Genomic DNA, 57,170 nt, shown 5'->3' with positions numbered 1-57,170 from the left:
CGGAGTGATCTCATGAACAAGATCGTGAAAAGCTCGATGTTGGCCGCCGCTTTGGTTGCTTCCCCCTTCGCCGCGAATGCCGAACTGGCGCCGATGACCGATACCGACCTCCAAGCCGTCAGTGGCCAAGGCGTTATCGGCGACATTATCATTGACATCGCTTTGAATCCTGAGCTTTTGTCAAAAGCTTCCACCGTTTTCGGCTACGCGTCCCTGTTCAATGGTTTCAAAGCCGGAGTCCTTGAGGAAATTCAAGCCGACGACTTCACCGGCGATTTCGCTGATGACGTGTTGGACCTCAAGATTGGCTTTTCTTACGGCAAAGCCGCCGTCTACGGTTGGCTGGCCACTGCCATCGCTCCCTAACTAACCGTACTTGGGTTCGTATCGAATAACAAAGCGATAGCTTCAGTGTTTCCATTAGGAGGGCCATGCGCCCTCCTTTTTTGTTTTCCAATGCCGCGGTGTTTGAACGAGTCGGGGTTGGCTTGATGGGTGGTTTCAGTCGGTGGGGTCTATCTGCGGACTGTTGGTTGATGAGAACTGAACTCTCGAGGCAGTTTTGGGTGTCAGCCAAGGCGATTCATGGCGACGGAGCAGCCAGCGGTTCAGCAGGATTTTCTCGACAAAGGTCGGGTGTTCAAGTAACCAAGTACCCATCCGACGGCGGAGGGCGGAGGCGATGGGTGTATCCGAGTGAATTCGCTTGCCCAACGAACGTCGACCAAAATGGGAACGGAGTCGGTACTCGTAACCTCTCAGGTTGGTTTCGGAGTAATCGCCTGGGGCGTTGCCGATGGCGTGAGCGGCGATAAGAGCGGACTCTACCGCCGTGCGGATGCCTTCGTCGCTTTGTGCTGGAGCTATGTCGGCGGCATCTCCAATCAACAGTATTCCCTCGGCCGCTATCGTTTGGTTTGAGCTGGTGTGGGTCAGATAGGCATCTTCCCGGCGGTTGGGGCTCAGATCGAACGGCACGCGGCGGGTCTCCTGCAGCCAGTGAACAAAGTTTTCAAAGTGTGCGTTCGGCTCGTGCGCGTCGTCCCGACGCAGTCCGATGTTGAGGTAATCGTGCTTCCGAAAGATCCAACCGTAGCCTTTAAGATCCGGGTAAAAATACAATTCCGCTGCCTTTCCGCGACTGGGACAGTTCGCTTTTTGCCAAGCGTCCAGTCGCCATTCCATCACTTCGCCGGATACGGCGCGTTCCGGGCAGCCCCGGTCGGTGCCGAGGTGTCGAGCGACGGGGCAGAAACGACCGCCGGCGCCGATCAGTAAGGGTGTGCGGAAGCGCTCGTTGATTTCCCACAGTCCCTGATGTCGCCGAATACACTCCACGGCTTGGCTGAGGTGGTATCTCGCCCCGGATCTTTCTAGCAGATAATGGTCAAACTCGGATCGTATAACACCGTAACCGACGGGTTCTCGGTAACCGGTAAACAGCGGTTCGCGACCAATGATACCGGTGACGAAAGCGGAAACCGGTTGCAGTGTATGGCTCTCGCCATAGTCAAGAAGACTCAGCTCCAAAGACTCGACAACCTGTGGCGTAATCCATCCGGCACAAGGTGTCTCGCGAGGAAATGTGGCGCGGTCGACAATGTGTACGTTGTAGCCCGCTTGCGTCAAGCGCCAAGCCAATGTCGATCCGGCCGGGCCTGCGCCCACAATCAGAGCGTCGCAGTACTGCATGTTGAGTGTCGGGTCCGCCTGGGGTCAGATTGGCCATGACAACCCTCGGTGGCAATGGCCCCGGTACGGATATCCGCACGGGTTAGGAGGGGCGGGGTTGCGTGTGTTTTGGCGATTTTAGCCTGTCTGTATGAAGAACTTAAAGCAGTCGATCAAGCATGACCAACAGAATCGGCAGTGGCGCGCCGCGATATTTCGCGCCGCGCCACTTCACGAGTTTTTTAGTTTTCGTCGGTCTCGTGATAAGAACGGACCTGAGCGACTTCGTGGGCCGAACCCACAATCACGGGTACCCTTTGGTGGAGTGTTTCGGGTGTGATATCCAAGATCGATTGATAACCGGTGGTGCATTCACCCCCGGCCTGTTCAAACAGGTAAGAGATGGGGTTGGCCTCATAGAGTAGGCGAAGTTTCCCCGGTTTATTGGGATCCCGGGTATCCCGTGGGTACAGAAATATGCCTCCACGGCAGATTACCCGGTGGCAGTCTGCGACCATGGCGCCAACCCAGCGCATGTTGAAGTTTTTCTCGCGCGGACCGGCCGCGCCGGCTTTGCATTCGTCGATGTAACGGGCGATCGGGGGTTCCCAAAAGCGCCGGTTTGAACTGTTGATCGCATATTCCGCCGTGTCTTTCGGGATTTGTATTTGGCCGGCGCAGTGGATGAATTCGCCGATGTTGCGATCCAGGGTGAAGCTGTGGACCCCGCTGCCGAGCGATAATACAAGAACAGTCGACGGTCCGTAGACGACATACCCCGCGCAGACCTGGTTGCGACCCGGCTGTAAGAAGTCTTCTTCGCGTGGTTCGTTGACCCCTCGCGGGCAGGGCAGTATCGAAAAGATCGTGCCGATGGACAGGTTCACATCGATGTTCGTCGACCCGTCTAACGGGTCGAAAACCAACAGGTAGTCACCGCGACGTGCCCCGATGGGTAACAGGTAAATGGAGTCCATCTCCTCCGAGGCCATCGCGGCCACCCGGCCGGTGGATTCGTGACACTGGAGCACAATGTCATTGGCGATGATGTCCAGTTTCTTTTGGGTCTCGCCTTGGATGTTTTGCGAGCCGGCACTCCCCAATACGTTTGATAGGGCGCCGCGGCTCACTTTGTGTGCGATGAGTTTGCAGGCGCGTGCCATGTCTTCGACCACGCCGGCCAAATCTTCAGTTACGTGAGGGTTGCGTTTACGTTCTTCGCTGAGGAAGGCGGTTAGGGTTTTTCCGTCGTCCATTGAAGCGTCCAGCCATTCCTTGTGAGGTTGTGCAAATGGTTCCGAGGTGTGTTCGATCAGGCGGGAATATTAACAGCTTGCGCGCCCGTACTCATAGGAAGAACTCCAGCTTGGCGCGTAACGTGGACAGTTCTTTATCCACATCCATGCCGAGTTGGTCCGTACAAGTGTCCAACAGCGGCAACATTCGCGCCATGATGTCTGCGGCGTATGGTAGCAGTTTACCTTCCTCGCCATTTTGAAGCATGGCCGCTGCTTGATCCAATGTGGGTTGTTCGATGACGGACTCTTCCATCTCCACCGCAATGTTCTCGTGACTTGCTTCGGCCGCAGCCAGGGCCTGATGGATGAATGCTTTGGTGGTGATCTGCGCTTGATCGGCCGTCGCGTAGCCCACCACAGGCGTGACCAGCGCCGATACCGGGCCGAGCGGTAACGGATGGGCGGCGAAGTCGGAATAGAGCCGTTCGGCCATGGTCATCGCGGTCAGTTGATCCGTTTCCGGTAATAGTAGGGTGCAACTGGCGGGTTGCAGTTGGCCAAGTACGTCGCTCGCTCTCTGCCGCGCGCCAGCGACCTGAGTCAGCCAGTAGCCCAACTCATTTTCGTACTGCTCGAGAATTTCTTCCGGCGCGTGAGCAGTGACCCACACCAATGATACCGGGTGTGCGTCATCAGTTTGTCGTAACAGTGTATCAAGGGATGCATTGAACGCGTCAGCGGTCACCGGCGCACGGGTTGATTCACGCTCAGCGCAGGATTGTCGTCGTTGGGTCAATTCCGAAGCGATATTCTTTAGGAGCGTCTCCCGAGTCACCGGTTTGGGGATGAAGTTATCGGCACCGCAGGCGAATGCCCGGACTCGGACGACATTATCTTCCAGTCCGGTGATTACGATGATCGGGATGCGTTGGTAGTTTTCCTCCGGGCTTGCGCCCCGGATGCGACAGATCAGCCCGTAGCCGTCTAGGTTCGGCATGGAGATGTCGCTGATCAGCAAATCGAATGTGTCGGCCTGGAGTGTGTCCCAGGCGGCTTCGCCGTCCGCAACGGTGATGACCTCGTGTTGGGGTTCGAGGAATCGCCGGATCGACTCCTGCATGACGCGTGAGTCATCTGCAACCAAGATTTTCAGTTTTTTCGCTGCGCTCATAGCTGGCTCGCCTCTACTTTATCGGTTGTCGGCAAGCGGCGGAAAAGCTTTGGTCACGCGTCGTGGACCGCGCGGTGGCTTTCACAGCAGCAAAACGCTGCCCAGGCCGAGAAATATGAAAAAGCCGACCACATCGGTCACGGTGGTCAAAATGACATGACCGGCGAGCGCCGGATCGACCCCAAAGCGCTTGAGAATCAGCGGGATCAGTACGCCGGAGAGTGCGGCGACTAGCAGATTTGCGATCAAGGCCATGGCAATCACGAGGCCCAGGGAGGCGCTGCCGAACCACAACAAGGCAATGACTGAAACCACCAAGGCCCATGCCACGCCGTTGAGCAATCCCAAGGCAAGCTCCTTGCTCATCAGTTTGCCGGTGTTGCTGCGACCCAGTTGGCCGAGCGCCAGACCCCGGATCATCAGCGTCAGCGTTTGGCTGCCAGCGATACCTCCCATGCTGGCGACAACGGGCATCAGAACTGCCAGGGCGACAACTTTCTCAATCGTGGGTTGATACAGTCCGACAACCGCCGATGCGGCGAAAGCTGTTAACAGGTTGGCACCTAACCAAACTGAGCGCCGCTGAAAGCTGGTGATTACGGGCGCAAACATATCTTCTTCTTCGTCGAGACCGGCCATGCTCAAAAGGGAGTGCTCGGCTTCTTCGCGAATCACGTCGACCACGTCATCGATAGTGATTCGGCCTACCACGACGCCGGTTTCGTTGACCACGGGGGCCGAGATCAGATCGCGGTCTTCAAAGATCTTTGCGACTTGTTGCGAGGGGGTGGCTACCGGAATGGGTTCGGCGTCAGTGATCATGACATCGGCCACGGTTGCTTCGGGATCACCGATGAACAGCTCCGCGATGGGCAGCATACCCACGTAGTGGCCGTAACGATCGACGATGATTAACGCGTCGGTAAGTTCGGGGAGTTTACCCCGCACGCGCAGGTACCGGAGAACCACGTCAATGCTGACGTCGGGCCTGACCGTGACCGTGTCTGTGTTCATCAGACCGCCAGCACTGTCTTCCGGGTAGGCCAATACGGCTTCCAGGCGCGCTCTCTCTTGCTGGTCCATGGCGCGCAACACTTGCCCGATCACCGCCCTGGGTAGGTCGCTGATGATGTCCGCCAGGTCATCCATATCCAGGTTCTGGGTGGCGGCTACTAGTTGCTCCTGGTCCATCGCGTTGATCAGGCCTGCGCGAACCTCATCGTTGACATGCAGCAACACCTCCCCTTCGTCGTCTGGGCTGACCAGTTCGAAGATCAATTCCCGCTCGGGTGACGGTGTCGACTCCAGAAGCAGACCAATTTCGGCAGGATGGAGGGCGCTCAGCAGGCGGCGGGCCTGTTGAAAGGTGCCGCTCGTCAGCGCGTTCGTGATGGCTTCCAGTTGCCGGCTGGTTGTGGCTTGGCTGGCGGATTCGCTCATGGTGACAGTTCCGGAAAATAGCGGCGCGGCAATGGCATGAAAACTTGTGCTTGCCGGTGTCGAAATCGAGTTCGCAGGACGTGTTGTGTCGGAATGTTCAGATGTGGATTGTCCGGGCTTCTACCGGCAATCCGGGCCATGGGCGATCGAAATCACCATCGGTGCGCTTAAACATCCGGCTCCCGGTAGACCGACATGGGTCGTTCTCGCCCGGACGGGGTTGGCCTCATTGTTCGTCCCACTGTCGCGTTCGAAAGTTTACTCGGGGACCGTTGCGGCGTCCACGGAAGACGATACCAGCCCGCGTCGCCGATCCGCTCGATCGTGGCTTAAGAATGAATACATGGGGTTTGTCGGTGGTGTCGGCTGAGTGGGAGGCGGCGCCGTGCTCGGGCATTATCGACGCTAAGGCAGTTCGGTGTGCCGGATGAGAACCCGGCGTTGATGCCGAGCGAAATCTGTTGCGAGACGCTCGACGAAATAAACGGAACGGTGTTGTCCGCCAGTACAACCGATGGCCACCGTCATGTAACTGCGGTTTTCCGATTCGAAACGGGGTAGCCAGCGTTCCAGATAAGTTCGGATGTCCTGGTACATTTCCTCGGCTAGGGGATCGGCGTTGAGATAGTCGACTACGGCCTGATCTTTGCCCGTCATCGCACGCAGGTCCGGTTGCCAATGTGGGTTGGGTAAGCAGCGAATGTCGAACACGAAATCCGCATCGGTGGGGATCCCGTGTTTGAAACCAAAAGACTGGAATAACAAGGAGAGCAGACCTTCCCGGCCGTGCACTCTGTCGCGAATCAAATCCCGTAACTCGTGAACCGTTTTGCGGCTGGTATCGATCACCATGTCGGCTTGCTCGGCGATGGGGTGGAGCAAGGTCCGTTCGCGTTCGATGGCTTCAGCTAAAGGCGTTTGTCGGTCGCTGAGGGGGTGTCGTCGTCGGGTTTCGCTGTAGCGTTTGATGATGATTTCGGGGTCAGCCTGGAGGAAGAGCGTTTCGACCTCGATGCCTCGGTTTCGAAACCGGCCGATGCGTTCCCCAAAGGTGCCGGTGTCGCCAACCCGGGAGCGTGAGTCGATTCCGACGGCGGTCAGCGTCTGGAATTTGTCATCGCGCATGTCGTCGATCAACGGCTCCAAAAGGGAAACCGGGATGTTATCAATGCAGTAGTAGCCGAGGTCTTCCAGCATGTGCAGAGCCACACTCTTGCCGGCGCCAGACAAGCCGCTGAGTACGATCAGTTTCATTTCGAGTTGCCGTGGTGAGAAGGGGATGTGGCGGTCATGACCGACCTACATCGCCCCACTGTGACACATTGTTTTCCGAATGAGTATGACCGTTTGACGACTATCATGTTCCCACCGGATCTCTCGCGTATTTCGGTAGGGCGCGGTGGGTGCCCGCGAAGATCGACAAATCCCCAAAATAGAGCGAAGGCAACTGGGCCTATTCGTTGACGATTGCCTGAGGTCGGCTCGGCTGTAGTGCGTTGAACAACAACTCCTCCCGTTGAATCCGGCGGAGCCGCTCGCATAGGTTCCTGTCACCCAACTGTTGAGACAGCTGAGGGAGCAAACGCAGATCAGTATCGCTACAGCTCTCCGGCATCAGTATCGCCATGACCAAGTCGACGGGTTCTCCGTCCGCTGCATCGTAATCCACCGGTGGCGTCAGTTTGACAAAACAGGCGAGGCTGCGATCGATACCCGCGATTCGTCCGTGTGGCATCGCCACGCCATGACCCAAGCCGGTACTACCAAGGCGTTCGCGTTTGAGCAGGCAGTCCCGGACGTCCATTTCCGTCAGGCCCGGCTCGGCGCCGGCGAGGATTTCGCTGATTTTTTCAAGCAATCGCTTCTTGCTACGAATATCGTGGCAAATCATAACGCGGTCGGGCTGGAGGAGGATGCCGATATTGTTATTGTCGTTCATGGTTCGAAGTTTGGTTTTAACCTCTCGGTCTACCGGAAAGCTGTTGTCGGTGCCGGACAGCTGCTTATGACCCCAGGCGCGCTGATCAGGAGCTCACGAAGGGGGCAGACATTTCCGACGGCCGACTCGGCGTGTGGTTCCGCGTCAGGAGTAGAGATCCGATTTACGCGCTTCGCGATTGTGGTGGTCGGTCAACTTGTCTTTATACTTTTTGGCTTGGCGATCCAATTTATCGGCCAAGTCGTCGACGGCTGCATACATGCTGGCAGCGGTTGATTCAGCGAACAGTGCGCCACCGTTGACCGGAATCTTGGCTTCCGCGGTGTGCCGCTCTTTCTCAACGCGCAGCACCACATGGGCGTCACCGGCGTGTTCCAAGTGGCGATGTATCCGTTCCAGCTTTTCGTTCACATAGTCACGAATGGCTGAGGTCACTTCGATATTCTGTCCGGTCAGGTCGATTTTCATATCGCACTCCCATGGTTTTGGTTTTGGAGCGAGTATCAAACAAGTTGCTTGCGCTCGTTTGACGGCGGAATGGACATTGCTTCGCGATATTTCGCGACGGTGCGGCGTGCCACATGAATGCCATCGTTCATAAGTTCTTGTGCTAATTTGTTATCACTCAAGGGCTTGCGGGGGTTCTCCGCAGCGATGAGTTTGCGGATCATGGCTTGGATCGCCGTTGCAGAGCATTCGCCACCATCCGCCGTGCTGACATGGCTTGAGAAAAAATATTTGAATTCCAAAATGCCCCGGGGAGTGTGCATGAACTTTTGATTGGTAACCCGGGATACGGTGCTTTCATGCATCTCCACTGATTCGGCGATCTCGCGCAGCACCATCGGTTGCATGGCTTCCTCACCGTGCTCGAAGAAGGCCTGTTGGCGCTCCACAATACATGAGGCCACTTTGAGCAAGGTTTCGTTCCGGCTGTGCAGGCTCTTGATGAACCAACGCGCTTCCTGCAAATGTTGTTTCAGGGTTTCGTTGTCGCGGCTGCTGTCGGATCGGCGGATTAACGAGGCATACAGTCGGTTGATCCGCAAGTGAGGCGTCACATCGGGATTGAGGTCGACTTTCCAACCTTTGGGGGTTTTGCGGACGTACACGTCCGGAACCACATATTCCGCGGTTTTAGTCGAGATCTGGGCGCCAGGGCGCGGGTTCATTTGTTGAATGAGTTGAATCGCCGTTTTCAGCTCGTCCTCGTCGACTTTCAGTTTTCGCATCAAGGTGTTGAAGTCGCGCGCGGCGAGTAGATCGAGGTGGTTGGTGACCAGGGCTGTGGCGATCTCGTGGCCGGGTGTGTCTTGGGGCAACGATCGGAGTTGGATGCTCAACGCTTCTTGGAGGTCGCGCGCGCCGATACCGATGGGGTCGAATCGTTGAATCCGGTGGAGTACGGCCAGTACTTCGTCGGGGTCGACTTCTAACGAGTTGTCCATGTCGGCGACGAACTCATCGAGATCTTCGCTGAAGTAGCCGTCATCGTTGATGGCATCGACGATCGCCACGGCGATGGCATGGTCCGTTTCGCTGAAATGGGACAGTTCCAGCTGCCACATCAAATATTCGTGCAGGTCATCCCCGCTGTTGTCGGGAGTTTGATTGAAATCCCAGCCGTCGCCGCTGCTGTTGTTGCCATACCCCGTGTCTTCTGTTTCCCGCCAAGGGTCGCTCCAGGTTTCGTCGTCGGCCGCTTCAGCCGACTCGTACTCAGGCGTGTCGGACGTTTCGCCAGAGGTTTCCGACTCCCGGTTGTCCAGCTCGTTGGCGCTGGCTTCGGGTGTTTCGTCTTCCGATGTGGGTTCCCCAGCCTCCAGCATCATGTTGGCTTCTAGGGCGGTCTGGATCTCTTGTTGTAATTCAATGGTCGACAGTTGCAACAAGCGAATTGCTTGTTGCAACTGCGGTGTCATAGTCAGACGTTGGCCGAGCTTGAGTTGTAAGGATTGCTTCATCAGTGTCGCTTGCGCCAGAAGATACTTAGATCGTTCAGTTTAAAATTCTACTCTGTTAGCGGCTAAGGTGCAGTTCAGCCTTAGACGCGATTGGTTGCAGGGGCCTATCAACGGCTAATCGGTTGACGGGGTTGATGTTCAGTCTGGCTCGGGGGAGGTTATGCGACCCTGCTTCGGCAGGTTATGTCGCGATAGTCGGCGGTCGGCCCGTTTCCCCACGAACGGAAGCTGATCACAGCCGGAAGTCTTTCCCAAGGTATACTTCGCGAACGGTTTCATTCGCAAGTATCTTTTCCGGCGCGCCTTCGGCGATCACGCTTCCGGCATTTAAAATATAAGCCCGGCTGCAGATTCCAAGCGTTTCTCGAACATTGTGGTCCGTGATCAGAACGCCGATCCCACGGTCGCACAGATGGGCCACGATCCGCTGGATGTCGATGACTGAAATGGGATCGACCCCCGCAAACGGTTCGTCTAGCAAAATAAAACGCGGATCACTTGCCAGTGCGCGGGCGATTTCCACCCGCCGTCGTTCCCCACCCGACAAACTGTAACCTTTGCTGTCCCGGATGTGGGCGATGTGGAATTCTTCCAGCAGCTGATCCCGCGTTTCCTGGCGTTGCTTGCGAGTGAGGCCCGGCCGGAGTTCCAGCACTGCCATTAAGTTATCGTCGACGGAGAGCTTGCGAAACACGGATGCTTCCTGAGGAAGATAACCGACGCCGAGGCGGGCCCGTGCGTGGATGGGTAACCGGGTTAAATCACGCTCACCTAAGGAGATTCGGCCGCCGTCGGCGGTGATGAGTCCTAGCATGATGTAAAAGGTGGTGGTTTTACCAGCCCCGTTGGGACCCAGCAGCCCGACCACCTCGCCGGTATGGACCTTGAGCGAGACACCGTCAACGACGCTTCGGCCGCGGAAACGTTTTTCCAGTTGTTCGGCCAGCAGCACACTCATGGCGTGTCGGGCTGCTCGCCGTTGGCTTGGAATATGATTCGCACGCGCCCATCCGGTTGGTCGGAACCTTTGGCCTGTAGCTGACCGGTGCGGCGGTCGTAGCGGATTTCACTCGCCTTGATTTCATCGCTACCGCGTATCACTTGGGCATTGCCGGTGAGGGTGATGATCTCTTGCTGAGCGTCGTACTCCACAAGCTGGGCACTGGCTTCCAATGCGTCCTGGGTGGCGGTGGCGGCTTGACTGAAACGCGCCGGATTGCCTTCGATTGTTAAAGATGACGGTTGCCCCCGTTCGTTTTGCCTGATGGTGACCCGTTCGCCTGCGATCTTGAGATCGACCCGGGAGATACGGACCCGTCCGCGGTATGTGCCTGTGCCGGTGACTTGATCCAACTCGGCGGTGTCTGCCTCAATGAGAATGGAATCATCCGCCCCTTGAGCCGAGGCAGATATCCCGCCAACAAGCGCCAACATCAGCGCCCCGACGCCCAGGGTGGCGGCGAGTTGGCGGAGAATGGCCAATTTCTGGTTTGATGTTGTTTGCGGCGGCTTACGGTGTTTCGACTGCATAACGTGTTTGAACCTGGCCAGCGAGTTGAAGGCGTTGTGTCGACATGTGGGCCTCCAGGCGTTGAGCCGAGATCTCGACGCCGCGACCTTGAATCAGAACGCCCGAATCGGTCCACAGTTTTTCGGTGTCCGGGAGGACCTGCATGCGAGGCGTACTCAAATGCAACCGATCCCCCTTGTTCGATGTTGCGTGGAGTTTCACCTCGCCGACGAGCTCGGCGATGGCGTCTCGATCATCGGGCAGCGTGGCGGTTCGCGCGGTTAGGAACCAAACGTCATCCTGTTGTGGCGAAAAAACCATGGCCACTTCCAAAAGTTGTGTTTGCCGCGTCTGGGGGAAGTGTTCAGCCGAGGAGGAGGTGACTTCATAGCGCAACACCCCTTGCTTGTCGTGGACTCGCAAGCGACTGTCGGACAAATAATAATCCGCTTGGGCGCTTTGATTCAGTGCCGAATCGTTTTCTGGCGCATCGGTCTGCCGTAAGACCAGCCAGCTGCCAAGGACCAGAAATGCCACGACGCCTAACAGCATGGCTCGGCGTGGGTTCAGCATGGATCGGGCATCAGTGCCGGCGGCAGTCGCTCCTGTGCCATTAGAATCATGTCGCACACCTCGCGCGCGGCGCCATGTCCGCCGGTTGCCGTTGTAATCCAATGGGCGTGGCGCCGGACAGCAGGGTGCGCGTCCGCCACCGCACAGGCCAGCCCCACCGCCTGCATGGGTGGAATGTCGATGACGTCATCGCCGATGAAGGCGCAATGGGATAGTGGAATGGCCAGTTGCTCCGTGAGTTTGCGAAGAGCGTCGGTTTTTTCGTCTTGCCCTTGAATAACGTGAGCCACGTTCAGGGCGTTCATGCGACGGTTAACGACCTCTGACTGTCGCCCGGAGATGACGGCCACCTCGATGCCGTGTTCACGAAGCAGCCGAATACCCATGCCGTCGCGGGCGTGGAATACCTTCATCTCCGGCCCCTCGGGGGTGAGATAGATCCGGCCGTCGGTTAATACGCCGTCCACATCAAACACCACCAGGCGTATGTGCTGTGCCCGCCCCCTGATCGAATCGTTGACCTTCATGCCACGCCTGCCCGAAGTAGGTCATGCATGGTCAAGGCGCCGATGACTCGCTCCTCGTCGTCCACGACCACAAGCTGTTGGATCTTGTATGTTTGCATCACATTCAAAGCTTCCGCTGCCAGGATTTGGCTGTTCACCCTGTGACCGTTTCGGGTCATGACTCGTTCAATCGGCGTGTTTTGAATGTCGGCCGGTTGTGCCAATGCGCGCCGTAAATCTCCGTCGGTAAAGACACCCTGAAGGTGGCCTTCGGCATCGACGATGGTCGTCATGCCAAGCCCTTTTTGGGTCATTTCCACCAGGGCATCGGCTATCGTGGCACCGGCGCGCACCCTGGGGGTCGTCGCCCCGGCGTGCATCAGGTCTTCGACCCGCAGCAGGAGTCGCTTGCCCAAGGTGCCGCCGGGATGCGAGCGGGCAAAATCCTCCTCGGTGAAGCCGCGGGACTCCAGCAGTGAAATAGCCAGGGCATCGCCCATGGCCAGTGTTGCAGTGGTACTGGCGGTTGGGGCGAGCCCTAAAGGACACGCTTCTTTTTCAACCGTTACGTCGATATTGACGGTTGCCGCTTTAGCCAGGGTGGAGCGGGGGTTTCCGGTCATGGCAATTAAGGCGACGCCTTGACGCTTGATGATGGGGAGGATTTCAAGAATCTCGCGCGTTTCGCCCGAGTTGGATAGGGCGAGAACCACGTCTTGCGCGGTGATCATCCCCAAGTCGCCGTGGCTGGCCTCTGCGGGATGAAGAAAAAATGCGGGACTCCCCGTGCTGGCGAGGGTGGCCGCGATTTTGGTTCCCACATGCCCGGATTTGCCCATTCCGGTGACAACGATGCGGCCAGAACAATTCCACAGGTGCTGGCAGGCGAGGACGAAGTTGTGGTCGATCCTCTCCCGCAACGCCAACACCGCATCGGCCTCCGTTTCCAAAACGGCGAGGGCCATTTTTTTCACTGCTTCGCTATTCATGGGGTATGTGTCGTGAGTACGCAGGCATATTACGCCAGCAGCCGGCCTGCTCGCACGCCTTTGGTGTGTTGTCTGTCGGACACCTTACTTAAGAAGCGTGGGCGTCAAACAGCAGAATTTGGTAGGCCGCGAAGATCAATACGAGTATCACGCCGTGCCATCGACGTAATCGATGCGGTTCTCCCGGGTGCCAAATTATAGCGAAGACGCCCAATGTCACGGCGAACATCGCCGGAAAGTCCCGCCAGAGTATCGTGCGTTCGATGGCGCTCGGCGCGATCGCGCCCGCCAGGCCCAGAACACCGAGTATGTTGAACATGTTCGATCCGAGAATGTTGCCGATGGCCATGTCGTCTTCCTGCTTGCGGACAGCGGCGATGGTGGCGGCCAATTCCGGTAGGCTGGTCCCGATGGCCACGATGGACAAGCCGATGACCAGATCACTGACGCCCATCATGGTTGCGAGGTTTGAGGCGCCGGAGACCAGCAAGCGGGAGCCGAGCAGCAGCACGGCGAGGCTAATAACCAGCGTGATGGCGGCGCGATACAGCGATGTGTCATTACTCGCTTCGCTTTCCCCCTCGGCTTGGGCTTCGGAAAGAAAGGGGTCGCTGCGCTCGGTAGTGCGGGCCAGATGGATCAGCCAGTACATGAGTCCCACTAAACCCAGTAACAGTAGGATGCCGTCGATCCGAGCGAATTGCCCGTCGAACAGCAACAGGTAGGCCAGCGCGGTGAAGGTGATCAGTAGTGGGAATTCTCGCCACAGGACACGGGAGTGAACCGTTAACGGAGCCAGTATGGCGGTTGTGCCTAACACCAGGGCGAGATTGGTGATATTCGAGCCGATGGCGTTGCCGATCCCGAGGTAGGGGTGGTTGTCAACAGCCGCGATGGCGGAGACCAGCATCTCTGGTGCCGATGTCCCCAGCCCAACGATCACGACACCGACGATCAGGGTTGATACACCAAGCTTCCGGGCCGTTTTTGCGGCCGCGCCAACGAATTGATCCGCGCCCCAAACCAACAGAATGAAGCCGGCCAAAATCATCAAAAGCTGGGAGATCATGAACGCTGTTTCCAGGTATTTTATTTGATTCGAGGGACGTCGACGCTGGGGTTCGCTCGAATTCATTTCGCGATTTTGCGTCGGGCCGTGACAATCCTATCCTAACGTCTCTCACGACAATACGCTCGAGCATCCAATTTCCGGTATCATTCCCCATTCAAACGCGTGGTCAGGTGCGAATTGCCACGCCCCATGTGACTTTCCCGGGAGAGATGACAGTGCAAGCGGACCAGATCGCGGATCTGATTGCGAAAGGCATTTCCGGTGCGGACGTGCGCGTCCGCGGCGACGACGGCGTTCACTTTGAGGCCGTCGTGGTCAGCCAGACGTTCGACGGCTTGAGTATGATTCGTCGCCACCGGCTGGTCTATGACGTGCTGGGTGAGTTGGTCGGCGGTGAAATTCATGCACTGTCGCTTCAGGCATTTACGCCGGCTGAGTGGTCTGCCCGTGTTCAGGCTTCGCAATAACTCTTGAAGAATCTCTCGGACTGTTCGTGAACAAGCTCATCATTACCGGGCGCAGGCCACTGGAAGGCGAAATTCGTATTTCCGGTGCCAAGAACGCCACCTTGCCCATACTGGCGGCCAGTCTGCTAGCCGACGATGCCGTGACAATCCGCAATGTGCCGCATCTGCATGATGTGACAACCACCATCGAGCTTCTGAGCGGGATGGGTGTCGGCATTACCTTGGCCGACGGTATGGGCGTTGAGGTTGATCCCAGCAGCATTCGCAACTATTACGCGCCCTATGAGTTGGTCAAAACCATGCGCGCCTCGATTCTCGTGCTGGGGCCCTTGGTGAGTCGTTTTGGTCGGGCGGAGGTTTCTCTACCGGGTGGCTGTGCTATCGGTTCGAGGCCGGTTAATCTCCACATTCAGGGTCTTGCCGCCATGGGTGCGGATATCCGGGTCGAGAACGGCTATATCCGAGCTTCCGCCGATCGACTCAAGGGTGCGCGCTTGGTGCTGGATACGGTAACCGTGACCGGAACCGAGAACCTCATGATGGCGGCCGTCTTGGCGGATGGGTGCACGGTGATCGAGAACGCCGCTCGGGAGCCGGAAGTTGTCGATCTGGCGAATTTTTTAATTCAGATGGGCGCGAGAATTCGCGGTGCCGGCACCGACACCATCGAAATCGACGGCGTTGAACGTTTGCACGGGACGGAGTACGAAGTTCTGCCCGATCGGATCGAGAGCGGCACTTACCTCGTGGCCGGTGCGATCACCGGCGGCCATGTGGTCTTGAAGAACACCCGTCCAACGATGTTGGATGCCTTGCTGCAAAAACTGAGCGAGGCGGGGGCCCGCATCGACACCACCGATTCCACTATCGCACTGGATATGCGGGGGCGCCGTCCGCGGGCGGTGGATATTCGCACAGCTCCCTATCCGGCGTTTCCGACCGATATGCAAGCGCAGTTCATGGCTTTAAACACCATTGCAAAAGGAGCCGGCGCTATGACCGAGACAGTGTTTGAAAACCGGTTTATGCACGTGCAGGAGCTTGAGCGGATGGGGGCCGACATTCGTGTCCAGGGCAATGTCGCCGTAGTGCGGGGCGTTCCGAACTTGACCGGGGCCCAGGTGATGGCCACCGACCTTCGCGCGTCGGCGAGCTTGGTTTTGGCTGGGCTCGTGGCAGAGGGCGAGACAGTGGTCGATCGTATCTACCATATCGATCGTGGCTACGAGTGTATCGAAGAAAAGTTGGGGCAGTTGGGTGCGAGAATTCGCCGCGTCCCACGCTGATTGTTGCTTGGGGAATTCATGAAAATCGCGCTATCCAAAGGCCGTATTTTTGAAGAAGCGATTCCCTTGCTCGCCCGAGTGGGAATCGAGCCGCAGGAAGATCCTGCTCGCAGTCGGCGCCTGATTCTAGCAACCAATCACCCGGACGTGACCTTGGTGGTGATTCGTGCCACCGACGTTCCCACCTATGTCGCCTACGGGGCCGCTGACGTTGGGGTGGCCGGCAAGGATGTGCTGATGGAGTACGAAGGCGACGGCCTCTACGAGCCGTTGGATTTAGGGATCGGGCAGTGCCGAATGGTGACCGCTGGTCGGGTCGATGCGCCTACGCCGAAAGGGCGGCTTCGTATTGCGACCAAGTATGTCAATACCACGCGGCGGTTCTTCGCGACGCGTGGTCAGCAAGTGGAAATCATCAAGCTCTACGGTTCCATGGAGTTGGCGCCACTGGTTGGGTTGGCCGACCAGATCGTTGACCTGGTCGACACGGGTAATACGCTTCGGGCCAACGGATTGGTGGAGTTTGAGCGCATCGCCGATATCAGTTCGCGGTTGGTTGTAAACAAAGCGGCTATGAAAGTTAAGCATGCCGAAATCGCTGGTTTCATCAACGACTTGCGGATCGCGCTGGGTGGAGAGATGGCCTTGTCGATGAACGAGGTGCCTGCGAAATGAGCGCTATCCGACGGCTGTGTTCGAGTGAAGCATCATTTCAAGCAGCCTTGGTCGCGCTTTTAGAGACGGCCGACACCGTCGAGACCAATGTGCTGGAAACCGTGCAACGGATCGTGCATCGCGTACGGCTGGAAGGTGATCCGGCACTGGTAGATTTCACCCGACAATTCGATCGGCGCGATATTCAATCGGCTGCTGATCTTGCAGTCGCGCCGGCGCGACTGGAGGCCGCCTTTGCGTCGTTGCCGGCCGATGCGCGGAACGCCCTGGAGCAGGCGGCGGATCGGATTCGGCAATATGCAGAACGTCAGAAACTCGAGTCGTGGTCTTTCACCGACTCGTTTGGCAACGAGTTGGGTCAGCAAATTCGGCCCATGGATCGGGTTGGGGTGTATACGCCTGGCGGGAAAGCGGCTTATCCCTCTTCGGTGTTGATGAATGTGATTCCCGCCAAAGTGGCCGGTGTGGGCGAAGTGGTCATGTGCGTGCCGGCGCCGGACGATGCGCTCAACGAATGGGTGCTGGCAGCCGCTCACTTGGCTGGCGTGGATCGCGTGGTGACCGTCGGTGGCGCACAGGCGATTGCGGCTATGGCCTATGGCACCGACACCGTGCCGCGGGTGGACAAAATCGTCGGGCCGGGCAACGCTTACGTGGCGGCGGCCAAGAAGCTCGTTTTCGGGGCTGTTGGAATCGATATGATCGCCGGGCCGTCGGAAATCGTGGTGGTCAGCGACGGCGAGTCCGACCCGGATTGGGTGGTTATGGATTTGTTCTCCCAAGCCGAGCACGACCAGGATGCCCAGGCCATTCTGATTTCCCCGGACCGAGACTTCCTGGATTTGGTGACGAAGACCATCCAACAGCAACTTCCCAGGCAACCCCGGCGTGAAATTATCGCTGAGTCCTTAGCTCGGCGTGGGGCACTGATTCAGGTTGCCAGCCTGGATGAGGCGTTGGATCTAGTCAATCGGATAGCGCCGGAGCATTTGGAGTTAGCGCTGTCCGAACCGGAAGTTTGGTTGCCGCGGGTTCGACACGCCGGTGCGGTCTTTCTTGGGCGCTATACCGCCGAGGCCATGGGGGATTATTGCGCCGGTCCCAATCACGTGCTCCCGACGTCAGGATCCGCCCGCTTTTTCTCGCCGCTTGGTGTCTATGATTTTCAGAAGCGCAGCAGCGTCATTCGCTGTTCGCCCGAAGGGGGCGCGGAACTCGGTCGGATTGCCGCATGCCTCGCCCGAGGGGAGGGCCTGGAGGCCCATGCTCAATCGGCGGCGCTTAGGATCGTGGGCACGTCGGACGCTTGATCGTGACAGCAGAATATCCCACCCCGGAAAAACTGATTCGGGCAGAGGTTCGCGAGCTCGATGTCTATCATGTGCCCAGCGCGGATGGATTGGTGAAACTGGATGCCATGGAGAACCCTTACGGCTGGCCGCCCGAGTTGGTTCAGGGGTGGTTGGCGGCGATTCGAGATGTCCCGCTCAATCGTTATCCGGACCCAGTGGCGCGCGATCTGTTGCCATTGATGCGGGCCGCCATGGCTGTGCCGGATGGGGCTGAGATACTGCTTGGCAACGGCTCAGACGAGTTGATTCAAATATTAATGACCGCCGTGGCGGGGGCCAGGCGGTCGGTTTTGGCGCCGGAGCCCGGTTTTGTAATGTACCGGCTCATCGCGCGCGCTCTGGGGCTCAATTACGTTGGGGTTCCCCTGCGTTCCGCCGATTTCAGTCTGGATCTCCCGGCCCTGTTGAAGGCGGTTGAGCTACATCGCCCGGCATTAATTTTTCTTGCTTACCCCAACAATCCAACGGGTAATCTGTTCAATGATTCGGACATTGAGCGTATCCTGGAGGCGGCCAGTGGATTGGTCGTCATTGACGAAGCCTATGCCCCGTTCGCGAACGCAACATGGATGCCGCGTTTGGCGCAATATCCGCACTTGTTGATTCTGCGAACATTGTCAAAATTGGGCCTGGCGGGTCTGCGCTTAGGTTTGTTGGTCGGCAGCTCCGAATGGATTCGGGAGATGGACAAGGTCCGCTTGCCCTACAATATCAACGCTTTGACCCAGCGGACGGCGCAGTTTGCGCTTGAACACAACGAGGTCCTGCTAGCCCAAGCAGAGCAGATTCGGGCTGAGCGGGGGCGGTTGTTTGGTGTGCTTGGTGCGCTCAAGGGAGTGACGGCCTATCCGAGTCGTGCGAATTTCATTCTCTTTCGGGTTCATTCGGTCAGCGCTCCGGCGGTCTATGCTCGGCTGTTGGACGACGGCATTCTGATTAAGCAATTGCATGGTGCCCACCCGATGTTGGAGAACTGCCTTCGCGTAACGGTGGGCACGCCGGAAGAAAACCAGCGTTTTCTGGATTCACTGGCTGGGGTGGTCTGATCGCGGAAAGGACGTGCTGAACGAATATCGGCCAATGCTTTTCGCAGGCAAGTAGCCATATCGGGAGGCAAGAGTGTAGAATTGCCGACCCGTGAACCTGGCGGAGTGCCTGAGTACCACCCAAACACGATTCGGCGGTCGTCGGTCGCACGATTCCACAAAGATGGCTTTGGGAGATTCACTGTAATGAGTAATGGGGGTGTCGACACCGGTCGTCGACGTTTCTTGACGGTGGCCACTGGCGCCGTCGGAGGTGTTGGTGCGGCCTTCGGAGCGTATCCTTTTATTGCGGCCATGCAACCCAGCGCTAAAGCAGAAGCCGCGGGTGCACCGGTCGAAATCGATATCAGCAAACTGGAGCCCGGCGCTCGCTTGACCGTTGAGTGGCGCGGCAAGCCCGTGTGGGTTGTGCGTCGGACTCAAGCCATGCTGGATGGGCTGAAAACGCTTGATGGCGAGCTTCGTGATCCGCAATCAGACGAGCCACAGCAGCCTGGCTATGCGCAAAACGAGCACCGTTCGCGGCGCCCTGAGATTCTCGTTCTGATCGGCTTGTGTACCCATCTAGGGTGCTCGCCCACCTATCGGCCCGAACCGGGCGCCAGTGATTTGGGCAGCGATTGGCCAGGTGGTTTCTTCTGTCCGTGTCACGGCTCCCGCTTCGATATGGCCGGCCGGGTTTTTGCGGGCGTTCCGGCGCCCACCAACATGGCGGTGCCGCCTTATATCTTCCTCAGCGACACCCAGTTGCTGGTTGGCGAAGACAGAGGAGCCGCGTGATGCGTGATGTAATGCAGTATGCCCGCGACAAAGCGGCGCAGGGAATGGATTGGGTCGATGCCAGGTTGCCCGTGACCAAGCTCTGGAACGAGCAGGCGGGCGAATACTACGCACCGAAAAATTTCAACTTCTGGTACTATTTCGGCAGTCTGGCGTTGGTCGTTTTGGTCAATCAGTTGCTTACGGGCGTGTGGTTGACGATGAACTACAAACCCAGCGCAGCCGATGCCTTTGCGTCCGTTGAGTACATCATGCGAGATGTCAGCTGGGGCTGGCTGATTCGCTATATGCACAGTACCGGCGCGTCGATGTTCTTCGTCGTGGTTTATCTCCACATGTTCCGCGGCCTAATCTACGGCTCCTATCGAAAACCCCGCGAGCTGGTCTGGTTGTTCGGAATTTTGATCTACCTCGTGTTGATGGGCGAAGCGTTTATGGGATATCTGTTGCCCTGGGGGCAAATGTCCTATTGGGGTGCGCAGGTCATCATCTCCCTGTTTGGTGCGATTCCGTTTGTGGGGGAAGCGCTCGCGCAGTTTATTCGGGGTGATTTTGTGGTGTCCGATGTCACCCTCAACCGCTTCTTTGCGCTACACGTGATAGCGATGCCGCTGGTCTTGGTAGGCTTGGTGGTGGCGCACTTGATGGCCTTGCACGAAGTCGGGTCCAATAATCCCGACGGCGTTGAGATTAAGGCGAACCTGGGTAGTGATGGGCATCCCGTCGACGGTATCACCTTCCATCCGTATTACACCGTGAAGGACTTGTGGGGCGTGGTGGTGTTCCTGGCCCTGGCGTCCGTGATTATCTTCTTCGCGCCCGAGTTCGGCGGTTATTTCCTCGAGCACGCCAACTTCCAGCCGGCTGATCCGCTGCAAACGCCGGAGCATATCGCCCCAGTTTGGTATTTTACACCGTTCTACGCGATTCTTCGGGCGGTTCCGAGCAAGCTGGGCGGCGTCATCGCCATGGGGGGTGCCGTGATGATTATGGCGTTGTTGCCTTGGTTGGATCGTTCTCCTGTGAAGTCGATCCGATATAAGGGGCCGCTGTTCAAGACGGCGCTGGTATTGTTCGTGGTCAGCTTTATCGGCTTGGGCTATTTAGGGATGAATCCACCCAGCCCGACTTACACCATGGCGGCGCGGGTGCTTTCCGTCATCTACTTCGCGTTCTTCCTGTTAATGCCGATTTATTCCAGCCTGGATAAAACCAAACCCGTGCCGGACCGGCTGACATGATTGGGGGCGTGATGAAAAAACTTCTCTGTCTGGTCGTTTTGATCTGCTTGCCCTATGCGGCATGGGCTGCCAGCGAAGGCGTGCCGTTGCAGAAAGCGCAGATCGATATCAACAACGTGCAATCCTTACAGCGCGGCGCACGGCTGTTCCACAATTACTGTCTGAGTTGCCACTCCGCGCAATACATGCGGTATAAGCGGATGGCCGCTGATCTGGAAATTCCGGTTGATTTGGTCAAAGAAAATCTCATGTTCGGACCCGCTAAGATCGGGGATACCATGACGATTGCCATGCCCGCCGCAGACGCCGCCAACTGGTTCGGCAAGGCACCGCCGGATTTGACGCTGACGGCTCGTCAGCGGGGTGCGGATTGGCTTTACACATACCTGACGTCTTTCTATCTGGATCAGTCTTCGCCCACCGGCGCCAACAATTTGGTGTTTAAAGATGTGGGCATGCCCCATGTTTTGTGGGAGTTGCAAGGTTGGCAGGCTTTGGCCGGCGGGCACGATGATCATGCCCAGCCTGTTCAAGGGGAAGAATCGACCCACGGGGAGCCAAGCGAGGAGATGTTTGAGCTCGTGGTTCCAGGTTCGATGACACCGGAAGAATACGATCGGGCCGTATTGGATTTGGTCAACTACATGGCCTACATCGCTGAGCCGATCCAAGCGAAACGACAGCGAGTGGGTATCTTCGTATTGCTGTTCCTCGCGATTTTCGGGGTATTCGCCTATGCCCTGAAACACGAGTATTGGCGGGATGTTCACTGAGAACTATCGCCACAGGATTTTGATTCCGGCGTTCCGTCGCCGGAATCAGCTCATTTTCGTTTCCGAACGGTCGCGGCACAGACCATTGGGCATCTTGGGGGTTCAGCGATGACGGTAGTGCCGAATCGGCGATCGATGATCACTTTATTTTCCAGGCCGGATTGTCCCGATTGTCACCGCGTGAGGTTCGTATTAGCCGAGAAGGGTGTCAGTTACGACGTCGTCAACGTCGAATCGGGGGCCGTACCGGAAGACTTGGCTCATCTGAATCCGTATGGCTCGGTGCCCACCTTGGTTGACCGGGAGTTGGTATTGTATGACTCCCGTATCATAATCGAGTATTTGGACGAACGGTTTCCGCATCCGCCGCTGATGCCGGTCGACCCCGTCTCGCGTGCGCAAATTCGATTGGCGATGTTTCGTATTGAGAAAGACTGGTACGGAAGCGTTGACCAGTTCGAAACAAAATCCGAGAAACAAAGGACCAAGGTTCGAAAGGAACTGCGTGAAAGTCTGATCGCGAGTACACCGGTATTCGCTGCGAAGCCGTATTTCTTGAGCACGGAATTCTCGGTTGCGGATATCAGTATTTGTCCGATTTTGTGGCGCTTGCCTTACTACGAGGTCGAGCTACCCAAGCAAGCGCAACCGATTCTGGACTACGCAGAACGTGTGTTTCGGCGCAGCGGGTTCGTGAATAGCTTGACTGATGCCGAGAAGGACATCCGTCGCTAAGGTGGCGGGACGAGTTCGTGTCTCAGAAAATGACTTCTCAAAAACCCTATCTCATTCGTGGACTCTACGATTGGATCGTTGACAACGGATTAACGCCGCACATACTAGTCGACTGCACTCATCCAAATGTCCAGGTGCCGCAGAGCGGGGTACAAGACGGCAAGATTGTACTCAATCTAAGCCCCGGTGCGGTACGAGCTCTTGAGTTGGGAAACGACGAGTTCTCCTGCCAGGCGCGTTTTTCTGGAGCTCCATTTGATATCCACGTGCCTGCTTCGGCCGTATTGGCTATCTACGCTCGGGAAAATGGCCAGGGAATGATGTTCCGTGAGGAGGATGGAAGCGGAGATGACGGTTCGGATCCCGGCGGAAATCCCCCGGATGGAAGCGGCCAGAAACCTCATCTTTCGGTCGTTAAATAGCGCATCTCCTCCGCCTTTCCTTCATGCTTTGCCGCCGAACAGTCGTTCGTCAATCAAATCGCACAAGCAATGGATGATCAGGATGTGAGTTTCCTGAATCCTGGCGGTGGATTGTCCCGGCACTCTCAGTTCGATGTCATTCGGTTTTAACAGGTCGGCCATCGGTCCACCATCCCGTCCCGTCAATGCCACAACGCTGACACCTTTGTCGTGCGCGGACGAAATCGCCTTGATGACATTGGGCGAGTGTCCGCTGGTCGAAATTGCCAGCAAGATATCTCCTCTTTGGCCCAGCGCCTCGACCTGTTTGGAAAATACTTGTTCGTAGGCGTAATCGTTGGCAATTGAAGTGAGTGTCGAACCGTCCGTGGTCAAAGCGATCGCCGGTAAGGCAGGCCTTTCCCGTTCAAAGCGATTGAGCAGCTCCGCTGAGAAATGCTGTGCATCACCCGCCGATCCCCCATTCCCGCAGCTTAATATCTTGTGGCCGTTGGCCAGGGCGGAGGCCATCATTGCGCCGGCTTCGGCGATTGGGTGGGCCAACGTGCCGAGGGCCTGTTGCTTGGTGGTGATGCTTTCCTGGAACAGCCTGTTGATGCGCTCAATGGCGTTCATGGTCGGGTCTCCTGTCGCAGACGTTAGCTCGGCCTTTCGGTCGCGAATGTAATGACTTGCTTCGGGTCGTTTGTTCCATCTCACGTGGGGTGCGTAGATCACCATGGTGATGCCTCAAAAGCGTCTTTCAGCCATTGGATGTTCCGGCTATCGGTGGCGCCGTTGAAGGCTACGACGTCGAAGCGGATAGGTCGGTCGTAAAAATCTTTGGATGCGTGCAAGAACCGCCGTGTCGCAAGAATAATTCGTTGCTGTTTCCGGTGATCCACCGTTTCGGCTGCGGTACCGTGATGCGTGTTACGACGTTGGCGGACTTCAATCACGACCAAGGTTTGCCCATCGAGCATAATGAGGTCGATCTCGCCGCCTCGACAGCGAAAATTTCGCTCGATGAGACGCAATCCGCGTCGGTTCAGATAGCGTAAGGCGGTATCCTCCGCCTGTTGTCCGCGTTCTTTGGCGGTGCTATTGCTCAGACGATTCCAGATTGCCATGGTTCAAGGTTTGCGGGACCGGAAGGCCTCGGCGAAAAACGGCCCAGTTCAGCTTGCGGTCAATCAGGCCAGTGGGCTGGATGACCAACGTGCCGGTTGCTCCTGGGATCAGATTGGCGAACCCGTCCGGATTGTTCCGTAATCGCGGGACGAGGCGGAACGCATCGTAGCCGAGCGCATATAGCCTGGACTGGCTTTGAAAGCCGGTGGGCCAGGCGTTGGATAGCGCTTGTCTCAGCGGAAAATCGTCGGGAGACAAATTCCACGGCATGTCGGGAAAGATCACCCCGTCGAGATCCCGGTCGGCCTTGGTGTTCGGCCAGCCCGAGTACACGTGAGAGGTGGCGTAGATGGGCAGCGTGCTTGCCCGATGAAAGCGTAACTGAGGTCGAATCAGCCGCCCCTGTCGGGGGAAGGCGGCCATAAACACCATGTCGACGTCCTGTCGTCGTCTGGGCTGAAATTCCGGCGCACGACCGATCAGATTGGTCAGCGCCCGATGTCGCGATTCGCTCTGATCGATCATGAGTAAACGCTTAATGACCGCCGAATGGTCGAACTGATCTTCATCGTACGCCCGGAACCCGACCACCTTGCCACCCAATTCTTCGAATCGGAAAGCGAATGCTGCGAATATGCGCTGTCCCCAAGGATTGCCGGGAACGAGGGCAATGGCGTTTTGGTGACCATCCAGCGCTGCACGCTCGGCCACTTGCCGAGCTTCTTCTTCGGGAGACAATGCAAACTGAAAAAGCGTGGGTTGCCCGCTCGGCGCTTCACCCATCCGGTTCAGCGCCAGCGTGGGCAGCTCGATCGGTCCACCAGCGGCGAGTGATTCGATCGCTTCTTTCGACAGCGGGCCGATGATAAATTCGGCACCGTCGGTTCGGGCCGCTTGATAGCTGGCCGACACGTCATCACTGGTGTCGTAGAAGCTGATGCGCGGTAGGTTCGCCGAATCGCCCTGGGTGGCAGCTCTTTCAAAGTGTGCGGCCAAAAAGCCATCCCTGACCGCTTGTGCAGCTTTGGCGAAGCGGCCCCGGGTGGGAAGCAATACGGCGATGTGTTCGGGATACGATGAGCGTGATCGAAACTCCGCCACAATTTGGTCTACCAGGCTTAAGCTGGCGGGATGCGCTGGATTCGCTGCCCGCCAGGATTCAAGTTTGGCGATATAACCTTGTGGGTCCTGCCAGCGGCTTTGGCCAATGGCGCCGAGTTCCAACCAGGTCCGCTCTGTCTGTGATAATTGGGGCTGCCCCGCTTTCTCGGCCAAGTCGGCGCGGCTCGCCAGCAGAAAATTCCATGTTTCGCGGCGGTTGGTCGCTTGGTCGGCGGGCTCGGTGAGCAAGCCATCACGACGATTCATTGCCACCACCATCGCGGTGGTTTCGTTCTGTGCGGCGTGGGCGCGGGCTAGAACGTGGAGTCTTTTGATTTCGAGTTGATCGGCCAGTGGGGTGGGTAAGCTGGCAAGCCAACTCATGGCTTGGGCGGGACGTCCCTGGGCCAGCAAGGCTTCCGCGAGAAGAATGTTTTGCAGTTGTTGGCTCTCCGCGGGGGCTTCGGCGCTCAAGGGGCCCTGAAGCAGGCGCAAGGCGCGGTCAGGTTGATCTGCCTGGAGCCATAGTTCGGCGGCTTTTAAAACCCACCCGTCCTTTTCAGTAGCGCGCGCGCCCACCAGCAGGGCTTCTAGTTGTTCGGCAGCCCGGCCCGGGTCTTCGATAGCAACGCGCTCGATCTCGACCACGCGAGCATCGGGGCGCTCGCTAACGTCTTCCTGCACGGCAGCGGGCGGGGCGCAGGCGGCCACGGCGAGCAGAATTAACAGTCCGCTGACAAGTCGGAGGATGGCTTGCGAAGTGGAACGCATCAGGTCAGGATTCGGTCGGCGTCGGAAGAATGGAATTGTGCTCGTGCTCATAAGCGGGCTAAGTATCTGCTGAGCTCTGGAGGAGTGTCAATGAATGAGGTGACGGAGTCCACCGCGAAATCAACCTTGTACGTTGTCGCCACTCCCATTGGCAACCTGGGCGATTTGGGTTCGCGGGCGTTGGAGGTTCTGGCGAATGTGCGCTGGATTGCGGCCGAGGACACCCGGCACACCGGTCGAATGTTGCGTCATTTCGGGATCGCGACGCCCACGGTGTCTTTGCATGAGCACAACGAGCGTCAACGGTGTGCGAGGATTTTAGAGCTGTTGGCGAACGGCGATGCCGTGGCGCTGGTCAGTGATGCAGGCACGCCCCTGGTGAGCGATCCCGGCTATCACTTGGTCCGGGAGATCGCCGCAGCCGGGTACGGAGTGATACCGGTCCCCGGCGCATGCGCGGCAATTGCGGCGCTGAGCGTAAGCGGGCTACCGACGGATCGATTTACCTTCGAAGGCTTTCTTCCCGCCCGGGCCGGTCCCCGGCAAGCCCGATTGAAGGCGCTCAGTGATGAATCGAGGACGCTCATTTTTTACGAGACACCCCGGCGTGTGCTGGAGTCGCTCAACGATATGATCGCTGCGTTCGGTCCGGCGCGATCCGCCTATGTGGGGCGGGAGTTGACCAAGCTGCACGAAACGCACTATCGAGGAACGCTCTCAGAGATCATAGGGCGTTTGACCGAGGCGCCGGATCAGCTGAGGGGGGAGTTCGTGGTGTGTGTCCAAGGTGGCGAAGCGGGTCCCTCGCCTTCAACGATTGATGCCGATCGGTTGTTGGAGATGTTGGTTGGCGAGCTGCCGGTGGGCACGATCGCTGCCGTCATGGTCGAAGCGGTCGGTGGGCGCCGGAACGACTGGTACCGCAAAGCGCTGGCGCTGAAAGAAAAACCCTAAGGATTCTGTGTTCTGCGGCGCATTCGTTTTTGTCGACCCTGCCCGGCCGTGGTAAATTGGTTTAGGGAGTCGGCCAGGCAGTCGCTGCGGCAATCGCCGTGGAGGAAAGTCCGGGCTTCGCAGGGCAGAGTGCCAGGTAACCCCTGGGGGGCGCGAGCCTACGGAAAGTGCCACAGAAAATACACCGCCTAAGTGCCGTTCTTCGGCGCCGGTAAGGGTGAAATGGTGCGGTAAGAGCGCACCGCGCTTGCGGTAACGCGGGTGGCAGGGTAAACCCCACTCGAAGCAAGGCCAAATAGGGGAACTTCGGCATATCGCCGAGCGTGTGGCCCGCATGGTGTTCCCGGGTTGGCTGCTTGAGGTGTGCGGTGACGCACATCCCAGATGAATGACTGTCTTCGACAGAACCCGGCTTATCGGCCGACTCCCTCGTCTTTTAGGTTTGATGCGCATTCTTCTTCAGTGCTCGTCCGAGCGATTCGCCTTCACATTTTCCTCGCCCGCCTCAACCCAAAATTAAAGTCGATTTTCAACGCTTTTCTGTAAGCATCTGATTTCGGTTGTGTCTGCGCCGGAGTTGCTTCGCCGCCAATCTGATGTCTCAGCTGTCTCCAGGTAAGTGTTTGTGAATTAAGAATTATTTCTTTGTTCTGCGGCCTCATATTTCCTTGACAGTGGTGTATAGGGGTACCTATAGTGTGCCCAAGTGGTCAATCGTGGTGGATCGTGGGGAAACGGGGTACGTGAGTCAATTGCTTCGAGGTGCCAGTCACGTTGCCATCGACAGTAAAGGTCGAATGGCCATTCCTGCGCGCTATCGCCAGCAGCTGCAGGACTGCGCCGACGGCGCGTTGGTCGCGACCGTAGACCCTGACTATTGCCTGCTGATCTATCCCCAGCCCGAATGGGAAAAAGTTGAACTCAAACTAAAAGACTTGCCCTCGATGGATTCGCGTGCGCGGGTTCTTCAGCGTTTGTACATGGGCTTTGCCACCGACATGGAATTGGATTCCCAGGGTCGTGTGTTGCTCACGCCACCGCTGCGGGAGTTTGCCAAATTGGAGCGCCGCGGTGTGTTGATCGGGCAAGGAAACAAGTTCGAGTTGTGGGATGAGGATCTCTGGAAGCAGAAGCAGGAAGACTGGCTGGCGATGTTGCGAGAAGACGATATGTCCCGCTCGCAGGCGCTCGAATCCTTGTCCATATAAGGGCGGTGATGGGCGAGTTCGGTCACCGTTCAGTTTTGCTTTCGCAGGCTGTCGAGGCGCTTTCGGTTAAGCCGGACGGTATCTACGTAGACGGCACGTTCGGTCGCGGAGGGCATGCCGAAGCGGTGCTCGCAAGGCTCGGGCCTGAAGGCCGCCTTTGGGCGTTCGACCAGGATCCACAAGCGATCGCGGCGGGCCATGAGCGTTTCGTCGGTGAGCCGCGATTGGAGTTGGTCCACGCGAATTTCGATCGGCTGGAGGAAGTCATGAACGGTGCGGGGCTTAAGGGCAGAGTCGACGGCATACTGCTCGACCTTGGCGTCTCCTCGCCGCAGATCGATGAACCCGCCCGTGGTTTTAGCTTTTCCGCTGCCGGCCCGTTGGACATGCGGATGGATCCGACCCGCGGTGTCAGTGCCGCGCAATGGCTTGCGGGGGCCGACGAGGCCGAGATCAGCCAGGTTTTGAGAGACTTGGGTGAAGAGCGCTTTCATCGACGTATTGCGCGGGCCATTGTGGCTGCCCGCGGGGAGCGTCCGATCGAAACGACCGATCGTTTGGCGGAGCTGGTTGCGCAAGCGATTCCGTATCGGGATCGGCATAAACATCCCGCGACGCGGACATTTCAAGCCATTCGGTTGCGGATCAATCATGAGCTCGAGGCGCTTCAAGCGGTGTTGGAGCAGAGTCTCTCCGTCCTGGCTCTCGGCGGTCGACTTGTCGTGGTCAGCTTTCATTCGCTCGAAGACCGGATCGTGAAGCGATTCATGCGCGACCAGGCGCGAGGCGAACGGCTGCCGGCCAAATTGCCGGTAACAGGCGATGCGGCGGCCGGTGCGTTGCGCATCGTGATTCGTCAAATGCGAGCTGACGCTGCCGAGGTGGCTGCGAACCCGCGGGCTCGCAGCGCGGTGCTCAGGGCTGCCGAGCGGGTGGCCTCAAAATGACGCGTGGAATCCTCGGGGTGTTGCTCGCAGTGAGTGTGTTCTGTTCGGCCTTGGGCCTTGCCTATCTGCAATTTGAGAGCAGGGAGTGCTGGACTCGTTGGCAAAAACTGGTCGAGGAGCGCGATGAGTTGGAGGTGGAATGGGGTCGTTTGCAGCTCGAGCTCAGCGCTTGGGCAACGGCAGCGCGGGTAGAGACTTTGGCACGGGATCGTTTGGGGATGATCCATCCGGCGCCTGGTAACACGGTGATCGTTCGCCATGAGTAAGCCTATTCAGCCTCGCGTTTGGCGATTTCGCAGCCGATTGCTTTTCGGGGTGTTGACCCTGGGCGCGCTAACGCTCGGTTGGCGGGCGGTGGATTTGCACGTCTTCGAGAAGGGCTTTTTGTCCGGTCAGGCGCGGGCTCGTCACCAGCGCGTGGTGAGTATTCCCGCCCATCGAGGGATGATCACGGATCGCCACGGCGAACCTCTAGCGGTGAGCACGCCGGTGGATTCTGTTTGGGTCAATCCGCAAGCCTTCCCTGTTGATACGGCATCGATACGGGCGCTCGCGAAGGTGGCGGGCGTCAATCCCAGGCACCTCGAGACCCGCTTGGAGTCTCGTGCGGATCGTGAATTTGTCTATGTGCGGCGCCATATGGTGCCCGAGGACGCCGAACGTGTGAGAGCGCTCGCGCTGCCGGGCGTCTATACCCAGCGCGAGTATCGGCGCTATTACCCCACCGGCGAGGTTACGGCGCATCTGGTGGGTTTTACCGATATCGATGACCGGGGTCAGGAAGGGATGGAGCTGGCCTATGACGAATGGCTGCGTGGTGTGCCCGGTCGGCGGCGGGTGATGCGCGATGGTCGCGGCAACGTGATCGACGACCTGGGGCAGATCGAGGCGCCACGGCCGGGGCAGGCACTGGCCTTAAGTGTCGATCGGCGTTTGCAGTATCTCGCCTATCGCGAACTGAAGGCCGCCATCGCGCATCACCGAGCCAAGTCGGGGTCGGTAGTGGTGTTGGACGTGGCCACCGGCGAGATATTGGCAGCGGCCAATCAGCCGGGATTCAATCCCAACAATCGAACCGGTATGCGCGGAGCGCAATACCGAAATCGCGCGGCGACCGACGTATTTGAGCCCGGCTCGACGATCAAGCCGTTCGTGGTGGCCGCTGCGATGGGGCAAGGCGTATTCCAACCCACGAGCCACGTGGACACGACACCGGGATGGTTCAGCGTGCACGGCGGTACCGTCCGGGACTTGCGCAACTACGGGCGCTTGGACCTCGGTGGTGTGCTGGCCAAGTCGAGCAATGTCGGCGCGAGCAAAATCGCGTTGGCAACGCCTCGGGAAGCGCTCTGGAATACCCTCCGCCAAGTGGGGTTCGGTGGCTTGACCGCAAGCGGATTTCCGGGTGAGCGGGCTGGTCGGCTGCGTCATTTCCACGAGTGGTACACGATTGATCACGCGACTTTGGCTTTCGGTTACGGTGTGTCGGTGACGGCTCTTCAGCTTGCCCAAGCCTATTCGGTGCTCGCAACTGATGGTCAGTTGCGTCCCGTGTCGTTGGTGAAGGTGTCTGGAGACGTCACCGCGGATACGGTCCTGAAACCTTCGGTGGTTCGGGAAGTGAGGCAGATGATGGAGCGGGTGGTCACCGAGGGGACCGCATCGGCGGCGGCGATACCGGCCTATCGGGTGGCCGGCAAGACGGGAACCGCGCGTAAGCCCGGCGTCGGAGGTTATACCGAAGACCGCTATCTGGCCTTGTTTGCCGGGATGGTGCCGGCCAGCCGCCCGCGCTTGGTCGGGGTGGTCGTGATCAACGAGCCGCAGGGCGATCAGTATCACGGCGGCACGGTGGCTGCGCCCGTGTTCTCCCGTGTGATGTCGGGTGCCCTACGTTTGATGGACATTTCCCCGGATGATCTGCCCGAAAACGGCGGATGGGTGATCTCCCCCGGTGATCGGGCGGAGTTGGGGTGATGGCGATGGCGGCGCCTGCGAACTTCGGAGTAAGCCTGCAAACACTCTTGCGGGGTTTGGATGTCGATGTGCCGGAAGTGGATTGCACCGTTACCGGTCTAACCCTGGACAGCTCTCGAGTGCAACCGGGGGATTTGTTTCTCGCTCTCGAGGGTCAGCGGGTTCACGGGCTGGACTATGTCGATGAAGCCCTCTCCCGCGGGGCCATCGCCGTGCTGTATCAGCCGACGATGCGGCGCCCAGCGGGCCCGGTGCGCGACGTTCCCTTCATTCCACTGGCAGATCTCCCTCGTCATGTCAGTGTGATTGCAGCGCGCTTCTTCGGCGAGCCGGCGAGAGATTTGACTGTGATCGGGGTCACTGGCACCAACGGCAAGACCACCTGTAGCCATTTGTTGGCACAGACATTGGCCGATGGCGAACGGGGATGCGGGTTACTTGGAACCTTAGGTTACGGCGTGTTGCCTAATTTGGATGAAGGTGTCCATACGACGCCCGACGCCATTGGTGTGCAATCTTGGCTGGCCCGATTCCGACAGCAACGGCTGCAATTCGTGGCCATGGAAGTCTCCTCCCATGCGCTGGCACAACAGCGCGTAGCAGCTGTGCCCTTTGATACGGCCGTTTTTACGAATCTCAGCCGCGATCATCTGGACTACCACGAGCATATGGACGCTTACTTTCTCGCCAAGCGCCGGTTGTTCGAGCGTGAAGGGCTGCGCATTGCCGTGATTAACGGGCAAGACCCGCGAGCCGGGGACATACGGCAAGTTTTGCCATCAACCTGCCGCTGCGTGTACTTCGGCACCGGGTCCCGGCCGACGCTTCCCAGCGGTGTGGACTATGTGTGGGCGGAGCATGTCGCCCCTTCGAGCATGGGTTTGGACGTCAAGGGCGTGAGCAGTTGGGGTGCTTTCGATCTCCGCGTGCCGTTGGTGGGTCGTTTTAATGCGATGAATGTCGTTGCGGTGCTTGCCGTGTTGCTGACGCAGGATGTGAGTTTGGATCAGGCCCTCGCCCGTCTGGAGGGAGTCGCTCCCGCGCCGGGCCGCATGGAACGGCACGGTGGGGGTGATCGGCCTCAGGTCATTGTGGATTACGCCCATACGCCGGATGCCTTGCGCCAAGCCCTGCAGGCGAGTCGGGATCATACAGCTGGCACACTTCGCTGTGTCTTCGGCTGCGGCGGCGACCGGGACCGAGGTAAACGTGCGGAGATGGGCCGTATCGCCGCCGAGCTGGCGAATGAACTCGTCATTACCGATGACAATCCGCGCAATGAATCGCCAGAACGGATCGTTGCGGACATTTGTGCCGGTGTTGTGGCCGGTTCCCTCGTGGCGGTCGAGCACGACCGGCGCCTTGCTATCCACCGGGCCATCGAAGGATCGGCAGTGGGTGATGTGATTCTCGTGGCCGGAAAAGGCCACGAGAACTATCAGTTGGTGGGTGATCAGCGGATGGAATTCAGCGACGCTGCGGTGGTCGAGGCGGCGCTGCGGGGTTGGCGGCCATGATTGCGGGGCGCTTAACGGAGTTTGCTGGGCCGCTGGAGGCCAATGTGTACGGTGGGGATGCGGAATTCCGCGGTTTGAGCACCGACACCCGGGGCCTAGAGAAGAACAATCTGTTCGTCGCGCTTCAGGGCGAACGTTTCGACGGACACGATTATCTGGCCCAGGCGGAAGCGGCTGGAGCCGGGGCCGTGATGGTTCACCGAGAGGTGACGACCCGCCTGCCGGGTCTTCGCGTTGCCGACACGCGCCTTGGCTTGGGCGTTTTGGCGCGTACTTGGCGAGAACGATTCTCGGTCCCGGTGGTCGGCGTGACGGGCAGTAATGGCAAGACCACGGTCAAAGAAATGGTGGCGGCTATCTTGCTCCGCCGCGGGCCGGCGCTGGTGACACAAGGGAATCTCAACAACGAGATCGGCGTACCGCTGACCCTGGTGCGTTTGGGCGGTGAGCACTGGGCGGCGGTGGTGGAAATGGGCGCCAGCGGGCCGGGCGAGATTGCCTATCTCACGTCGCTGGTGATTCCCAACGTCGGCATTTTGACCAATGCGGGTCCCGCGCATTTGGAGGGCTTCGGTTCCCTGCGTGGTGTCGCACAGGCCAAGGGAGAGCTGTTTTCTTCGCTTCCGGCGGACGGGGTGGCGGTCATTAACGCCGACGATGCGTTTGCGCCGCTGTGGCGCCGCATGGCCGGATCCCGGACTCAATTTTGCTTCGGGTTCGATTCGGCGGCTGAGTTTCACGCTGAACCGGACTCCATTTCGCTCGTTCACAAAGACGGTGAATGGGGCACCCGCTTTCGGATGCGCACACCCGGAGGACAAGGATGGGTGGAGCTTTGCGCCGCGGGTGTTCACAACGTACGCAATGCATTGGCAGCGGCGGCGGCTGCCACAGCGGTCGGGCTGGACTGGGACGACATCGTGGTTGGCCTGTCTGAGTTCCGGGGTGTGGGCGGCCGGGCCAGGATGGTCGAGGGCGCTGGCGGGCTTCGGCTGGTAGACGACAGTTACAACGCCAATCCCGCTTCGTTTCAGTCCGCCATCGAGACGCTCGTGCAACTCCCCGGTCCCCACTGGGTTGTGCTGGGTGAGATGGCCGAATTGGGTGCGGACAGTCAGGCGCTCCACGAGGCCGTCGGCCGGTCGGCACGTGCGGCCGGTGTGACCCGCCTTTATGCGATCGGCGGCGATCTGGCACAGGCTGCGGCGTCGGCCTTTGGCGAGGGTGGTCGTGCGTTCGCCAACCAGGACAACGCTGTGGCGGTGATTCAGGGCGATTTGGATCAACTGGCGGGTGGGCCGTCTCCCTGCTGTTTGGTGAAGGGGTCCCGCAGCGCGGGCATGGATCGTGTCGTTAAGGCATTGCGAGCAGGAGCGTCTTCGTGCTCTACCATCTGACTCAATATCTGGTTCAATACGACACCGCATTCCATGCCTTCAGCTATATCAGCTTGCGGGGGATTATGGGTGTGTTGACGGCTTTGCTGATCAGCCTGCTGGTGGGGCCAACTCTCATTCGACGGTTGAATTTTCACCAGATTGGTCAGCAGATCCGGGAAGACGGCCCGCAGAGTCATTTTTCCAAAGCGGGTACCCCCACCATGGGTGGCGCCTTGATTCTGGTCGCCATCGCTTTCAGCACCTTGCTGTGGTCGGACCTCACGAATCGCTACGTCTGGGTGGTGCTCGTGACTACCCTGTTGTTTGGTTTGGTCGGCGGCATCGATGACTACCTGAAGCTTTCCCGCGGCAACTCCAAGGGCCTGTCGGCGCGGCAAAAGTACTTTTGGCAATCGGTCATCGGTTTTGCGGCTGCCGTCATTTTGTTCGCCAGCGCGACCGATCCGGTGGAAACCACCTTGATTGTGCCGTTTTTCAAAGACGTTGCCCTGCCGCTGGGATGGCTGTTCGTGCCCTTTGTCTATTTCGTCATTGTCGGGTCCAGCAATGCCGTCAATTTGACCGATGGCCTTGATGGGCTCGCCATCATGCCCACCGTTTTGGTCGCCGGCGGTTTGGGGGTGTTCGCGTATGTCGCGGGGCACGCCAAATTCGCGGCCTATCTCGCCGTGCCGCATGTTTCCGGTGCCGGGGAGATTCTGATCTTTAGCGGTGCCATCGCGGGTGCGGGCTTGGGTTTTTTGTGGTTCAACACTTATCCCGCGATGGTGTTTATGGGCGATGTGGGCGCGCTGGCCTTGGGCGCGGCATTGGGTGTGGTCTCCGTGGTTGTCCGGCAAGAGTTGGTCTTGCTGATCATGGGTGGGGTTTTCGTGGTGGAAACCGTGTCGGTCATGTTGCAGGTGTTGTCGTTTCGTTTGACCGGCCGGCGCATTTTTCGCATGGCCCCCATACACCATCACTTTGAATTGAAAGGGTGGCCCGAGCCACGGGTGATTGTCCGGTTCTGGATTATCACCGTGATTCTGGTTTTGATTGGCTTGGCGACATTGAAGTTGCGGTGAGCCATGGCGGGAACGGCGTACAGTATGAATAGCCACACCGATACGGTTCGTAACGTGGTCGTGGGATTGGGCATGACGGGGCTTTCCGTCGCCCGCTTCCTCGCCCGTCGCGGTCAGTCTGTTGCGGTGGTCGACAGTCGTTCTGCGCCTCCGGCGTTGGGTGACCTTCGCGCTGAGCTTCCCGCGGTGGAGGTCAACCTGGGGCCCTTCACAGCGGGCGCTTTCGCCGATGCAGACCGTCTGATTGTCTCTCCCGGCGTGGCGACTGCTCATCCGGCCATTCAGGCAGCCGCACAACGGGGCGCGGAAGTGATCGGCGATATCGAGTTGTTCGCGCGTGAGGCCCAGGCGCCGATCATCGCCATCACCGGTTCCAACGGCAAGAGTACGGTGACCACCTTGGTCGGCCAAATGGCGGCAGCCGACGGTCGAGAGGTTCGTGTGGGCGGTAACCTGGGTACCCCGGCGCTGGATTTGCTTGCGAACAACGAGCCGGATCTCTACGTGCTTGAGCTGTCCAGTTTCCAACTGGAAACCACGCGCAGTCTCAATGCCTCCGCAGCGGCGGTTTTGAATATATCCGAAGACCATATGGACCGCTATGACTCGCTGGCAGCCTACAGCGCCGCCAAGCAGCGTATTTTTCGTTACGGACCCGGCCGAAAACCCGGGTTCATGGTTTTGAACGCCGATGACCCGGCGGTGGCGGCGATGGCGGAGCCCGGGCGCGCAGTGATCGCCTTCAGCCTTGGGTCACCGCGGGCGGGCGTGGATTACGGCTGTCGGGTGGTCGGTGACGAGACTTGGTTATGCCGGGGCAGTGAGCGGTTGATTGCGGCAGGGGAGTTGAAGCTGTTCGGCAGCCATAATCGCGCCAACGCGCTGGCGGCTTTGGCGCTTGCCGAGTGCGTTGGTATCGATCGAACGGTCGCCTTGGACGTGCTTCGCGCTTTTGAAGGACTTCCCCACCGGATGCAGTGGGTGGCGGAGCACTGCGGTGTTGCCTACTTCAACGATTCCAAGGGTACCAACGTGGGCGCAACCGCCGCCGCGGTTCACGGGTTGGATCGTCCGGCGGTTTTGATTCTCGGCGGTCAGGGGAAAGGCGCTGACTTCACGGCCCTGCGGCCGCTCATCGCGGGTAAGGCTCGGGCCATTGTGTTGATCGGCGAGGATGCAGATCGCATCGAGCAGGCCTTGCGTGGCGCGACCGCGATTTATCGTGCAGATGGCTTGGGGCAGGCGGTTCGCCTCGCCGCGCAGCAGGCCCAAAGCGGCGATTGCGTGGTGCTTTCCCCTGCCTGCGCAAGTCAGGATATGTTTCGCGACTACCGTCATCGAGGTGACGTGTTCGTTTCCCTGGTGCAGGGGTTGGCGACATGAGTGCCGTCGTTTTCCGTGAGCAGCACGCAGTGCCGAAGGCCGATGGGGGATGGCGGGGCCGCCTGGATATGCCGCTGGTTCTGATCACGCTCACGTTGGTCGCTCTGGGCTTGGTGATGGTGGCGTCTGCTTCCATGCCTATGGCCGATCGTTTGACGGGCAACCCATTCTATTACTTCGAACGACAAATGGTGTTCGCGCTGCTGGGGCTGGTCGCCGCCTGGTTGGCGTTGTTCGTTCCCATGCGTGTTTTGGAGCGGACCGGTTTTCTGTTCATGGCGTCCGCCCTGGTGTTGTTGGTTTTGGTCCTGATCCCGGGTGTGGGTAAGACCGTGAACGGCAGTGCCCGTTGGATTGATCTGAAGGTGTTCCAGATTCAGGTTTCGGAGCCTGCTCGTCTCGCCTTGTTGATCTACCTCTCCGGTTACCTGGTTCGGTACAGCGAGAGTCTGGCGGTCAATCCATTGGTGGCATTGCGAGCCATTCTGGTGCTGGTGGTGGCCGGTATCTTGATGTTGCTGGAGCCTGATTTCGGGGCCACGGCCGTTCTGATGGTCGCCGCTTTGGCCATGATCTTCGTGGCCGGCGCACGGTGGACGACCTTTGTTGCCCTGTTACTAGCCTGCGCCGTCGCCATGGCCGGACTGATCTGGTACTCACCCTACCGTTGGGCACGTTTCACCGGTTTTCTCAATCCATGGTCGGATCCGTTCAACACTGGTTTTCAGTTGACGCAATCGCTCATGGCCATCGGTTCGGGTCATTGGTTCGGTCTGGGCTTGGGTGAGAGCGTTCAGAAAATGTTCTACCTGCCGGAGGCTCACACGGACTTTCTGTTTGCCATCCTGGCCGAAGAGCTCGGTTTGTTTGCATCCATCGCGGTGGTATTGCTCTACGCAGGGCTGGTTTGGCGGGCGCTGATTATTGCCGACCGCGCGGCTGCCGGTGGGCGATGGTTCTCGGCCTACCTGTCGTTCGGGATTGGCATTTGGATCGGCGTGCAAGCCTTTGTGAACATCGGTGTCAACATGGGTGTGCTGCCCACCAAGGGCTTGACCCTGCCCCTCATGAGCTACGGTGGCAGCAGTCTGCTGGTGATGTGCGCCATGGTCGGTTTGCTGCTGCGCGCGGAGCTGGAGAACCGCCTGCCTCGGCTTCGAGAGGAGGATTCGGCGTGAGACGGCCCATTCTCATCATGGCAGGTGGCACCGGCGGACATGTCTTTCCGGCGCTGGCGGTCGCGCGTGAATTGTTAGCCCGCGGGGGCGAGGTGGTCTGGTTGGGCAGCCGCCATGGCCTGGAAGCCGAATTGGTGCCGAAAGCGCATATTCCGCTCTACACCATTCGGGTACGCGGGCTTCGCGGCAAGGGAACTCTATCGTGGGCGCTCGCGCCTTTGCGCTTGCTATTGGCCTTGGCCGAAGCGTTATGGATTCTGATTCGCGTTCGTCCTTCCGCGGTTCTGGGCATGGGTGGATTCGCCTCCGGTCCCGGGGGCCTCGGCGCTTGGCTGTTGCGACGGCCGTTGCTGGTGCACGAGCAGAACGCGGTGGCGGGTTGGACCAACCGGGCTTTGGCGCCGCTGAGTCGTCGCCTCATGATGGCTTTTCCCGGCGCATTGCCCGAAAAATACCGGCCGGAAGTGGTCGGCAATCCGATCCGCAGCGAGATCGCTCAGCTCCCGCCACCACGACAGCGCATGCAAGGCCGCAGCGGGCCCGTTCGCATCCTGATATTGGGCGGAAGCCAGGGCGCGGTCGCTTTGAATGAGCTGTTGCCCAAGGCGCTCAGCCGATTGGTGACACACGAGGCCATCGAGGTGCGACACCAAGCCGGTGGACGAAATCTGGAAGCGGCAATGAAGGCCTACCAGGCTTTCCCGGGCGATCCGAAGGTAGAGCCTTTTATTGACGATATGGCACAGGCCTATAGCTGGGCGGATCTGGTGGTTTGCCGTTCCGGTGCGCTGACCATCGCGGAATTGTCTGCAGCGGGTTTGGCTTCGGTGTTGGTGCCTTACCCGCATGCTGTCGACGATCACCAAACCCGTAACGCCCAATCGCTGGTGAATGCCGGTGCCGCCGTGTTGTTGCCGCAAGATCAACTGAGCCCCAAGCGTTTGGCCGATACCCTGAAACCCTTGGTGAGCGATCGGGCGCAATTGCTGCGTATGGCCGAAGCGGCGCGCGCTTTGGGTAAACCGCAAGCGACCCGGGCGGTGGCCGATGCGCTAATGGAGCTGGGAGGGCCGGCATGAGTACACCGGTTGCCAGCTCCGTGACGCAGTTGGCCCGAATGGGTCGAGTTCGGCGTATCCACTTCGTGGGTATCGGCGGTGCCGGGATGGGCGGTATTGCCGAGGTATTGTTGAATCTGGGTTACGAGGTGACCGGCTCCGATCTGCGGGCTAATGCGGTGACGCATCACCTCTCGGGCCTGGGCGCGCGAGTTTTTCTGGGGCATGCCGCGGAGCATGTGGCGGACTGCGATGTGGTGGTGGTCTCCAGCGCGGTGGAGGCCGACAACCCCGAGGTCCAGGCCGCTTTGGAGCGACATGTGCCGGTGATTCCCCGGGCGCAGATGCTGGCGGAGATCATGCGTTTTCGCTACGGCATTGCGGTGGCGGGCACCCACGGTAAGACCACCACCACCAGTTTGGTCGCCAGTGTGCTCGCCGAGGGCGGCTTGGACCCCACCTTTGTCATCGGAGGACGGCTCAACAGCGCCGGGACCAATGCCCGTTTGGGCTCGGGGATGTATTTGGTGGCCGAAGCCGACGAAAGCGATGCGTCGTTCTTGCATCTGCAGCCGATGATGGCGGTCGTGACCAATGTGGACGCCGACCACCTGGCCACCTACGGTGGGGACTTCCGCCAGTTGAGGCAAACGTTTCTCGACTTCTTGCAGAATTTGCCTTTCTACGGATTGGCCGTGCTGTGTCTGGATGACCCGGTGCTGGCGGAGGCGCTACCCGAAGTGGGGCGACCGATGCTGACCTACGGTTTCCACGAGCAAGCCGATGTGCAGGCCCGTGATGTCCAAACGAACGGTCCCACGAGCCGTTTTGTTTTGGAACTGCCGGATGGCACGGGTGGCGAGGTCGTGCTCAACCTGCCGGGGCAGCACAACATTTTGAACGCGCTGGCGGCGATCGCCATCGGTTATGAGTTGAGCGTGCCGTTGGACGCGATTCGCCGTGCCCTCAAGGATTTCCAAGGTATCGGTCGGCGTTTCCAATCTTACGGCTCGATTGAATTGACCGATGGACAAGCGTTGCTGGTGGACGACTACGCGCACCATCCCACCGAATTGGCGGCGACATTGAAAGCGGCCCGGGAAGCGTGGCCGGATCGTCGACTGGTGGCCATTTTTCAGCCCCATCGTTATTCTCGCACGCGAGATTTGTTTGACGATTTCGCGCAGGTGCTCTCTACGCCGGACTGCTTGCTGCTTTGCGAGGTCTATGCGGCCGGGGAATCGCCGATTCCCAACGCCGACGCCCATGCGTTGGCGCGCGCGATCCGGAACCGGGGACGGCTCGAACCGGTTTTTGTCTCCAGTTTGGATGAGTTACCGGGCGCGTTGGCCAACATCATCCGCGATGGCGACCTGGTTCTGACTTTGGGCGCGGGCGATATCGGCCGAATGCCACCAGTGCTGGCGCAGCGGCTTTCGAACGCTGGAGACGAACGGTCATGACGCCGGACCTGCTACGCGGCGAACTGCGCGGCGCGGAGCCCATGGCCCGTCATACCTCCTGGCGTGTGGGCGGTCCGGCCGACCGTTTCTATCGACCGGCGGATTTGGACGATCTGGTGGAGTTTCTCAGCAGCTTGGCACCCGATGAGCCGGTGTTCTGGCTAGGCTTGGGCAGCAATCTCCTAGTGCGAGACGGCGGCTTGGAAGGCACCGTGATTTCCACCCAGAGCGCGTTGACCGGAATCACGCGTTGCGAGGGCGGACTCGTGGAGGTCGAGTCCGGTGTTTCGTGCGCCAAACTGGCCCGTCGCTGTTCCCGTTGGGGCTTGGCGGAGGCCGATTTTTTCGCCGGCATTCCCGGCACGACGGGTGGTGCTCTGGCCATGAATGCCGGTGCCTTTGGCGGCGAGACCTGGAGGCACGTCGTCGCGATACGGGTGGTTAACCGCAGCGGGGTCATGCGGTGGCGGGAGCCCAGGGAGTATCGCGTGGGCTATCGAACCGTGATTTCTCCGCAAAAAGATGAGTGGTTTGTAGCGGCCCGTTTCGAGTTTCCCGTGGCCAGGCCCGATGAAACCTCCGAGATCAAGACGCTGTTGGCCAAACGGAGCGCGACCCAGCCATTGGGTGTTCCGAGCTGTGGCTCGGTGTTTCGCAATCCCGCAGGCGACCACGCCGCCCGGTTGATTGAAGCCTGCGGGCTCAAGGGGCTACGTATCGGTGGCGCCGAGGTGTCTGCCAAACACGCCAATTTCATCGTCAATCTCGGTGGCGCCACTGCGGCGGATATCGAGGCATTGATTCGTCGGATCCAAAACGCCGTGCGGTCGCAATTTGATATCGATCTGGAGCCGGAAGTGCGGATCGTCGGGAGGTCGGAATGAATACCTCCGCCCAGGCCCGCCGTTGCACTCATCCCAGCGCGTTCGGGCGAGTTGCCGTCCTGATGGGTGGCCAATCCGCAGAGCGGGATGTTTCTCTGAAAAGCGGGGCGGCCATTCATCGGGCGCTTCTTGATCAGGGCGTGGCAGCCGAAGCGGTGGACGTCGATGGCGACGTCGTCCGACATCTCATGGGCGGTGGATTCGATCGTGCCTTCATCGCCTTACACGGGCGAGGTGGCGAGGACGGGGTGATTCAGGGCGCGCTGCAGCTATTGGGGATTCCCTACACCGGGAGCGGTGTGTTGGCCTGCGCCTTAAGCATGGACAAGGTGCGGACCAAGCAAATCTGGCGGGCGCAGGATTTGCCGACGCCGGCCTATCTGTCGATCGCCAGCGCGGCAGATATGGAGCGCGCCGCCGACCAGTTGGGCTTGCCCATGGTCATCAAGCCCAGCCACGAAGGTTCAAGCGTGGGGATGAGTCTGGTAGACGGGAAAGACCAGTTCCACGTGGCATTCGAGCAAGCACGAAAATTCGACTCCGAAGTGATCGCCGAGGCCTTTATCCGCGGTCGCGAGTACACGGCCGCCATTTTGGACGGTGACGTACTGCCCATGATTCGGTTGGAGACGCCTCACCGCTTTTACGACTATGCGGCCAAATACGAAGCCTCCACCACCCGTTATTTCTGTCCCAGTGGCTTGGGCGACGCGGTCGAGGGAGAGCTGGTGCATCTGGTCCGGCGGGCATTCGCATCTCTGGACGGGCGAGGCTGGGGGCGCATCGATTTCATGCTTGATGAGGCTGGCCAGCCTTGGCTGCTCGAAATGAATGCCATCCCGGGCATGACCGATCACAGTCTGGTTCCCATGGCCGCCAAAGCCGCGGGCATCGCGTTTGAAGAGTTGGTGTGGCGGATCCTGGAAACGAGCATCTCGGACCCCGAGGGAGGCCGGAGATGACCCGCAATCGCAGAACCCCGATAACCTCCACAACCCAAAAGGACTCGCTCCGCGAGCGCGTGAGGGCCGTCGGCTCCCTGCGGGCCGGCGGAGTCGTGGCGGCTGTGCTGGCGCTGGCGGGGGCGGGCTACGCGCTGGCCCAGGTGCCCTTGACCGAGTGGCGGCCCATTCGTCGGGTCGAGATTGAAGGGCCATTCGTGGCGGTGGGTTTGGCGGAAATCGAAGAGGTCATCCGTCCGTATGTGTCCGCGGGATTTTTCGGTACGCCGCTGGCCACCATAGCCGATGCCGTCGAGTCGTTGCCGTGGGTGGATCAGGTCAATGTCCGCCGCCGCTGGCCCGATGTGATCCGGATAGAAATCTGGGAGCACGCTCCGGTGGCCCGTTGGGGGGAGCTGGCGCTGTTGAATCGCCGCGGTGAACGTTTCGCCGAGGCTATCGACTCGATTGATCTGCCGCTGCTCAACGGCCCGGAGGGCAGCGAGAAAAAGGTCCTGATGACTTATCAGGACTGTCGCAATCTGCTGGCCGAACGGCAGCTGCAATTGGTGGAGCTGGCAGTCGATCACCGCGGAAGCTGGCGCGCCACCCTGGCGCAGGGTGTGGAGCTTCGTATGGGCCAAGGTCGGCCTCAAGCCACCTTGTCGCATTTTCTCAAGCTCGGCTTGCCGGCGGTGCGAGACCGCTTGAACCAATTGGCATACATCGACCTGCGTTATCCCAACGGGTTCGCAGTGCGATCGGCAATGCCCACAACGGATAACTGAATAGGGATCGGGAGATGGCGAAGAAGCCGGAAAACAGCCTCATCGTTGGACTCGACATTGGGACGTCCAAAGTCGTTTGCATCGTTGGCGAGATCACCGATAACGGGATTGAGGTCATCGGTCTGGGATCGCACCCCTCGCGCGGTTTGAAAAAGGGCGTGGTGGTGAACATCGAATCCACGGTGCAGTCCATTCGCCGGGCGGTGGAAGAAGCCGAATTGATGGCGGGCTGCGAAATCCATTCGGTGTTTACCGGGATTGCCGGCAGCCATGTGCGGAGCCTGAACTCCCACGGCATCGTCGCTATCCGCGACCGGGAGGTTCGTCAGGAGGACGTTGACCGGGTGATTGATGCAGCGCGCGCCGTTGCCATTCCGGCTGATCAGAAGATCCTCCACATCCTGCCTCAGGAATTCATCATTGACGAGCAGGAGGGCATCAAAGAGCCCATCGGCATGTCGGGTGTCCGCCTGGAGGCCAAGGTACACATGGTGACCGGTTCGGCCAGTGCCGCTCAGAACATCACCAAATGCGTACGTCGCTGCGGTTTGTATGTCGATGACATCATCCTTGAGCAATTGGCGTCCAGCTACTCCGTGCTGACTCAGGATGAAAAGGATCTAGGAGTTTGTCTGGTGGACATCGGCGGCGGCACGACGGATATCGCCGTGTTCACCGATGGGGCGATCCGCCACACCGCGGTGATTCCCATTGCTGGTGATCAAATCACCAACGACATCGCCGTCGCGCTGCGCACGCCCAGTCACCATGCGGAAGAGATCAAGCTGAAGTACGCCTGCGCACTACCTCAACTGGCGAGTCCGGACGAGAGCATTGATGTGCCTAGCGTGGGTGATCGGCCGCCGCGACGATTGGCGCGCAAGACCTTGGCCGAGGTGGTGGAGCCGCGGTACGAGGAATTGTTCGGATTGATTCTCGCTGAGCTCAGGCGCAGCGGGTTTGAAGACTTAGTGGCCGCCGGCGTGGTTCTCACCGGGGGCAGTTCCAAGATGGAAGGTGCCGTCGAGCTGGCGGAAGAAGTGTTTCATATGCCGGTACGTCTCGGCGTGCCCGAACACGTGACCGGCTTGGCCGATGTCGTTCGCAATCCCATCCATGCGACCGGCGTTGGCCTATTGCTTTTCGGTAGTCAAACCGGCGCCAATCGCGCCGAGCCGATGGAGCTTGGGATACGCAGTATCTGGGCTCGGATGAAGAGTTGGTTTCAGGGGAATTTCTGAATACCCGATGTGTTTTCGATTGTATTTGGCGGGGTGTGAAGTATGAGAGGAGGTCAAGATATGTTTGAGTTGATGGATTCTTATCCGCAAAACGCGGTGATCAAGGTTATTGGCGTCGGCGGTGGCGGCGGTAACGCCGTGGAGAATATGGTTCAGGCCGGTATCGAAGGTGTCGAGTTTATTGCCGCGAACACGGATGCCCAGGTGCTAAGCAACAGCGCCGGTCGAACCGCGTTGCAGCTGGGATCGGGGATTACGAAGGGTCTGGGTGCCGGTGCCAATCCGGAGATTGGTCGGCAAGCCGCTATGGAAGATCGCGAGCGCATTGCGGATGTGATTGCCGGGACCGATATGCTGTTCATCACCGCCGGTATGGGCGGCGGAACGGGGACGGGCGCAGCGCCGGTGGTTGCCCACATTGCCAAAGAGCTCGGCATTCTCACCGTTGCCGTGGTGACCAAGCCGTTTCCCTTCGAAGGTACCAAGCGCTCCGCGGTTGCCCAACACGGTATCGCCGCTCTGAGCGAGAATGTCGATTCCCTTATCACCATTCCCAACGAACGTTTACTGACGGTGCTCGGTAAACAAGCCAGCCTGCTTCAGGCATTTAAAGCAGCGGATGAGGTGCTGCTCAACGCTGTTTCCGGGATCGCCGAACTCATCACCCGCCCGGGCTTGATCAACGTCGACTTCGCCGATGTACGCACCGTGATGTCGGAAATGGGCATGGCGATGATGGGGACCGGGCGAGCCAGCGGCGAGGGCCGGGCCCGGGAGGCAGCCGAGAAGGCCTTAAACAGCCCCTTGCTGGACGAAGTCAATGTCGCGGGCGCCCGTGGCATCCTGGTCAACGTGACGGCCGGTATGGATATGGCCATCGGAGAATTCGAGGAAGTTGGCAACACGGTTAAGGATTTTGCTTCCGACGATGCGACCGTCGTGGTCGGTACGGTGATCGATCCTGAGATGAGTGACGAGTTGCGAGTGACGGTGGTGGCCACCGGTATCGGGTCGGCGATTAACCATCAACCGGATCACCCACCGGCCAAGTTGGTCCAACGTAACAACAGTGGCGAGGTGAACTATTCGGAGCTGGATCGTCCAACGGTTATTCGCAAGCGCGTCGTCGGTGAACGACATGCGCCCACCGATGTCGATATGGACTACCTGGACGTACCGGCGTTTCTGAGACGGCAGGCGGATTGAATGAGATTAACTGTTCGCGGTTTGGGCCGAAATATATCTGGGTTATAATCGGTTTTGGCCGAAGTATGTCTGATTTCAGTCGGGCGCTGAACTTGCGATCCGCTGGGTAGTCTCAAAAGGCCGTTCAACTAAAAGGACACCGGATGTGTTGAAGCAGCGCACCCTAAAAAATGTGATTCGTGCGACCGGCGTCGGGCTCCACTCCGGGCAGAAGGTGTTTCTCACCTTGCGCCCGGCACCGGTCGATGTCGGCATTGTATTTCGGCGGGTCGATCTGCCGGGTGAACCCGAGATTAAGGCCAGCCCGGAAAATGTCGGAGACACCCGGCTATCCACGACCTTGGTTCGCGACGATATCCGAGTCGCCACGGTTGAGCATTTGCTCTCGGCGTTGGCCGGTCTTGGGATCGACAACGCCTTCGTGGAGCTCAGTGCTGCGGAAGTTCCGATCATGGATGGCAGCGCCGGTCCCTTTGTCTTTCTGATTCAGTCTGCCGGAATTGTCGAGCAGGAAGCGCCCAAGCGCTTTATCCGTATTAAGAAACCGGTGGAAGTGAAAGAAAGCGATGGCAAGTGGGCGCGATTTGACCCGTTCGAGGGATTCAAGGTCAGCTTCCTGATCGATTTCGATCACCCGGTGTTCAAAAATCACAGTAATCGGGCGGAGGTGGACTTCTCGACGACTTCGTTCGTGAAAGAAGTCAGTCGTGCTCGAACGTTTGGGTTCGTTCGTGATATCGAACTACTCAGGAAGAACAACTTGGCTTTGGGCGGTACCCTGGACAATGCCATCGTGGTGGACGACTACCGCATTTTGAATGAAGAAGGGCTCCGCTACGACGACGAGTTCGTTAAGCACAAAATTCTCGATGCCATCGGCGATCTCTACTTGCTTGGGCACAGTTTGATCGGTGCCTTTAGCGGTCACAAATCCGGGCATGATTTGAACAACAAACTGCTCCGTAAATTGATGGCGAACAAGTCGGCATGGGAGCAGGTCACATTCCAGGATGTCGATGCCGCACCGATTTCATTTTTGAGTCCGTTACTGGCGACTTGATACTATTTGGTCGGCTTCGGGGAACGTGTCAGTGGAGCGTTCCCCGTGTTGGGCAAGTCGAAGGATTTTTTCCGCGAGTTTTTGGTCTGATATGTTAAGGGCCAGGGTTCGCAGTCCCGCGGCATTTTTCTCGGACAAGCGAAGTCTCTGGCGGGTCACCTTGCGACTCGGCGCCGAAGGGGGCGCAACCTTGACCTGAACTGCGGTTAAGGCGAGGTCTGTTTCGTCCGATAACAAAGACAGGATACTGGGCGCCGCGTAGCGTAATCGTGCGGCCCAGGTTGGATCGTCCGCCAGCACGATAAGCGTATTGTTTGTGACGTTGGCGACGCGGCAATGTTCTGCCAAAGGCGATGGGAGCTGGCGGCCGAGATTTCGGTCCAAGCGCCGGAGCTGTTTTGCGCGTTCCACGATTTCCCGCATCGTCGGTTCTGCTCGACAGTGGTGATCTATGGGTTTCAGGCGCTGGCGGATGGGCATCGTCGGTTTTTTCAGTATCACAAGACCAGATGTAAACAACATACACCATTTGCCATGAAATTGATCTTCCTCACGAAGCGCAAAAGTGCTGTTCGACAATTTGATTTGTCGGGTGGGCTATTTCTGTCGCTTAGTGTGATTCTGCTGGTGGCATTGGTTGGTGGGGCAGCCACGGTCGGCTTTACACTGGGCCGCAGTGAACTGGCGTTTTCTGCCGCTGATCGAGCGAATCCGGATTGGGCCTATCAGGCGTTGGCAATGCAAAGGTCCGAGATTCTTAAGGCGAAGCAGGAGGCAGAACACGCCGTCAATGCACTGTCAGGCAAGCTTGGGCAGATGGAGGCGAAAGTGATTCGCATTGAGGCACTGGGCAGTCGTTTGGTGCAAATGGCGAAACTGGATTCGGCCGAATTCGACTTCGATCGACCACCTGCGCTGGGTGGCCCGGAGTCGGAGTCCGACGAGCGCGTTTCGCCAACGACCGCGACGGAGTTGGTGACGGCGGCCGATACCATAGACCGCGCGTTGCAGCGCCGTTACCACGAACTGGCGGTATTGGAAAATCTATTGCTTGATCGTCAGTTGCAGGATGCCATTTCTCCTCAAGGACGGCCTATTGTCAGTGGGTGGTTGTCTTCCCCATACGGTGTTCGGAACGATCCCATCTCCGGGCGGCGTGCCTTTCACGATGGCATCGATTTCGCCGGCAAAACGGGTTCGCCTGTCATCGCCGTCGCGGATGGATTGGTTGCCCAGGTGGGCGCGCGCCAAGGATACGGCAAGCTGATTGAAATTAATCATGGCAACGGGTATCGAACCCGCTACGGTCACAACAGTGAGGTGTTGGTTGCCGTCGGCGAGAAGGTCAGCCGGGGTCAGCAAATTGCACGTATGGGGTCGACCGGGCGTTCTACAGGCCCTCATGTTCACTTCGAAGTTTTGCACAACGGCAAGACCATCAACCCGCGAAAATTCATCTACGCCGCGAATCATTGACCCTGGACTCGGGTCGGCATAAGGTTTAGCCCCCCAGGCCCCATTCTTCCTGAAAAACACGGTAGACTGGCGTTTTTCGGCGCGGCTGAATCCCCGGGCAAAGTCTATTTTTTTATGCAGATTGAGCAATGATTAGCAAAGTCTTTCGCAAGATTGTCGGTACACGGCACGATCGAAACGTTCGTCGCTTGTCAAAAATCGTTTATAAGGCCAATGCGCTGGAAGATGAGTTGGCCGCCCTTGACGATGCCAGCTTGAGAGGTCGAACTGAGATCCTCAAGGAGCGCTCGGAGGCGGGAGCTTCACTCGACGATTTGTTGCCGGAAGCCTTTGCGGCCGTTCGGGAAGCCGGCAAACGCGTCTTGAATATGCGGCATTTCGATGTCCAGTTCATGGGCGGGATGGTTCTTCACCAAGGTCGGATTGCCGAGATGCGCACCGGGGAAGGTAAGACCTTGGTCGCAACACTTCCTGTCTATTTGAATGCCTTATCCGGTCGGGGCGTGCATGTTGTCACTGTCAACGAATATTTGGCACAGCGTGATGCTGAATGGATGCGCCCGTTGTATGAGTTTCTTGGCTTGTCGGTGGGCGTGATTCTTAGCGGCCAGTCGCCGGAAGAGAAGCGGTCGGCTTACGCTGCGGACGTGACGTACGGTACCAATAACGAGTTCGGATTCGATTACCTGCGCGATAACATGGCTTTTCAAGCCGAGGACAAAGTGCAGCGTCCCCTGAATTTCGCCATCGTCGATGAAGTCGATTCCATCTTGATCGATGAAGCCCGGACCCCTTTGATCATTTCCGGCTCAACGGACGAGAACACGGAACTTTATCGCCAGATCAATTCCCTGATTCCCGGGCTTGAACCACAACAAACCGAAGATGGTCCGGGAGATTTCAGTATCGACGAAAAAACCCGGCAGGTGCATTTGACCGATGCGGGTCATCAGCGCGTCGAAACGCTGTTGGCCGACGCTGGTCTGTTGCCGGAAGGGCAAAGCCTATACGACGCGAGCAATATCCTGCTGATGCATCACGTCAATGCCGGACTCCGTGCCCATCACCTGTTTAACAAGGATGTTCACTACATCGTTCAGAACGGAAAAGTGGTCATCGTCGATGAGTTTACGGGGCGAACGATGCCGGGGCGCCGGTGGTCGGACGGTCTCCATCAGGCGATAGAGGCCAAAGAGTCGCTGGCGATCCAGAGTGAGAATCAGACTCTGGCGTCGATCACGTTCCAGAACTACTTCCGTCTATACGACAAGCTCGCGGGGATGACCGGTACGGCGGACACCGAGGCATACGAGTTCCAGCAGATCTACGGCTTGGAAGTGGTCGTCATTCCGACTAACAAGCCGATGGTTCGCGAGGATTACCCCGATCAGATCTACATGACCAAGCGGGAGAAGTTCGATGCGATCGCCAAAGATATCCAGGCCTGCAGGAACCGCCAGCAACCCGTTTTGGTCGGCACCACATCCATCGAAAACTCCGAGTTGCTCTCAAGGCAGCTGACCAAGCTTAAAATTCCGCATGAAGTTCTCAACGCCAAGCAGCATGCAAGAGAGGCGGAGATTATCGCCCAGGCGGGCCGCCCCGGAGCGGTGACAATCGCCACCAATATGGCTGGTCGTGGAACGGATATCGTGTTGGGCGGTAACCCGGAAATGGAGATCGAGGCTCTGGGTGAGGAGGGATTACCAGAGCAGATCGAAGCCATACGGGCGGCCGCTAGGGAACGTCAGGAAAAAGTGTTGGAATCCGGTGGTCTGCACATTATCGGCAGCGAGCGTCATGAATCCCGACGCGTTGACAATCAGTTAAGAGGTCGTGCCGGACGTCAGGGCGATCACGGATCCAGTCGATTCTATCTTTGCTTGGAAGATGACTTGCTGCGCATTTTTGGATCCGGTCGCCTCACCGGGCTGATGCAACGCCTGGGCATGGAGGAAGGGGAGTCCATTGAACATCCCTGGGTGACGCGAGCGATCGAAAACGCGCAACGCAAAGTCGAGGGGCACAACTTCGACATCCGAAAACAACTGTTGGAGTACGACGACGTCGCAAACGATCAGCGTCGGGTGATTTATGAGCAGCGAAACGAACTGCTGGCGGGCGCTCAAACTGATGAAATGTTCGATTCTATGCGGGCGGACGTCGTTGAAGAACTGATCAGTCAATTTATCCCGCCCCAGAGTGTTGAAGAGCAGTGGGACGTCGCGGGCTTAGAAGAGCATCTGACGCGCGAGTATCAGATCGATCTGCCCATAAAGCAGTGGCTTGAACAAGAGCCCGAACTCAACGAACGCAGTTTACGCGCGCGTATTCTTGAGGCGTTGACCTCCGAGTACAATGCGCGCGCCGAGCGCATCGGTCCCGAAGTCATGCAGCAGATCGAGAAATCCGTCATGTTGCGGGTTCTGGATGGTCTGTGGCGAGAGCATTTGGCGGCAATGGATTATCTGCGTCAAGGGATCCACCTGCGCGGGTATGCACAGAAAAACCCCAAGCAAGAGTATAAGCGCGAGGCTTTCGAGATGTTCTCCGAAATGCTGGAGCGTTTCAAGCACGATGCTGTGGGCTTGCTTTACAAAATCCACGTTCGGGATCCTCAAGATGTGGAAGCGATTGAGGAGCAGCGGGCAAGGCCGACCCACATGCAGTTTCGCCATCCCGGTGCGGCGTCGCCCGAGTCCGTCGGCGAAGAGGCTCTTCCGGCGACCGGTACCGAAGGTGCCCAAGCGGTGCAGCCCTTTGTGCGCGGCGAACGCAAGGTGGGACGTAACGAACCCTGTCCTTGTGGGTCGGGCAAAAAATTCAAACAGTGTCATGGGCGGTTGACATGACCATGTCGCTATCGGCCGGCGGCACATGATTCGTGTTTTAACAGCGATTCTTTCCATCAGCGAGCAAAGGTTATCGATATCGCCATGGCGGTTGGTCCTGATTCGTTTGGTCCCGTAGCATCAGTAGCGGGGGTTCTCGCAGCGACGGCCAGTGCGGGTGTTCGTCGAGCGAATCGACCGGATGTCGTGCTGTTTCGCTTCGATGAGGGGACCACATGTGCGGCCACATTTACGCGCAACGCGTTTTGTGCCGCTCCCGTGTTGGTGGCCAAAGAGCATCTAACGCGGTGTTCGCCCCGGGCATTTTTGATCAACAGTGGTAATGCCAATGCCGGTACCGGCCCAGCGGGTCTGAAAGCCGCTAGGGTCTGCTGTGAGGCAGTGGCAGGCGCGCTCGGGTGTCAACCGGAAGCGGTCTTACCGTTTTCTACAGGTGTGATTGGAGAACAACTGCCCGCCGAGCGGATCGCAGCCGTCGTGCCCCGGTTGGTTGTCGATTTGTCGGCCGATGGGTGGGGTGATGCCGCGAAAGGCATTATGACCACAGACACCCGCCCCAAAGGTGCGACTCGTCACGTGCGTGTGGGCGAGCACACGGTGACGCTCAGTGGAATCGCCAAGGGGGCAGGCATGATCCGGCCCGACATGGCCACCATGCTGGCGTTTTTGGCAACCGATGCGGCAGTCTCATCTGATGATCTGCAAAAGGCTTTAGAGGATGCCGTGGAGGTTTCATTCAATCGCATTAGTGTCGACGGCGATACCTCAACCAACGATGCTTGCGCGATCGCTGCCACCGGAAAAGCCGCTGCATTGAGATCGGGTGGGCCTGGTTGGTCGGAATTCAATCGTGCGCTGAAAGAAGTATGCGTCGAATTGGCACAGGCCATCGTCCGGGATGGGGAAGGCGCAACCAAGTTTATTACGGTTGCAGTTCACGGCGCGCGAGATCAATCTGAAGCCCGTCAGGTCGCCGATACGATCACCCAGTCTCCTTTGGTTAAGACCGCATTCTTTGCCAGTGATCCCAACTGGGGGCGAATCCTGGCCGCGGTCGGCCGAGCTGGGATTCCCGAACTCGATATCTCGGGGGTTTCCCTTCAGCTTGATGATGTTCCGGTCGTCACCGATGGCATGCCGGATTCGGCCTATTGTGAATCACGCGGACAGTCTGTCATGAACCGTGACGAGATCACGGTTCGTATCGATCTTGGTCGTGGCGATGCGGTAACCACCGTATGGACCTGCGATCTGAGTTACGACTATGTTCGTATCAATGCGGACTACAGAACCTGAAATTGCCATTTTAGAGGCGGTTATTCTGTCGAGATTTTGATGGCGTTGGGTGATATCCATGTTGCGGTTGGTGTGATTCAGGATCGCGAAGGCCGCGTCTTGTTGGCACAACGACCTACGGGTAAACACTTGGCGGGCTACTGGGAGTTTCCGGGCGGAAAGCTGGAGCCCGAAGAGTCCGTGAGCACCGCGTTAACCCGCGAATTGCTCGAGGAATTGGGCATCGTCGTGGATGTGGCCCGGCCCTTGATCCGTTTGCCCCATGCCTACCCGGAGAAGCGTGTATTGCTCGACGTGTGGACCGTGATTCGATATCACGGCCAACCCCGTGGTCGGGAGGGGCAGCGGTTGGCTTGGGTTGCGCCGGCGGATTTAAAACGCTGGCAATTGCCATCTGCCAATGAGCCCATCGTCCGTGCTCTCGACCTTCCTGACCATTATTTAGTTACGCCTGATATGGCGTGCGATATCGGTGGGTTGGAGCGCGGGTTGATCCAAGCGCTGGATCGAGGTACTCGACTTATTCAGCTTCGCCTCCCCAGCGCGACTGAACAATCATTGAAAACCTTCGCCGCGCGGTGCCTGCCGATCTGCCATGCGGCCGGGGCGCGTGTGCTATTGAATGGCGATAGTGTCCAGGCCGAAGCGTTGGGATTCGATGGTGTCCATCTCAATGCTGCTCGTTTGCGAGCTTACCGGCCGGAATCTCGTCCTGCCGGGAGGGAGTTCTTGGTTGCTGCATCCTGCCATGATCATGAACAGCTGGCTCTCGCCCAGGAGATGCGCTTGGATTTTGTGGTTTTGGGATCGGTCTGCAACACCCGATCCCATCCCGAAGGTCCCACCCTCGGTTGGGATCAGTTTCGCATCCTGACTGACCGAACCACCATTCCGGTGTATGCCATCGGGGGTATGAAGCATGAGGATTTGGACACGGCCAGGGGCGCCGGTGCCCAAGGAATAGCTGCCATTCGCGGTCTGTGGCGTGGCGAACACTAACAGGTTAGTTTCGTGTGTTCGAGTTGTCCTCTGGAAGGTCGGCGTCCGTCACCGGGATACTGCGGCTTTCTTCTAACCATCCGCCCAAATCGATGAGCTTGCAACGACGGCTACAAAATGGCCGGGCCGGGTTGGCATGGCCCACGTCCGTGGTTTCGCCACACGTCGGGCATCGGCCAATGCGCGATTGCATGCCGGGATCGAACATGTTTTTTCTCTTCATGTGGCGCCTCGACAACAGGCCAGTCGGAACTCCAGGTCATCGGTGACCTGGCAGGGTCGTTGTTCCAACGATACTTGGGTCACGAATCGAATGGTAATGCGATGTCGTCCGGCGCTGATTTCCGGATATGCGCCACAGTCGACGGGGAGCGCGATCCGCAATAGTTGGCAAGGGCGTTCCGCATCGGGTACTTGTTCGTAGATGCCGCCGCGGGCGACCTCCAGCGTTCGTTTTCCTGTTTCGCGGATCAGTCGCAAAACCATATCTAGACATTGCTCCAGAAGCGTGAACTGGCTGTACCAGCCCGAAAGTGTCTCTTGGCGTTGGTGCAGGGGCTGGTTAAGCCAACGATGGAGCCCGGGTAAATCGAAGTATGCGGTGCCGCCGGGAATGGTCATTCGTTGACGAAACGAACTGATCAGTTCGTTTTCCCGCAGGATTTGCCCAGGCTGCCCTGGGAGTGTGTGGAGTTGATCGGTGAGGTCTCGTAACTCACCGAGCAGCTTGTTGAGTTCTTCCTGATCGATTCCTGCCCGATGCCTAAGTTGTTCCAGGTGACCGCGCTGACGATCCATTTCCTGAATCAGCTCACCCTTGATATCGCTGCGGCCGAGCCCTTCTAGGGTTTCAAGCATCGAGCCAATGGCAGCCCGGGTGTCCCATCCGCTACGTCCCGACAAATGATGCCGGGTTTGAGCCAGGAGAAATTCGAGCCGCATGAGTTTCCGCACACGTTCATTGAGTGGGTGCTCGAATTCTACGGTTCGTCCGAGTGTCGCGTGTTCCATGACACGTATTATTCCATCTCAGCTCAGGGCGGGTGCCGACGTTTTCGGCCCAAAATGGAAGCGCCGGGCCCGTAGTTCGGGTTGGTCAACCATGCGTGTATAGGACGCATGTAGTTGCAAGACGATATCCGCCAACGCATCAGTCGAGTCGGTGTTCTCAATGACATCGTGGGCGGCTTCGAGCCGTTGTTCGCGGTCCGTTTGGGCAGCCAATATTGCCTTGGCCTGTTCCAAGTTGATACCGTCACGCGCCATCAGTCGCTCCAGCTGTTGTTGCCCTGGCACATCCACCACCAAGACTCGATTGACCAGTCGATGCTGCCCGGTTTCGACCAAAAGTGGCACCATGAGAATCACGTAAGGGCTGTTGGCAGCTCGCAATTTTTCTTGCATCCGTTGTCCGATCGCCGGATGCATCACTGCTTCGAGCTGACGCCGAAGCGATGGGTCGGCAAAAGCAATGTCGCGCATTCGGGCGCGATCCAGCCGCCCTTTGGCGTCGATAATAGTTTCGCCAAAAATTTCCCGTAGTTTAGCGAGGGCGGGCTCGCCAGGTTCGACAACTTCCCTGGCGACTTGGTCGGCATCGATCACCGCTATTCCTAAGCGCTCGAAATGATGAGCGACAGTCGATTTACCGCTGGCGATACCGCCAGTCAAGCCGACAATGAACATGTGTTTCCCATCCAGGCCTGGTCTTGTCCCGGACTCACGCGAGTCCGGCGAACCGGAGGTAGCCGGTATTGATGTGCTCGCCCCACACCAACATGAGCCATCCGGCAACTGCTAGATAGGGGCCAAAGGGAATCGGCTGTTCCCGTTCGCGATCGCCAACCAGGAGCATTGTACCGCCCAACAGGGCCCCAACCAGGGAGGATAACAGAATGGTGCCGGGTAATGCCTGCCAACCCGTCCAAGCGCCAATCATCGCCAGGAGCTTGAAGTCGCCATAGCCCATACCCTCTTTCCCCGTCAGCAGGCGAAAAAGCTGGTATACCGACCATAGAGCTAGATACCCGAGTACCGCGCCGAGAATACTGGAAATCGGGTCGCTCAGTTTAGCGAACAGGCTGAAAAGCAGGCCTGCCCAGATACCGGGCAGTGTGATGGAGTCTGGCAATAGTTGATGGTCGATGTCGATGAAGCTTAAAGCGATCAACGCCCAGCTCAATCCGAGCGCGCCGATCGCTTCCCAGCTGACGCCAAAATGCCAAGCCACCAGCAAAGAAATACCACCGGTGAGTAGCTCGATGGCGGGGTATCGGATACTGATGGGCGCGTGACAGCCTTTGCACTTGCCTTGTAACGCGATGTAACTAAGGACTGGCACATTTTCCAGGGCACCGATGCTGTGACCACAGTTCGGACAACATGATCGCGGACTCACGAGACCCGGGGGGGGCGCGTTGTCGGACGCGGGCTGTTGCAGAAATTCTCGACAGTTCTCACGCCAGCGGTATTCCAGCATGGGTGGGAGCCGGAGAATGACGACGTTGAGAAAACTGCCGACCAATAGACCCAGAATGAGCGTCGTCGTTAGCCACAAAGCCGGTTCGGCCTCCAATACGGCGATCAACTCCATGGCGCTTGTGGCTCCTTAAGGCGTGACGGGCATTAAATGACTTGACCCATCTGAAATATGGGAAGGTACATGGCCGTCACCAGTCCACCCACCAAGATACCCAGTATGGCCATAATCATTGGTTCAAGCAGCGTGCTTAGGTTGTCTACCATGTTATCGACTTCCGCCTCGTAAAATTCGGCGACTTTCGCTGACATGTCGTCCAAGGCACCGGATTCTTCCCCGATTCCGATCATTTGTACGGCCATGTTGGGAAACAATCCGCTCGCTTGCATCGTGATGTGGAGTTGTTGCCCGGTCGCTACCTGTTCACGCATGTTCTGCACCGCTTCCTGAAAGATGATGTTCCCAGTGGCGCCGCTGACCGAGTCCAAGGCTTCAACCAGCGGCACGCCGGCTGCGAACATGGTGGACAAGGTCCGTGCGAATCGGGCGATGGACCCTTTATAAAAAATTTTACCGATAACGGGCAGGCGAAGTAGAAGCCGGTCGCGGCCCTTTCGGAACGTGGCCGAGGTGCGGTTGAAATAAGATATGGTGGCAAACATAAGGCCGATAGAGCCGAGGATGATCCACCACCAAGCCTGAACGAACTCCGAGAGCGAGATGACCATTTTGGTAAAAGCCGGTAAATCGGCCCCGAAACTGCCGAACAAGCCTTCGAATTGTGGTACCACAAAATAGAGCAGGATACCGGTAACGACCAGAGCGACCGTGAGTACGATCGACGGATAGGTCATCGCCTTTCGGACCTTCGCCTTGATCGCTTCCGATTTCTCCTTATACAGGGCAATTTTGTCGAGCAGAGTTTCCAGTGTCCCGGATTTTTCTCCTGCGGCCACCAAGTTTACGTACAGGTCATCGAAGTAGCGAGGTTGGGTGGCCAATGATTCGGCCAGGGAGGCTCCGCCTTCCACTTCGGTCTTGATGCCCATGACCAGTACTTGCATGGCGGGATTGTCGTTCCCGCGGCCTACGATGTCGAACGCCTGGACCAAGGGCACGCCGGCCGCCATCATGGTCGCCAACTGGCGGGAGAAAATGGCGATTTCCACCGGTTTGATCTTCTTGGTTTTGCTTCGTGCACTGCGCGCGCTTTGTTTCTTTACGGAGGTGGGGTTGATGCCCTGGCGACGAAGCATGGCTTTAACCACGGCTTCGCTGGGGCCGGACTGTTGTCCCTTGACTACCTTGCCCGCTTTATTTTTGCCTTCCCAGGCAAACGTCGCATTTTTTACTGATTGGTTCGCCATAATTGCGGCCTTAATCGATGGTTACCCGGTTAACTTCTTCCAAACTCGTCAATCCATCGCGGACTTTGTTTAAACCCGAACGGCGTAAGTCGTTAATGCCGTCCTTCTCCGCTTGCGCCGCCACATCCATAGAGTTGCCACCTTCCATGATGATTCGCCCGATCTCCCGCGACACGGGCATGACTTGGTAGATCCCTACCCGTCCCTTGTATCCGTCGGTGCATTGGTCGCAACCTTTAGGGGCGTGGACATTGACCTCCGCCAGCTCGTCTTCCCGGAATCCGGCATCCAACAGGGCTTCTCTCGGTAGATCGGCCGGTGTTTTGCAGTTGCTGCATAAACGACGGGCCAGCCTTTGCGCAATGATGAGGTTCACCGAGGCGGCGATATTAAAGGGAGGGACGCCCATGTTGACCAGACGCTCCAAGGTTTTCGGTGCATCGTTGGTGTGCAGTGTGGATAACACCAAGTGCCCCGTCTGTGCTGCTTTGATCGCGATTTCGGCGGTTTCCAGGTCCCGGATTTCGCCAACCATGATCACGTCCGGATCTTGCCGCAGGAAGGCCCGCAAGGACGACGCGAACGTGAGGCCGACTTTTG

56 protein-coding genes and 1 other RNA gene are annotated in these 57,170 nt (G+C 58.4%); 34 read left to right on the top strand and 23 right to left on the bottom strand.

Features of this window, described 5'->3' with window-relative positions:
* Positions 1–12 precede the first annotated feature (12 nt).
* Positions 13–366, top strand: a complete 354-nt coding sequence (locus SVU69_08800; protein MDY6943099.1) for a hypothetical protein — start codon at positions 13–15, stop codon at positions 364–366.
* A gap of 135 nt (positions 367–501) precedes the next feature.
* On the opposite strand, the gene SVU69_08795 is transcribed toward SVU69_08800, so the two are convergent.
* The 14 genes from SVU69_08795 to SVU69_08730 form a co-directional block, all read right to left on the bottom strand.
* Positions 502–1,692, bottom strand: a complete 1,191-nt coding sequence (locus SVU69_08795) for an NAD(P)/FAD-dependent oxidoreductase (protein ID MDY6943098.1) — start codon at positions 1,690–1,692, stop codon at positions 502–504.
* Positions 1,693–1,913: 221 nt separating this feature from the next.
* Positions 1,914–2,927: a class 1 fructose-bisphosphatase gene (locus tag SVU69_08790; protein ID MDY6943097.1), complete on the bottom strand. Its 1,014-nt coding sequence runs from the start codon at positions 2,925–2,927 to the stop codon at positions 1,914–1,916.
* 91 nt (positions 2,928–3,018) lie between these two features.
* The gene (locus SVU69_08785) at positions 3,019–4,080 is read right to left on the bottom strand and encodes a response regulator (protein ID MDY6943096.1); all 1,062 of its coding nucleotides are present in this window, start codon (positions 4,078–4,080) and stop codon (positions 3,019–3,021) included.
* Positions 4,081–4,161: 81 nt separating this feature from the next.
* Positions 4,162–5,520, bottom strand: a complete 1,359-nt coding sequence (gene mgtE / locus SVU69_08780; GenBank protein MDY6943095.1) for a magnesium transporter — start codon at positions 5,518–5,520, stop codon at positions 4,162–4,164.
* A 405-nt stretch (positions 5,521–5,925) separates the two neighbouring features.
* A complete protein-coding gene (gene rapZ / locus SVU69_08775; protein ID MDY6943094.1) occupies positions 5,926–6,774 on the bottom strand; it encodes an RNase adapter RapZ in 849 nt (282 codons plus the stop codon).
* 199 nt (positions 6,775–6,973) lie between these two features.
* Complete coding sequence (locus tag SVU69_08770; protein MDY6943093.1) at positions 6,974–7,459, bottom strand: PTS sugar transporter subunit IIA; 486 nt, start codon at positions 7,457–7,459, stop codon at positions 6,974–6,976.
* Between the two features lie 144 nt (positions 7,460–7,603).
* On the bottom strand, positions 7,604–7,927 hold the full coding sequence (raiA, locus tag SVU69_08765; protein MDY6943092.1) for a ribosome-associated translation inhibitor RaiA: 324 nt from the start codon (positions 7,925–7,927) through the stop codon (positions 7,604–7,606).
* A 35-nt stretch (positions 7,928–7,962) separates the two neighbouring features.
* A complete protein-coding gene (locus tag SVU69_08760; GenBank protein ID MDY6943091.1) occupies positions 7,963–9,423 on the bottom strand; it encodes an RNA polymerase factor sigma-54 in 1,461 nt (486 codons plus the stop codon).
* A 232-nt stretch (positions 9,424–9,655) separates the two neighbouring features.
* Positions 9,656–10,381 (bottom strand): LPS export ABC transporter ATP-binding protein, encoded by a 726-nt coding sequence (gene lptB, locus SVU69_08755; protein ID MDY6943090.1) that lies wholly within the window; start codon positions 10,379–10,381, stop codon positions 9,656–9,658.
* Positions 10,378–10,953 (bottom strand): lipopolysaccharide transport periplasmic protein LptA, encoded by a 576-nt coding sequence (lptA, locus tag SVU69_08750; protein MDY6943089.1) that lies wholly within the window; start codon positions 10,951–10,953, stop codon positions 10,378–10,380. The genes lptB and lptA overlap by 4 nt, the downstream gene beginning before the upstream one ends.
* Entirely contained in the window at positions 10,934–11,506 is a 573-nt protein-coding gene (lptC, locus tag SVU69_08745) for an LPS export ABC transporter periplasmic protein LptC (protein ID MDY6943088.1), read from the bottom strand. The genes lptA and lptC overlap by 20 nt, the downstream gene beginning before the upstream one ends.
* Positions 11,500–12,033 carry a 3-deoxy-manno-octulosonate-8-phosphatase KdsC gene (kdsC, locus tag SVU69_08740; protein MDY6943087.1) on the bottom strand — a complete coding sequence of 178 codons (534 nt, stop codon included), beginning with the start codon at positions 12,031–12,033 and terminating at the stop codon, positions 11,500–11,502. Before kdsC ends, lptC begins: the two co-directional genes overlap by 7 nt.
* On the bottom strand, positions 12,030–13,001 hold the full coding sequence (locus SVU69_08735) for a KpsF/GutQ family sugar-phosphate isomerase (GenBank protein MDY6943086.1): 972 nt from the start codon (positions 12,999–13,001) through the stop codon (positions 12,030–12,032). Before SVU69_08735 ends, kdsC begins: the two co-directional genes overlap by 4 nt.
* A gap of 88 nt (positions 13,002–13,089) precedes the next feature.
* On the bottom strand, positions 13,090–14,070 hold the full coding sequence (locus SVU69_08730) for a calcium/sodium antiporter (protein MDY6943085.1): 981 nt from the start codon (positions 14,068–14,070) through the stop codon (positions 13,090–13,092).
* 218 nt (positions 14,071–14,288) lie between these two features.
* On the opposite strand from SVU69_08730, the gene SVU69_08725 reads away from it, so the two are divergent.
* The 10 genes from SVU69_08725 to SVU69_08680 all read left to right on the top strand — a co-directional run bounded on the left by SVU69_08725 (position 14,289) and on the right by SVU69_08680 (position 22,850).
* Complete coding sequence (locus SVU69_08725; GenBank protein ID MDY6943084.1) at positions 14,289–14,540, top strand: BolA/IbaG family iron-sulfur metabolism protein; 252 nt, start codon at positions 14,289–14,291, stop codon at positions 14,538–14,540.
* 26 nt (positions 14,541–14,566) lie between these two features.
* Entirely contained in the window at positions 14,567–15,826 is a 1,260-nt protein-coding gene (murA, locus tag SVU69_08720) for a UDP-N-acetylglucosamine 1-carboxyvinyltransferase (GenBank protein ID MDY6943083.1), read from the top strand.
* 18 nt (positions 15,827–15,844) lie between these two features.
* A complete protein-coding gene (gene hisG / locus SVU69_08715; protein ID MDY6943082.1) occupies positions 15,845–16,501 on the top strand; it encodes an ATP phosphoribosyltransferase in 657 nt (218 codons plus the stop codon).
* Entirely contained in the window at positions 16,498–17,811 is a 1,314-nt protein-coding gene (hisD, locus tag SVU69_08710; protein ID MDY6943081.1) for a histidinol dehydrogenase, read from the top strand. Before hisG ends, hisD begins: the two co-directional genes overlap by 4 nt.
* A gap of 2 nt (positions 17,812–17,813) precedes the next feature.
* The gene (gene hisC, locus SVU69_08705; GenBank protein ID MDY6943080.1) at positions 17,814–18,899 is read left to right on the top strand and encodes a histidinol-phosphate transaminase; all 1,086 of its coding nucleotides are present in this window, start codon (positions 17,814–17,816) and stop codon (positions 18,897–18,899) included.
* 186 nt (positions 18,900–19,085) lie between these two features.
* Positions 19,086–19,679, top strand: coding sequence for a ubiquinol-cytochrome c reductase iron-sulfur subunit (gene petA, locus SVU69_08700; protein MDY6943079.1), 594 nt, complete (start codon positions 19,086–19,088; stop codon positions 19,677–19,679).
* Positions 19,679–20,920, top strand: a complete 1,242-nt coding sequence (locus SVU69_08695) for a cytochrome bc complex cytochrome b subunit (GenBank protein ID MDY6943078.1) — start codon at positions 19,679–19,681, stop codon at positions 20,918–20,920. Before petA ends, SVU69_08695 begins: the two co-directional genes overlap by 1 nt.
* Before the next feature lie 11 nt (positions 20,921–20,931).
* Positions 20,932–21,693 (top strand): cytochrome c1, encoded by a 762-nt coding sequence (locus SVU69_08690; protein ID MDY6943077.1) that lies wholly within the window; start codon positions 20,932–20,934, stop codon positions 21,691–21,693.
* Positions 21,694–21,801: 108 nt separating this feature from the next.
* Positions 21,802–22,428, top strand: coding sequence for a glutathione S-transferase N-terminal domain-containing protein (locus tag SVU69_08685; protein ID MDY6943076.1), 627 nt, complete (start codon positions 21,802–21,804; stop codon positions 22,426–22,428).
* Positions 22,429–22,445: 17 nt separating this feature from the next.
* The gene (locus SVU69_08680; protein MDY6943075.1) at positions 22,446–22,850 is read left to right on the top strand and encodes a ClpXP protease specificity-enhancing factor; all 405 of its coding nucleotides are present in this window, start codon (positions 22,446–22,448) and stop codon (positions 22,848–22,850) included.
* Between the two features lie 21 nt (positions 22,851–22,871).
* Here the strand turns inward: SVU69_08680 and SVU69_08675 are convergent, their stop codons facing one another.
* The 3 genes from SVU69_08675 to SVU69_08665 all read right to left on the bottom strand — a co-directional run bounded on the left by SVU69_08675 (position 22,872) and on the right by SVU69_08665 (position 25,832).
* A complete protein-coding gene (locus SVU69_08675; protein MDY6943074.1) occupies positions 22,872–23,465 on the bottom strand; it encodes a phosphoheptose isomerase in 594 nt (197 codons plus the stop codon).
* Between the two features lie 98 nt (positions 23,466–23,563).
* Positions 23,564–23,959, bottom strand: coding sequence for a YraN family protein (locus SVU69_08670; protein ID MDY6943073.1), 396 nt, complete (start codon positions 23,957–23,959; stop codon positions 23,564–23,566).
* The gene (locus SVU69_08665) at positions 23,931–25,832 is read right to left on the bottom strand and encodes a penicillin-binding protein activator (protein MDY6943072.1); all 1,902 of its coding nucleotides are present in this window, start codon (positions 25,830–25,832) and stop codon (positions 23,931–23,933) included. The genes SVU69_08670 and SVU69_08665 overlap by 29 nt, the downstream gene beginning before the upstream one ends.
* Before the next feature lie 90 nt (positions 25,833–25,922).
* Between SVU69_08665 and rsmI the strand changes: the two genes are divergently transcribed.
* The 23 genes from rsmI (at position 25,923) to SVU69_08550 (ending at position 52,724) form a co-directional block, all read left to right on the top strand.
* Complete coding sequence (rsmI, locus tag SVU69_08660) at positions 25,923–26,786, top strand: 16S rRNA (cytidine(1402)-2'-O)-methyltransferase (GenBank protein ID MDY6943071.1); 864 nt, start codon at positions 25,923–25,925, stop codon at positions 26,784–26,786.
* Between the two features lie 65 nt (positions 26,787–26,851).
* Positions 26,852–27,218: RNase P RNA component class A (rnpB, locus tag SVU69_08655), an RNA gene on the top strand.
* A gap of 320 nt (positions 27,219–27,538) precedes the next feature.
* Complete coding sequence (mraZ, locus tag SVU69_08650; GenBank protein ID MDY6943070.1) at positions 27,539–27,994, top strand: division/cell wall cluster transcriptional repressor MraZ; 456 nt, start codon at positions 27,539–27,541, stop codon at positions 27,992–27,994.
* A gap of 8 nt (positions 27,995–28,002) precedes the next feature.
* Positions 28,003–28,941, top strand: a complete 939-nt coding sequence (gene rsmH, locus SVU69_08645; GenBank protein ID MDY6943069.1) for a 16S rRNA (cytosine(1402)-N(4))-methyltransferase RsmH — start codon at positions 28,003–28,005, stop codon at positions 28,939–28,941.
* The gene (gene ftsL / locus SVU69_08640) at positions 28,938–29,207 is read left to right on the top strand and encodes a cell division protein FtsL (GenBank protein MDY6943068.1); all 270 of its coding nucleotides are present in this window, start codon (positions 28,938–28,940) and stop codon (positions 29,205–29,207) included. The genes rsmH and ftsL overlap by 4 nt, the downstream gene beginning before the upstream one ends.
* Positions 29,200–30,918 carry a penicillin-binding transpeptidase domain-containing protein gene (locus tag SVU69_08635; protein ID MDY6943067.1) on the top strand — a complete coding sequence of 573 codons (1,719 nt, stop codon included), beginning with the start codon at positions 29,200–29,202 and terminating at the stop codon, positions 30,916–30,918. Before ftsL ends, SVU69_08635 begins: the two co-directional genes overlap by 8 nt.
* A complete protein-coding gene (locus SVU69_08630) occupies positions 30,918–32,435 on the top strand; it encodes a UDP-N-acetylmuramoyl-L-alanyl-D-glutamate--2,6-diaminopimelate ligase (GenBank protein MDY6943066.1) in 1,518 nt (505 codons plus the stop codon). Before SVU69_08635 ends, SVU69_08630 begins: the two co-directional genes overlap by 1 nt.
* Positions 32,432–33,832, top strand: a complete 1,401-nt coding sequence (gene murF / locus SVU69_08625) for a UDP-N-acetylmuramoyl-tripeptide--D-alanyl-D-alanine ligase (GenBank protein ID MDY6943065.1) — start codon at positions 32,432–32,434, stop codon at positions 33,830–33,832. The genes SVU69_08630 and murF overlap by 4 nt, the downstream gene beginning before the upstream one ends.
* Positions 33,817–34,899, top strand: coding sequence for a phospho-N-acetylmuramoyl-pentapeptide-transferase (gene mraY, locus SVU69_08620; GenBank protein ID MDY6943064.1), 1,083 nt, complete (start codon positions 33,817–33,819; stop codon positions 34,897–34,899). The genes murF and mraY overlap by 16 nt, the downstream gene beginning before the upstream one ends.
* Positions 34,900–34,923: 24 nt before the next feature.
* A complete protein-coding gene (gene murD / locus SVU69_08615; protein MDY6943063.1) occupies positions 34,924–36,282 on the top strand; it encodes a UDP-N-acetylmuramoyl-L-alanine--D-glutamate ligase in 1,359 nt (452 codons plus the stop codon).
* Positions 36,279–37,460 carry a putative lipid II flippase FtsW gene (gene ftsW / locus SVU69_08610; protein MDY6943062.1) on the top strand — a complete coding sequence of 394 codons (1,182 nt, stop codon included), beginning with the start codon at positions 36,279–36,281 and terminating at the stop codon, positions 37,458–37,460. Before murD ends, ftsW begins: the two co-directional genes overlap by 4 nt.
* 17 nt (positions 37,461–37,477) lie before the next feature.
* Positions 37,478–38,539: an undecaprenyldiphospho-muramoylpentapeptide beta-N-acetylglucosaminyltransferase gene (gene murG / locus SVU69_08605; protein MDY6943061.1), complete on the top strand. Its 1,062-nt coding sequence runs from the start codon at positions 37,478–37,480 to the stop codon at positions 38,537–38,539.
* The gene (gene murC / locus SVU69_08600; GenBank protein MDY6943060.1) at positions 38,536–39,981 is read left to right on the top strand and encodes a UDP-N-acetylmuramate--L-alanine ligase; all 1,446 of its coding nucleotides are present in this window, start codon (positions 38,536–38,538) and stop codon (positions 39,979–39,981) included. The genes murG and murC overlap by 4 nt, the downstream gene beginning before the upstream one ends.
* Positions 39,978–40,865 carry a UDP-N-acetylmuramate dehydrogenase gene (gene murB / locus SVU69_08595; GenBank protein ID MDY6943059.1) on the top strand — a complete coding sequence of 296 codons (888 nt, stop codon included), beginning with the start codon at positions 39,978–39,980 and terminating at the stop codon, positions 40,863–40,865. Before murC ends, murB begins: the two co-directional genes overlap by 4 nt.
* Positions 40,862–41,827, top strand: coding sequence for a D-alanine--D-alanine ligase (locus SVU69_08590; GenBank protein ID MDY6943058.1), 966 nt, complete (start codon positions 40,862–40,864; stop codon positions 41,825–41,827). Before murB ends, SVU69_08590 begins: the two co-directional genes overlap by 4 nt.
* Positions 41,824–42,594 (top strand): cell division protein FtsQ/DivIB, encoded by a 771-nt coding sequence (locus tag SVU69_08585; protein MDY6943057.1) that lies wholly within the window; start codon positions 41,824–41,826, stop codon positions 42,592–42,594. Before SVU69_08590 ends, SVU69_08585 begins: the two co-directional genes overlap by 4 nt.
* 14 nt (positions 42,595–42,608) lie before the next feature.
* Complete coding sequence (gene ftsA, locus SVU69_08580; GenBank protein ID MDY6943056.1) at positions 42,609–43,835, top strand: cell division protein FtsA; 1,227 nt, start codon at positions 42,609–42,611, stop codon at positions 43,833–43,835.
* Between the two features lie 60 nt (positions 43,836–43,895).
* Complete coding sequence (gene ftsZ / locus SVU69_08575; protein MDY6943055.1) at positions 43,896–45,041, top strand: cell division protein FtsZ; 1,146 nt, start codon at positions 43,896–43,898, stop codon at positions 45,039–45,041.
* A 145-nt stretch (positions 45,042–45,186) separates the two neighbouring features.
* Positions 45,187–46,101: a UDP-3-O-acyl-N-acetylglucosamine deacetylase gene (lpxC, locus tag SVU69_08570; GenBank protein MDY6943054.1), complete on the top strand. Its 915-nt coding sequence runs from the start codon at positions 45,187–45,189 to the stop codon at positions 46,099–46,101.
* A 336-nt stretch (positions 46,102–46,437) separates the two neighbouring features.
* Positions 46,438–47,577, top strand: coding sequence for a M23 family metallopeptidase (locus SVU69_08565; GenBank protein ID MDY6943053.1), 1,140 nt, complete (start codon positions 46,438–46,440; stop codon positions 47,575–47,577).
* 128 nt (positions 47,578–47,705) lie between these two features.
* Positions 47,706–50,429 carry a preprotein translocase subunit SecA gene (gene secA, locus SVU69_08560; GenBank protein MDY6943052.1) on the top strand — a complete coding sequence of 908 codons (2,724 nt, stop codon included), beginning with the start codon at positions 47,706–47,708 and terminating at the stop codon, positions 50,427–50,429.
* Between the two features lie 84 nt (positions 50,430–50,513).
* Positions 50,514–51,725 carry a bifunctional glutamate N-acetyltransferase/amino-acid acetyltransferase ArgJ gene (gene argJ, locus SVU69_08555; GenBank protein ID MDY6943051.1) on the top strand — a complete coding sequence of 404 codons (1,212 nt, stop codon included), beginning with the start codon at positions 50,514–50,516 and terminating at the stop codon, positions 51,723–51,725.
* A gap of 39 nt (positions 51,726–51,764) precedes the next feature.
* On the top strand, positions 51,765–52,724 hold the full coding sequence (locus tag SVU69_08550; protein MDY6943050.1) for a Nudix family hydrolase: 960 nt from the start codon (positions 51,765–51,767) through the stop codon (positions 52,722–52,724).
* Positions 52,725–52,728: 4 nt separating this feature from the next.
* Here SVU69_08550 and yacG read toward each other — a convergent pair whose 3' ends face one another.
* From yacG to SVU69_08520, 6 genes are all read right to left on the bottom strand, one after another.
* Positions 52,729–52,917, bottom strand: a complete 189-nt coding sequence (gene yacG, locus SVU69_08545) for a DNA gyrase inhibitor YacG (protein MDY6943049.1) — start codon at positions 52,915–52,917, stop codon at positions 52,729–52,731.
* Positions 52,918–52,943: 26 nt separating this feature from the next.
* Positions 52,944–53,735, bottom strand: coding sequence for a cell division protein ZapD (gene zapD, locus SVU69_08540; protein MDY6943048.1), 792 nt, complete (start codon positions 53,733–53,735; stop codon positions 52,944–52,946).
* A gap of 18 nt (positions 53,736–53,753) precedes the next feature.
* Positions 53,754–54,410 (bottom strand): dephospho-CoA kinase, encoded by a 657-nt coding sequence (gene coaE, locus SVU69_08535; GenBank protein ID MDY6943047.1) that lies wholly within the window; start codon positions 54,408–54,410, stop codon positions 53,754–53,756.
* Between the two features lie 34 nt (positions 54,411–54,444).
* Entirely contained in the window at positions 54,445–55,317 is an 873-nt protein-coding gene (locus tag SVU69_08530) for an A24 family peptidase (GenBank protein ID MDY6943046.1), read from the bottom strand.
* 32 nt (positions 55,318–55,349) lie between these two features.
* The gene (locus tag SVU69_08525) at positions 55,350–56,570 is read right to left on the bottom strand and encodes a type II secretion system F family protein (GenBank protein ID MDY6943045.1); all 1,221 of its coding nucleotides are present in this window, start codon (positions 56,568–56,570) and stop codon (positions 55,350–55,352) included.
* Positions 56,571–56,580: 10 nt separating this feature from the next.
* A partial coding sequence (locus tag SVU69_08520; GenBank protein MDY6943044.1) for an ATPase, T2SS/T4P/T4SS family occupies positions 56,581–57,170 on the bottom strand: 590 nt, incomplete at its 5' end.

This window comes from Pseudomonadota bacterium (assembly GCA_034189865.1).
In the GTDB taxonomy this organism is placed as follows: Bacteria; Pseudomonadota; Gammaproteobacteria; order UBA5335; family UBA5335; genus JAXHTV01.
This window is presented reverse-complemented; position numbering and strand designations above follow the sequence as displayed.

Excerpts from the sequence above, each read along its gene's own strand:
- SVU69_08800 (MDY6943099.1), top strand. The coding sequence starts at position 13 with ATGAACAAGATCGTGAAAAGCTCGATGTTGGCCGCCGCTTTGGTTGCT.
- SVU69_08795 (MDY6943098.1), bottom strand. The coding sequence starts at position 1,692 with ATGCAGTACTGCGACGCTCTGATTGTGGGCGCAGGCCCGGCCGGATCG.
- SVU69_08790 (MDY6943097.1), bottom strand. The coding sequence starts at position 2,927 with ATGGACGACGGAAAAACCCTAACCGCCTTCCTCAGCGAAGAACGTAAA.
- SVU69_08785 (MDY6943096.1), bottom strand. The coding sequence starts at position 4,080 with ATGAGCGCAGCGAAAAAACTGAAAATCTTGGTTGCAGATGACTCACGC.
- mgtE (MDY6943095.1), bottom strand. The coding sequence starts at position 5,520 with ATGAGCGAATCCGCCAGCCAAGCCACAACCAGCCGGCAACTGGAAGCC.
- rapZ (MDY6943094.1), bottom strand. The coding sequence starts at position 6,774 with ATGAAACTGATCGTACTCAGCGGCTTGTCTGGCGCCGGCAAGAGTGTG.
- SVU69_08770 (MDY6943093.1), bottom strand. The coding sequence starts at position 7,459 with ATGAACGACAATAACAATATCGGCATCCTCCTCCAGCCCGACCGCGTT.
- raiA (MDY6943092.1), bottom strand. The coding sequence starts at position 7,927 with ATGAAAATCGACCTGACCGGACAGAATATCGAAGTGACCTCAGCCATT.
- SVU69_08760 (MDY6943091.1), bottom strand. The coding sequence starts at position 9,423 with ATGAAGCAATCCTTACAACTCAAGCTCGGCCAACGTCTGACTATGACA.
- lptB (MDY6943090.1), bottom strand. The coding sequence starts at position 10,381 with ATGAGTGTGCTGCTGGCCGAACAACTGGAAAAACGTTTCCGCGGCCGA.
- lptA (MDY6943089.1), bottom strand. The coding sequence starts at position 10,953 with ATGCAGTCGAAACACCGTAAGCCGCCGCAAACAACATCAAACCAGAAA.
- lptC (MDY6943088.1), bottom strand. The coding sequence starts at position 11,506 with ATGCTGAACCCACGCCGAGCCATGCTGTTAGGCGTCGTGGCATTTCTG.
- kdsC (MDY6943087.1), bottom strand. The coding sequence starts at position 12,033 with ATGAAGGTCAACGATTCGATCAGGGGGCGGGCACAGCACATACGCCTG.
- SVU69_08735 (MDY6943086.1), bottom strand. The coding sequence starts at position 13,001 with ATGAATAGCGAAGCAGTGAAAAAAATGGCCCTCGCCGTTTTGGAAACG.
- SVU69_08730 (MDY6943085.1), bottom strand. The coding sequence starts at position 14,070 with ATGATCTCCCAGCTTTTGATGATTTTGGCCGGCTTCATTCTGTTGGTT.
- hisG (MDY6943082.1), top strand. The coding sequence starts at position 15,845 with ATGAAAATCGCGCTATCCAAAGGCCGTATTTTTGAAGAAGCGATTCCC.
- hisD (MDY6943081.1), top strand. The coding sequence starts at position 16,498 with ATGAGCGCTATCCGACGGCTGTGTTCGAGTGAAGCATCATTTCAAGCA.
- petA (MDY6943079.1), top strand. The coding sequence starts at position 19,086 with ATGAGTAATGGGGGTGTCGACACCGGTCGTCGACGTTTCTTGACGGTG.
- SVU69_08695 (MDY6943078.1), top strand. The coding sequence starts at position 19,679 with ATGCGTGATGTAATGCAGTATGCCCGCGACAAAGCGGCGCAGGGAATG.
- SVU69_08690 (MDY6943077.1), top strand. The coding sequence starts at position 20,932 with ATGAAAAAACTTCTCTGTCTGGTCGTTTTGATCTGCTTGCCCTATGCG.
- SVU69_08685 (MDY6943076.1), top strand. The coding sequence starts at position 21,802 with ATGACGGTAGTGCCGAATCGGCGATCGATGATCACTTTATTTTCCAGG.
- SVU69_08675 (MDY6943074.1), bottom strand. The coding sequence starts at position 23,465 with ATGAACGCCATTGAGCGCATCAACAGGCTGTTCCAGGAAAGCATCACC.
- SVU69_08670 (MDY6943073.1), bottom strand. The coding sequence starts at position 23,959 with ATGGCAATCTGGAATCGTCTGAGCAATAGCACCGCCAAAGAACGCGGA.
- SVU69_08665 (MDY6943072.1), bottom strand. The coding sequence starts at position 25,832 with ATGCGTTCCACTTCGCAAGCCATCCTCCGACTTGTCAGCGGACTGTTA.
- rsmI (MDY6943071.1), top strand. The coding sequence starts at position 25,923 with ATGAATGAGGTGACGGAGTCCACCGCGAAATCAACCTTGTACGTTGTC.
- rsmH (MDY6943069.1), top strand. The coding sequence starts at position 28,003 with ATGGGCGAGTTCGGTCACCGTTCAGTTTTGCTTTCGCAGGCTGTCGAG.
- ftsL (MDY6943068.1), top strand. The coding sequence starts at position 28,938 with ATGACGCGTGGAATCCTCGGGGTGTTGCTCGCAGTGAGTGTGTTCTGT.
- SVU69_08635 (MDY6943067.1), top strand. The coding sequence starts at position 29,200 with ATGAGTAAGCCTATTCAGCCTCGCGTTTGGCGATTTCGCAGCCGATTG.
- SVU69_08630 (MDY6943066.1), top strand. The coding sequence starts at position 30,918 with ATGGCGATGGCGGCGCCTGCGAACTTCGGAGTAAGCCTGCAAACACTC.
- murF (MDY6943065.1), top strand. The coding sequence starts at position 32,432 with ATGATTGCGGGGCGCTTAACGGAGTTTGCTGGGCCGCTGGAGGCCAAT.
- murD (MDY6943063.1), top strand. The coding sequence starts at position 34,924 with ATGAATAGCCACACCGATACGGTTCGTAACGTGGTCGTGGGATTGGGC.
- ftsW (MDY6943062.1), top strand. The coding sequence starts at position 36,279 with ATGAGTGCCGTCGTTTTCCGTGAGCAGCACGCAGTGCCGAAGGCCGAT.
- murG (MDY6943061.1), top strand. The coding sequence starts at position 37,478 with ATGGCAGGTGGCACCGGCGGACATGTCTTTCCGGCGCTGGCGGTCGCG.
- murC (MDY6943060.1), top strand. The coding sequence starts at position 38,536 with ATGAGTACACCGGTTGCCAGCTCCGTGACGCAGTTGGCCCGAATGGGT.
- murB (MDY6943059.1), top strand. The coding sequence starts at position 39,978 with ATGACGCCGGACCTGCTACGCGGCGAACTGCGCGGCGCGGAGCCCATG.
- SVU69_08590 (MDY6943058.1), top strand. The coding sequence starts at position 40,862 with ATGAATACCTCCGCCCAGGCCCGCCGTTGCACTCATCCCAGCGCGTTC.
- SVU69_08585 (MDY6943057.1), top strand. The coding sequence starts at position 41,824 with ATGACCCGCAATCGCAGAACCCCGATAACCTCCACAACCCAAAAGGAC.
- ftsA (MDY6943056.1), top strand. The coding sequence starts at position 42,609 with ATGGCGAAGAAGCCGGAAAACAGCCTCATCGTTGGACTCGACATTGGG.
- ftsZ (MDY6943055.1), top strand. The coding sequence starts at position 43,896 with ATGTTTGAGTTGATGGATTCTTATCCGCAAAACGCGGTGATCAAGGTT.
- SVU69_08565 (MDY6943053.1), top strand. The coding sequence starts at position 46,438 with ATGTTCTGCCAAAGGCGATGGGAGCTGGCGGCCGAGATTTCGGTCCAA.
- secA (MDY6943052.1), top strand. The coding sequence starts at position 47,706 with ATGATTAGCAAAGTCTTTCGCAAGATTGTCGGTACACGGCACGATCGA.
- argJ (MDY6943051.1), top strand. The coding sequence starts at position 50,514 with ATGGCGGTTGGTCCTGATTCGTTTGGTCCCGTAGCATCAGTAGCGGGG.
- SVU69_08550 (MDY6943050.1), top strand. The coding sequence starts at position 51,765 with ATGGCGTTGGGTGATATCCATGTTGCGGTTGGTGTGATTCAGGATCGC.
- yacG (MDY6943049.1), bottom strand. The coding sequence starts at position 52,917 with ATGCAATCGCGCATTGGCCGATGCCCGACGTGTGGCGAAACCACGGAC.
- zapD (MDY6943048.1), bottom strand. The coding sequence starts at position 53,735 with ATGGAACACGCGACACTCGGACGAACCGTAGAATTCGAGCACCCACTC.
- coaE (MDY6943047.1), bottom strand. The coding sequence starts at position 54,410 with ATGTTCATTGTCGGCTTGACTGGCGGTATCGCCAGCGGTAAATCGACT.
- SVU69_08530 (MDY6943046.1), bottom strand. The coding sequence starts at position 55,317 with ATGGAGTTGATCGCCGTATTGGAGGCCGAACCGGCTTTGTGGCTAACG.
- SVU69_08525 (MDY6943045.1), bottom strand. The coding sequence starts at position 56,570 with ATGGCGAACCAATCAGTAAAAAATGCGACGTTTGCCTGGGAAGGCAAA.